We start from the raw sequence: 57,671 nt of genomic DNA, 5'->3' as shown, positions 1-57,671 counted from the left end.
GAAACTGAGGGAACAACATTGATTCACCCAGTACATTCAGCAGCATTAAGTTTAGAAAAAACATCTTACCAGTACCTACACCCTTGGAAAGTAGAGGGTTTTTGTCTCAATCCTACAGAAGCAATTAAGTTTCTAACTTCTTTACCCTTGAGTATTGGCAACAGCGAAGATGATTTTGTCGGAGGCGATTTAAGATTTTGGTCCCATATCGCCCGTTGGAGTTTGGATTTAATCTCAAGATGTAAATTTCTGCCTACTCTGGAACGCCAAGCAGATGGTTCTTTCACAGCCAAGTGGCAAGCACTTTTAGATAGCGCCTTGGATGGAACTCGCTTAGAAAAATTTTCCCAACAAATGCCCCTAGCCTGTCGGACATACCAAGGAGGTGGGGAGAAAAATCACCCCATCACCCCATCACCCCACCACCCCATCTCAATAGACTTCCCTGTGGAACCACAAGAATTATTATTGGGATTTCTCAACAGTACAATTGATGCCCAAGTCAGAGAAATGTTTGGTTCCCAACCTGTGCTAGAAGCGAGAGTTATGGCGTCTTTACCAGGTGCGGTGCGACAGTGGTTGCAGTCTCTTACAGCTGCGTCAGATACTGTCAACGCCGAACCAATGGGTTTAGAACGACTAGAAGCGGCACTGAAAGCTTGGACTATGCCGCTACAATACCAACTAGCAGGAAAAAATCTGTTTCGTACCTGTTTTGTCTTGCGTCCCCCAGAATCAGGTGAAACAGATTGGATTTTGGCCTATTTTTTGCAAGCACCAGATGATCCAGAATTTTTAGTGGACGCAGAGACGATATGGCAGCATCCAGTTGAAAGCTTTGTTTATCGTGGTCGTACCATCAAACAACCACAAGAAACATTTTTACGAGGATTGGGATTAGCATCGCGCTTGTATCCAACGCTCTCACCCAGTCTGGAAAATAGTTATCCCCAATTTTGCCGCCTTCACCCCTTGCAAGCATACGAATTTATTAAATCGGTAAAGGCGCGACTCGAAGATAATGGTTTAGGTGTGATTTTACCCGCGAGTTTAGCAAATCGAGAAGGATGGGCAAATCGTCTGGGTTTGAAAATCACCGCCCAAACACCAAATCAACAGCAGGGACGCTTGGGTTTACAAAGTTTGTTAAATTTTCAGTGGCAATTAGCGATCGGTGGACAGACTCTTTCCAAGCAGGAATTTGATAGACTTGTGGCATTGAACAGTCCCCTTGTCGAAATTAACGGTGAGTGGGTAGAATTACGTCCCCAAGATATCAAAACAGCACAAGCTTTCTTTGCTTCTCGCAAAGAGCAAATGGCTCTTTCTTTGGAAGATGCTTTGCGCCTGAGTACGGGGGATACCCAGACAATTGAAAAATTACCAGTAGTTAGCTTTGAAGCATCAGGCGCATTACAAGAGTTAATTACTACCCTAACAAATAACAAAGCTGTAAAACCCCTACCCACACCCACCACTTTTCAAGGACAGCTACGCCCCTACCAACAGCGTGGTGTCGCTTGGTTGGCATTTCTGGAACGCTGGGGTTTGGGTGCATGTCTCGCGGACGACATGGGATTAGGAAAAACAGTGCAATTTATTGCCTTTTTACTACATCTCAAAGAGCAGGATGCATTAGAAAAACCAACACTTTTAGTTTGCCCAACCTCAGTATTAGGAAACTGGGAAAGAGAAGTTAAAAAATTTGCCCCGACTCTGAAGGTTTTGCAATATCACGGTGACAAACGTCCTAAAGGTAAGGCATTTGTAGAAGTAGCAAATAAGCATGATTTAGTAATTACTAGTTATGCGCTGATTCACCGAGATTTAAAGTCACTGCAGGGTGTTGCTTGGCAAGGGATTGTTTTAGATGAAGCCCAAAATATCAAAAATGCAGAGGCAAAGCAATCTCAAGCAGTGCGTCAGTTAGAGGCAAACTATCGAATTGCTTTGACAGGGACACCCGTAGAAAATAGACTACAAGAACTCTGGTCAATTTTGGATTTTCTCAATCCAGGGTACTTAGGAAATAAGCAGTTCTTCCAACGACGCTTTGCTATGCCAATTGAAAAATATGGCGATACTTCTTCATTGAATCAATTGCGTTCATTAGTGCAACCATTTATTTTGCGTCGTTTAAAAACTGACCGAGAAATTATTCAAGACTTGCCAGAAAAGCAGGAAATGAATGTATTTTGTGGTTTGAGTTTGGAACAAGCTGAACTTTATCAAAAAGTTGTAGAAGAATCATTGGCTGAAATTGAAACAGCCGAAGGAATGCAACGTCGAGGTATGATTTTAGCTTTACTCGTCAAGCTAAAACAAGTCTGCAATCATCCTGCCCAGTATTTGAAAAAAACTACTCTTTCGGAACCGCAGTTATCTGGTAAATTATTGCGGTTACAGGAAATGTTAGAAGAAGTTTTATCAGAAGGCGATCGCGCTTTAATTTTCACCCAATTTGCCGAGTGGGGTAAACTACTCAAACCCTATTTAGAACAACAACTAGGAAGAGAAATATTCTTTTTGTATGGTAGTACCAGCAAAAAACAACGTGAGGAAATGATCGACCGTTTCCAACACGATCCCCAAGGGCCACCAATTATGATTTTGTCACTCAAAGCAGGTGGTGTAGGATTAAATTTAACCCGTGCAAATCACGTCTTCCACTTCGACCGTTGGTGGAATCCAGCAGTTGAAAATCAAGCCACAGACCGAGTATTTCGCATCGGTCAAACCCGCAATGTCCAGGTGCATAAATTTGTTTGTACTGGTACTTTAGAAGAGAAAATTCATGACATGATTGAAAGTAAAAAACAACTAGCCGAACAAGTTGTTGGCGCAGGTGAAGAGTGGTTAACTGAACTCGATACTAACCAACTCCGCAATTTATTACTACTAGATCGCAGTGCAGTAATTGAAGAAGAGGAAGAGTGAGGGGATGGGAAGATGGGGAGACAACCAACAACTAACTACTAACTACCAACCACTAACCACTAACAAATGACCATTGACAATTGACTATTGACAAATGACAAATTACACATTACAAGCTAGCCGAGAATGGTGGTCACAAAGGTGGCTAGAATTATTAGATTCCTATCGCTTTAAAAAGCGTTTGGAACGCGGTAGAAATTATGCACGTCAAGGTAATGTTCTCAGCATTGAGTTTCAGGGTGCAAAGGTATTAGCCAAGGTACAGGGTAGTGAACCGGAACCTTATAAAGTTTCTCTTTCCCTTGACTCTTTTAGTGATGAAGAGTGGGGTTACGTAGTAGAAACAATGTCGCAAAAAGCAATTTTTGCGGCAAAACTTTTAGCAGGAGAAATGCCACAAAATATAGAAGAAGTTTTTACTGCCAATGGTCTTTCTCTATTTCCTTTTACTTTATCCGATGTTCACAGTAGATGTACTTGTCCTGATAAAGCAAATCCCTGCAAACATATTGCAGCAGTTTACTATCAGTTAGGCGATCGCTTTAGTGAAGATCCTTTTGTACTCTTTCAATTGCGGGGACGTACCAAAGAGCAAATTATTAGTAATTTACGTCAGTTACGTAGTACTAATATTGAAGTCACGACTGACCAAACACAAGCAGATCAAGACTCAGTTGCTCAAAATCAATATTCTTTAAATCTAGAATCTTTTTGGCAATATTATGAGCCATTAGAATCTTCTTTAGTAGTGATTGCACCATCTAATAGTGAAACAGTTTTAGACGTATTGGGGTCAATTCCCCTTGCTAAAGAAGAGGAAAATCTTGCCAGTTTAACTGCTGCGGATCTAGTGATGAAATATTTAGATACTGTTTATAAAGATGTCAGCCAAAAAGCTATGCTAGCAGCGATGAACGTAGGTGGAAATTAATATAGCAGTCCAAAATCACGCCTAATGTGAATTCTTAAATCTGTGTGTATCTGTGTGCATCTGTGTTCGTTAATCAAAATCAACTAGGTAATTGCCAAAAACCTTATTTCACATCTTGCACCTATTTTTTGACCACTCATAGCTTAACTCCACTAAAGTAGACTCATCCAATACTCAGTCATCTTGAGATGACTTTTGCTATCAGCCTAGAACTAAAGTTCTAGGCGTGCATAGGACAAAAGCAAAATTAATGAATATGACTGCGAATGATGTCATCAATCATCGCCTCTACATCCACCTCATCTAAATCTGATTCTGTTAGATAAAAGCGTGCATAGCGATCATCTAAATCAAAAGCTTCGTTTAACCAACCTGCAAAACCACGGGCCCGTTTATCAATCTCCAGCAAAACTTCTAACTCCCCTGGGTGTAAACGGAAAATGATTTCTAACTCATCAAGATAATTTCTGTATTCTCCACTGGGTTTGAACTCAAATTCTTGTACAAATGGATAAGAACCACCAAAAGAATGGGTATATTCGCAATCCACTTTATGCAGGTGAAAACCTAATCTTTCTACTGCTACAAATACTCGTTGCATCAGTGGATGAGGTTTAACTTCTAAAACATCTCTATCTCTGGGGTTGATCGCAGTCTTAATATCCAAGCCTGTACGGATATATACTGGTGTTCTGCCTATAGTTAGGGGTATCTCGTAGGGTAACTCTAGGGCAAACGGCACTACAATTTCTTGTTTCGGTTGAACAGTTAACCGTTCTAACAAGCGGTAATCGACCATTATACACTCTTCATGAATGGTAGAATCATCGACTTCCCGCTCATACTCAGTGGCAAGTTTCAAATAAATATCACTGATGTCCTGAGCTACATCACCACCAGTAATGTGGACTTCTCCTTCCAATGTATCACCGGGGATCACAGCAGCGTTAAAAATACGTGTATCAACCTTGGCAGAGCCAATACCAACGCTTGCCAACATTTTTTTAAACATTCTTTCTCGCTTACTCCTGTAGATTTGCTCTATTTTAGTTTGGCTAGTATGAGAGTGTCATATATGACACCCTTGTGTTGGAACTACACAAGCAAGCTGTAATTTTCCGAAAAAAGAAATTGTGAAAAAATTTTTACCTTTAATTTGCAACTTCTGCCATTTCAATAATTCGCCCTTCGTAGTCCTTAACCAAAAAGTTTAAAGGTTTTCTGCTGCGAATTTTGAATTTCAACCCTCGCACTTCTACTCGCATTAAAATCATTTCCATGCATTCATGATCGAAGCACACGTGACGTTGTTGATTTTTGCTACCTAAACTAGCTCCCGTAATTACATGCAACTGAGTATTTTTCTTAAGTTGATACCACAGTCCTTCACTTGCATTCGTCATTTTGTTAGAAAAAGAAGGACTGCTCCCTAAGTAAAGCGGATCAACTCCTGTTGCTCCTATGGTTTGTTCATAGTTGTAATAGTAGTGTAGTGGTACTTCTGCTGCTGGTAAATCTAGAAGTCCTTCGTATAACTGTCGCGCAATTTCCAAATCTGACACCATAACTGTGTACACCTTTGGCGCGCTGGTGAGGAACATCCACATAGCCCCAGCATAGGCTGCTAGTAGCATTACCATTATGCCTTGGGTAGAAAAAAGGCTATCTAATGGTATAGAAGGTAAAAAAGAGGCAAAAGTATAAGGATTAACCAAGAATGATGTCACACTTGCTATAAACATGAACAGAATCGGGAATTATATATAAGGGAGCCGCTTTTTTTGTAGATTATGACTGAAATGAAGTCTTTATTTCTAGTGTATCAAGTGCTAATTCGTCTTGGTGTGAAGTCGAATCAGACTGACACCAACAGACTATTTGATTAAAACAAAGATTGCGATCGCCAAGTTAATTCTAACAACATAAGCAGAATCGGACTGTGCAAATTCCTCATTTTCCTGAAGCTAATCATCCCTTGGTTAAGTCACTGTTCCATCACACTGACCTAGAACTCGTGAAGTTGTTTCAGCAGCACCCAGAGTCAGGAAGGTACTTTACAGCTATTTTTTGCCGTTATAGCCCTATAGTTTATACAGTAATTCGCCACTCGGCGCGATCGCCTGTACAAGCAGATTATTTATTTGCCTTGACTTGGCGACATATCTACCATGAGTTGGGTGGACTTAATCTTAGTAGCACTCAACCTGGTAAGGAAAGTCTGACCTTACAAAATTGGCTGATTGATCAGACTGCTTACTGCATCAACGAGATTGAACTTCCTCCTACTGAAGCAATTCATTATTCTCTCAAAGCAACCTCTGTACCACTATGGTGTTATGTAGAACAAGCATTAGACCAAATGACGCCAATTTTACGCTTGATGGTGTTAATGGCTCAAACCTTTCACTGGAGCGAAACGAGAATTGCTGCCTATCTACAAGCTGAAGGAGAAACGATCACTCCCAGCGAAGTAGCCAATTTTCTCCAGGAAGGTTATCGTATGCTAGAGGAAAAATTACCAACAGATATTCGTACTATCTACTTAGGTGAAAATTTACTGCCCCCCGCAACCGCGTAGAAATACATACTTTATATGTATTTTGCAATGCTATTAAATAAACATACCAAACATTCTGCATAAAGCCGTAATTCCACAGGCAAAGTTTATGAAACAAGGGTATTTAATACTAAAAATTAACCAAATTTTCATCTATAAATTCAAGCGGGGGAACAAGAGTTTAAAGAGTACAGCTAATAAACCCCTTCCCCTTTCTCCCTTACCCTTTTTAGTTGCTAGTTTTATATTTCATCCCATAGCGGCGAATGCTGCGGATATTACCGAACAACTCCACCGTCAGATAGATAAATCTGTAGTGCGACAATCCACAGACCAAGCAGATACTTTGCTGCGAATCGGTCAGCAGCAACACACCTCTGGCAAGTCTGACAAAGCAATTGAGTCTTGGTTACAAGCACTAGAAATTTATCACTCCCTTGGTGATCTCAACGCTCAAGGTTTAATTTATGATTACCTTGGTAGAGGTTATGTCCAGTTAGGTCGTTACAAAGAAGCAGAAAACGCCATACGCCGACGCCTAGCGATCGCTCGTGATACCCATGACTTTCAAAGCCAAATTTTCGCCCTGAATAATATTGGTACATTATTGTTGCAACAAGGGGAACCCAACGCTAGTTTACAAACTTTTGCCGAAGCTGTGGAAATTGCCCGCCACGTTAAAAATATTGAAGGTCAAGGACTGTCTTTAAGTAATTTGGGACTAGCGAATGCAAGGCTAGGAAATTACAACAAAGCCATCAAACTCTACGAGAATGCTTTAAGTTTCCGCCGTCAGGTTCGTGATCCCATCGGTGAGGCTAATACCCTCAATAATTTAGGTGATGCTTACCTAGAAGCAGGAGATTATCAAGGTACTATCGGGACTTATGGATCTGCACTGCGAATTGCTAAGTATAGTGGCGATCGCGTTAACCAATTGCGAGCAATTGATGGTCTAGTTACTGCTCACAGTTCCGTGGGACGCTATGAACGCGCCTTTGACTTGCTACAGCAGCGATTAATATTAGCTCAAGAATTACAAAATCGGCGAGAAGAATTAAAATCTTTTGAGTCCTACGCTCAGTTATATGAGCAACTAGGTAATCTCCCAACAGCCCGTAACTTTTATGAAAGGGCGATTACGGTAGCAAAGATATTAGAAGACAGTAAGCAAGAAGTGCGATTACTAGACCAACTCACTCAAATGATGCGGAAAGCTAACTTGACCAAAACAAGCAAAAAAAAGAATTAAATTATCGTAGGGTAAGCATCAATAACTTCTTCGTTAAAGGGCAATACGGTTCAGTTAAGGTTTTGATCTACCCCTGTGAAGATTTGTCTTGGTGTCTTAGTGTCTTTGTGGTGAAAAAGATAATCTTGAAACCACCAAGACACTAAGACACAAAGAGTAACCAAGCGTATTGGGTTAAAGGAAAAAGGATAAGGAATGTTCTTTCTATTCCTTACCCTTTCACCTTTAGGACTTACTTGGAAATAGTTGATTAAATATATTTTTAAATATGCTTAATAATAATACGGTTGCGTCCCTCTGCTTTTGCTTGATAAAGTGCCTTATCAGCTGCTTCAATTAAAGCTAAGGGCGAAGTTTCAAAATTGGGAATAACTGTAGCGATTCCTAAACTGAGAGTTACAAACTGACTAACAGTAGATCCAGAGTGAACGATTTTTAATTCTCTCACTCCAACCTGCATTGCTGCTGCGACGTGAAGTGCACCCCTATCATGAGTGTGAGGCAAAATCACGGCAAATTCTTCACCTCCATAACGTGCAACTAAGTCCTGATATTTTTGGGCTGTGTCTTTTAAGACATTAGCCACTTTTTGCAAACAGATATCCCCAGCGGGATGACCATATTTATCGTTGTAAAGTTTAAAAAAATCGATATCACATAAGATTAATGAGATTGGCGATCGCTGCTGTGCTAACTCCAACCACTGAGAATTGAAATATTGATCAAAGCGACGGCGATTAGCTAGCCCAGTTAAGCCATCTTCGTTAGCAAGTTGCTGCAAAGCTTGATTGGCTGCTTCTAACTGTTTATATACCTGTCCTTGTTGTAATAGCTTTCTTACCCGTCGCCGCAATACTGCCCAGTGAATGGGTTTCGTGACAAAATCACTAGCTCCAGCCTCAAAAGCACGGTCTACTGAATCAGGATCATCTAATCCTGTAATCATCAGTATAGGAGTACGCGCCCAAAATGTAGAAATCAAGCTATTGCTAAAACCGGAGACGTCAAGAGAGCCAAGTGCTAGCACTAAATTTTTCTTGGCAATTTGCATTAATTCCTGACAACAGGTAAAGCCATCCATTGTTGGCATGACCACATCTAACAAAATTAAATCAGGCTTGACGGCAGTATAAGCATCTAAACACTCTTTACCATTACTGACTTCGACTACTCGGTAGCCTTCTTGTTCCATAGCTTCACGCAACAGCATTCGCATGGTTCTATCATCATCAGCTACGAGAATCAGAGGGGGTTTATTGGAAATAGAATTAAATGAGCCTATCCTTAGCATGAGTTGAATTTTATAGGAAATAAAAGCTTAGAGGATGAAAAAGTAATATATTTATGCTATTGCTGATAAATTGTTTATTTTGATGTTTTTTATTCTAAAAAGCTTTGTTATCTGCTGGTTGAACACAGATTTTGTGAACCAACTCAATTATTTCCTGTGGAATTGGTTTGTGTAAAAGTAAACAACATGTAGCGCCATTTGTTTTTTGTATGAGTGAGTGTGGACTAATGTATCGATGGCACAGCAACACGATGACATCAGTGCTACCTCTGTAAGTGTAAGAAGTGGTGTTGCTCCTTGCTGTCTGTAAATCTGGTGGCGGTAGACCGATGGTTTGCATAGATTAATCTATCTAGAAAGCAAAGTTAGTTTGTACCTTTTTGTCCTACTATGCACTTGCAAGGTAGGGAAATGTTACTATTTATATTTCCCAACTACAAACAAGCAATTACTATTTTTTTGAAAACTTCAAATGTATATTCGCAGTTTAAGGTTACGCAGTGTGTTTAAACACCAACTGTGTTAGGACAAAAGTGGCTGATTGCGTAAGTATGTCGTAAATGTGCAATTTATAACTATGGAGTCAAAACGGATAAATTTAATTTTGTGCCAATCATAGTAATTATTTGGTAAATTTACTTAACTAACATCTAAAAAATATAAATAGGTAAAGTTATAAATAAAAATAAGGATAAGACAGCAAAAAAATAGGTGAAAAGCTTTCGTTGTTTCTACTTAACACCCATCCTATGGAAATTTATGGAGTATCTTTTATGCCAGATTCATTAATGTACCAGCAAGATCATTTTGTTGTTTTAGAGACAAATCAAGAGGAACAGTTTTTGACAGCATCGGAATTATTAGAAAAATTGACAGATATTCTCCAAAAACTCAATCCTCAAGATTTACCTCCTGATATACGTTCTTTGGATTCGCTCGAATCAAGAGCGAAATATTTGCTTGATACCAGTTGTGAATTAGATGTTGGCCCCGGGCAATATTTACAATGGTACGCAGTACGCTTAGAGAAATAAATTTAGTCAATAGTCCATTGTTTTGACAATTGACTATTGACTATTCACATTGGACTATTTTGTAGCCGCGATCAATGTTAGCTCAATTATATTTTCTCCTGACTGTGTGACTTCGACGTTGACTCCAGGACCAAAATAACTGACCATTTTCTCCTGTTTTTGTTGCCAGATCTCAATTGGTATTGCTGAGGAATCAAATTCTAAAATCAAGGCATAATTTCCGTTGATATCTTCTTCTCGTAACCCTGTAATCAGTGGTAGTTCTCCATCTGAAGAAGTTAAACCCAAGTAGGACAAAGCACGATCAAAATGAGCGTTTTGCCCGTAGGAATAACGAGTCAGGTCTTTACGAATTTTATTTTGAGTGGGAGTTGCTTGCTGCTGGCGCAGTGCTAAAACTGTAGGCGCAGTAGCTTGACTGAAGGGTACGGGTTTGAGTTCATTAGCTTTAAGTGCCAACCCTCCTAGCACTAGTGGAATCCCGTAAAAAAATCCAACCAGATTGAGAGTAGCATTATCGTTTGCGTAGGCAATGAAGCCGATGATGGTTAAGATACCACCGATGGTTAAACCCAGGGTTCCCAGAGAAACTTGGCGTAACATGACTTAATTTTTAATAGTTTTTCTTTGCACCGGTTTTTCTTATCATCGGCGATCGCCTACAGATTAGGGAAGAGGATAGATAAAAGTCTCTATTGTTTTGAGTTAACTTTGAATTTGAACATATTATTTAAGACGGAAATCCAAAATTATGGATCCACAAACTATCAAAGAAAAAATTGCCCAAATTCAAAGCAAACGTGAGTACTTACTCAGCTTACTGGAGCAACCAAACTTGGGGACTTTAAGAATAGACGTAAATCAAGCTTTGGAAGAAATGGATGAGTTAATAGATGAATATAGACGCACCTTTCCGGAAACAGACATCTGATTAAGCTAAACTAAGCTACAGCAATAAAACCTATGTCGGTAGCAACCTTTGATTCTGGTTCTATCGACAACTTTTCCATTTCTTTCAAATATCCAAACTCCCAAATCAGCATTTGTATTTGTTTATCCAGCAAAAGTACCATTAATCGTCCTTTGACCTAATTGCCTTACCAAGGAAACTAGTTCTGTGGTCGGCACATCTTTTTTACAAACAGCATCTAAACAAGCTCTTGCCTTTCCTTCGATAAGTTTAGAGTCATCCACCGATGAGTAAGCAATAATCTGAGTGCTAGGATCAATAGCTTTAATCTCACCAGACGCAATCCACCCATCCTTAACTGGCATTTGCAAGTCCAGAACAATCACATTAGGCTTGTGGCGCTTAACCATTTCTATGGCTTCCTGACCATTACAGGCTAAACCTACAACTTGAATATTTTCTTGACCAGAAAATATTAATTGCAAAGTTAAGCGTGTTAGTTCGTGGTCATCAACCACTAGAACGCGCAAGCTAGAAGACTCACAAGACAACATTAACATCCAAGCAAACTATAAGGTTAATGCATGACAGCCTTTATAGTGTATGGGAATAAGTACCGGAACTAACTCTATCCTATGGTTGAATAAATTCTATCTTTTCACAAGATTTGATATTAATATTTAGTAATATTAAATTTTTTCAACAGAGGTATTTAACTACTTGTCAGGATACACATAACTCTTTCTTGAATTCATCAAGTTTGAGGTGATCGCTGGTGGGTTTAAAGCCATAGACATGAGAATTTTTTGTGAACTAGCCTCAGGACAATCTTCACCAGGACGACGTTGAATGTAGCTACCATCTGGCTGTAACTCCCAAGCTTGGCGGTTATCTGCTAACATAATACCCAAGATTTCTTGCAAATCCTTAGCAATATCTTGGTCTAATATAGGGGTAACTACTTCCACTCGCCGATCCAGGTTGCGGGGCATCCAGTCGGCACTGCCAATATAAATTTCTTCTTCACCGTTATTGTAGAAGTAAAAAATCCGGGAGTGTTCTAAAAATCGACCCACAATACTAATAACGCGAATATTTTCGCTGATATCTTTAAGTCCAGGACGTAAGCAGCAAATACCCCTGACAATTAAGTCGATTTGTACACCTGCGCGGGAAGCTTTATAAAGTTCAGAAATGATTTGTGGATCGACCAGAGAGTTCATTTTGGCAACGATACGCCCGGAAAAGCCTTTTTGGGCATTTTCGATTTCTCTTTCGATCAGTCCAACAAAGCGATCGCGTAAATTTACAGGTGCTACTAATAATTTGCGGTAAGACTTTTGCCGTGAGTATCCAGTCAAGAAATTAAATACATCTGTAACATCTGCTCCCAGGTCTTCTTGACAGGTAAACAATCCCAAATCTGTATACAATCGTGCTGTTTTGGGGTTGTAATTGCCAGTACCAATATGAACATAGCGACGGATACGGTCTTGTTCGCGCCGTACAACCATGACAATTTTAGAGTGGGTTTTCAAACCGACTAGACCGTAAACAACGTGAACTCCGACGCTTTCTAAACGCTTAGCCCAAAATATATTATTCTCTTCATCAAACCGTGCTTTCAGTTCTACCAATACAGATACTTGCTTGCCATTTTCGGCAGCAGCAATTAAGGCATTAATTATTGGTGAATCACCAGAAGTACGGTAGAGAGTCATTTTAATTGCTAAGACATTCGGGTCATGGGCAGCACTGGTAATAAAGCGCACTACTGATGCTGTAAAAGATTGATAGGGATGGTGTACCAGTAAATCTCGTTCCCGAATCACAGCAAAAAAGTCTCTGCCTTCTTCTATTTCTAACACCTCGGAACTGGGATTAACTTCGCGAATGCGTTGCAGCCGAGGGGGTACAACAGACTGCCAAGGAGGATCTTTTAGTTCTGCTGGGACGCTCAAAGACATAAAATACATTAAGTCGTGTAGTCCCAAAAGACCATCTACTTCATAAACATCGCTTTCAGTTAACTCTAAATCTTGCAATAGTCGGTTGCGTATGACATCAGGAGTTTGGGATTGAATTTCTAGTCGAACAGGAGTACCACCGACTCGCCGTTTTCGCAGTTCTTGCTCAATTAAAAGTAGCAAATCGTCGGCTTCATCTTCTTCTAGTTCTAAATCAGCATCACGAGTAATCCGGAAGGGATGATACTCCTGAATGTTCATCCCTGGAAAAAGCGACTCTAAATTGTGAGCGATCGCTTGTTCCAAGGGTACACCAGTCCATAAAGCGGGTTTACCATGCCGTTGAATTCCCAACTCTGGGGGTAAAGGTAAAAATCGAGGCAGAACTTTCGGAACTTTAACTCTCGCAAAAAATTCTTCTTCTGTTTCTGGATTTTTAACTACAACTGCTAAATTTAAACTGAGATTAGAAATGTAGGGGAAAGGATGGCTAGGGTCAACAGCAAGAGGAGTGATAACAGGAAAGATTTGTTCTTCAAAATAATTGTCTAAATATTTACGCTGTTTTTCAGTCAAATCTATATAGTCCAAAATATGGATGTTGTGATTGGCTAAAAGGGGTCTTAATACTTGCTCAAAATGTTGATGCTGTTGGGCTACTAAAGGACGTAAAACAAAACTGATATCATCCAATTGTTGTTGTGGTGTCCGACCGTCAAAACTTAATTGGCTAACTTTTGCTTCTACTTGTTGCTTTAAAACTGCAACACGCACCATGAAGAACTCATCTAAGTTAGAACTAAAGATAGCCAAGAACTTCAGGCGTTCTAAAAGGGGTGTGCGCGAATCTAAAGCTTCATGCAATACTCTGCTATTGAATTCTAGCCAGCTTAACTCACGATTTAAGTAATATTGTGTATCGTTAAGATTAATTTGTTGATTGGTGGTCTTCTTAGATTTCGCCATGTTCACCTAAACACAGGCAAGCCTAGCCCATACAACTGAACTCAGTACCAACCCATCAGTATTTCAATTTGAGCAACTATGTGCAAATTTTTTACTTTAATGAGCGGATAAATAAATCATAAATCATATTTAAGTGAAATCAAGACTCAGCGAATCGCTTTTACAGGGGAGGTTGACTAACAACCTTTTGGAGTTGGTGTTTGAGATTTTGGAGCTAGTTGTCTAAGGGTTTTCCCTTAATTTCTCTATTGTAATAATACCAAAGCCAAGCTTTGTTACACTTGCTGTGATTTTTGTGAAAGCACTAAGATATTGGATTGCTAAATACTTAACAATCACATTTATTTTCAAGCAAATTATCAAAAAAATCTTTTTTTTAAAAGCTATGTTTTTAGTAATTATTTAATTAAGGGTTTTAACTGACAACTTGTACCAGTTTCAATAATTCCCAGCATTTCGCCCTCAAATAAATAGCTGGATCATAGCTTAAGTCTACTTAAGTAGACCCATTGCTTTTATTGAGTAATGTCAAGATGACTTTTGCTATCAGCCAAAAAATTTAATCCTTGGTTATTTATTGTTCCACAAAGAGGGCATGAAAAATTTTAACCCTTCTGCCATCTGCCCTCTGCCTTATCTTCAATTAAGCTTAACTACAAACACCGAGCAATGGGCTTCTTCTACTACTTGACCACTAACTGAACCCTGGACTATTCGGTTCATACCAGTCAATCCCCGACTACCAATCACAATTAAATCAGCTTTATAAATATTGGCAAGGCGGATGATTTCTTCTGCCGGATCACCGGTAACTAATTCTATTTCACTTGCCACAGGTAACTGTGCTTGGTAAGATTGCAGTTGTTTTTCGATCTGTAAATAAGAAAGAGCTGGAGAATCTGAGTGAGGCTTGTCGGCAGGCAATTCCATTTCTAAGTCAGGGGGAGGAAAAACATGACAAAGGACAACTTTGCTGTCTTTTGGTAATACTAAATCGTTTAAAGTTTCAATGACTCGCTCTGCAATGCCTGAAGAATCTAGAGCTACCAAAATAGTCTTTAGCACGGCTTGTATCTCCAAAAGTGCAAACCCCTGTAATTAAAATTGATGATTTTCAAGATTATACTAAGGTGAATGTAGGCTTAAAGTTTAAGTTTGACGCTACAATTTGGTTTTTGTCAAAAGTCTGGAGAAAATTTAATAATTGTTAGTGTTTATTTGTTGTTTGTTGTTTGTTAAGCCATCAACTACCAATAATATGATTTATTCTTCTTTTTGAACTCGCCGTCTTACGGAATCAGCATGAGAAGGTAAGCCTTCAGCTGCTGCTAGTGCATCAATTGCGCCTGCTACTTTCTCCAAGGCAGTTTGTGAGTACTGAATAATACTTGAGTGTTTAAGGAAAGTTTCAACTCCTAATGGCGAAGCATAGCGAGCTGCACCAGAGGTAGGTAAGGTATGGTTGGGTCCAGCAATATAATCTCCTACTGCTTCCGGTGTAGAGTGGCCTAAGAAAATAGCCCCAGCATGGCGAATGAATGGTAGGACTTTCTCCCAAGGATCTTCCACTTCTAGTTCTAGGTGTTCGGGAGCAAATTCATTTGAGAGTTCGGCTGCTGCCTGTAGAGATTCAACAATCACAATTAAGCCATAGTGGGCGAGTGCTTTTTCTGTAAGGGTGCGTCTAGGATGATCTACCAATTGTCTTTCTACAGCAACTTGTACGTTCTTAGCTAAAGCTGGATCTGTCGTCAATAAAATTGCCGCCGCCATTGGATCGTGTTCAGCTTGTGCGAGCATATCTGCTGCTACATGAACGGGATTTGCGGTTTCATCGGCAATAATCAGCACTTCGCTTGGTCCGGCTAAAGAATCAATACCAACTGTCCCATAGACCAGCTTTTTTGCTAGGGTTACATAAATGTTACCTGGACCGGTGATGACATCGACTTTAGGAATTGTTTTCGTACCGTAGGCTAAAGCAGCGATCGCTTGCGCTCCACCGACACGATAAATTTCTTGCAACCCCACTTCTTGGGCAGCTACCAATACGGCTGGGTAAATAGTTTTACTTGCTCCTGGTGGTGTCACCATAATAATACGGCGTACTCCTGCCACCTGAGCAGGAATTGCATTCATTAAGACCGTACTCGGGTATGCGGCACGACCACCAGGTACGTAGATTCCTGCTCGATCTACAGGAGTATAGCGTTTGCCAAGAACTACTTCATCATCATCAAAATGTATCCAGCTTTTCGGAACTCGTTGGCGGTGAAACACTTCGATTTGGCGACAAGCCAATCTAATTGCTTCCACCAGTTCTTTTGAGACCTGTTGATAGGCGGCATCTATTTCTGAACCTGTAACCCGTAGTTCTTCTGGCTTGAGAATTTGATGGTCAAATTCTGCTGTGTAATGTAATACAGCTTTATCACCTTGGCGCTTCACCGCTTGCAACACTTCCCGCACTGTTGCTTCTTTATGAAGCACCTGTTCGTCATTGGTGCGATCGCAGATCCTTTGTAATTCTGATCTGACGTCTGCCTGCTGAGTAATGATTCGCAGCATGGAGTAAGGACAATGCCAACTTTAAAATATTCCCGTTTGAGAATGAGTTTTGCTTCTTGCCCTCAGGGGGAAGGGTAGCTAACACCAACTCTCTTTTCTAGCTTAACCTGGATTTTTTTGATACTCTCAAGGTTTGTAGCATATGACTTTTTTACAAAGGCCACTAAATTGTGATCATTCTAGTCGGTTTCCGGCTAATTTAGTAGTACTCAAAAAAGTTTTAGTAGTTATTTTCAACGATCAGCAAGCTAATTATTACTTTTTTCATGTTTGTCATATTCCCAAATTAGGGAGATGGATTGTTTTCACATTTTAGTCGGCTTTTGATTGCACAGGTAGGCTCTAAGTATACTTTCTGCCTATCTTTCTAATTTAGTAGCTAACATTATTGTATGGATACAGATGATCGGATGTCTAAATATCGGTCTTTGAACTTTAGCTATTTACACTTTATTACCTCTATCAATAGATATCATTTGAAGATGGGTTAAATTTTAAGCGGTCACAACCACTTGGCAACAGGTGGTGAATGAGATAACTGATTTATCGAGTACCTAATTTTAACGTATTTCTAGTGGTGAAAACAAAATATAAAGAGGCTTTCATAAATACTGTCAAACAAAAACGAATTTTTCCTAAGGATGAGATAAATTGTCAACGAGGATTTTCAAATTGCCTGAGCCAAAAATCAATTGGGTAAATATACTTGTTCATTTTCCTACAAATTCTCAAGATATATCTGTCGCTGATATAACAGATATATTTTTCCGTCTTGAAAACAGCGATCAAGAATCAAATTAGGAGCAAATCCATAATCTCATCTGTGTGCATCGCCTTGCACTGTGTTCGTTCTTTCATCAAGAGTGTTGTGGGCGCTCACCCATGAGAGTCTAGCTGGAAAATGGGTGTAGAGGTGTAGTCAGAGTTAAATTTTCATGCCTGGTGGTGAAACTTGTTTAATAGGGACTACCCTCTGCCTTTCTTTGGTAAAAAAAACTATAAAAGCTTTATATACACCCAGACTAACAAAAAGCGGGGATGTAGCCAACTTCACCACATCCCCGCCTCAATTTATGACTAGGCTAGTTTATTCGTCGTCTTCGTCCTCGAAATCATCTTCATCGAAATCATCTTCGTCGTCTTCTGTCAGATCGTTGATTTCACCAGGAATCAAATCATCATCATCATCCAAAATCGACTTTGGTCTGCTGCCATAAGTCATTTCTCCTACTCCTAGAGTTGGAGAATCCAAGTTGTAGGTACGGGCTGTGCGATCGTCCAGCACCATATCTAATGGGTCTTCAACTTCATCTAAGACACTACTGCTGAAGGAATCGGTGTAGTCTTCGACTATACCAGGTTCTTCGTAGGTATTAAAGCCTGTGCCAGCAGGAATTAATCGTCCGATAATCACGTTTTCTTTCAAGCCACGTAACCAGTCAGATTTACCTTCTATTGCTGCTTCGGTTAATACCCGAGTAGTTTCTTGGAAGGAGGCGGCAGAGATGAAGCTATCAGTATTCAAAGATGCTTTGGTAATACCCAACAATACGGGAGTGTATTGCGCCCTTGCGCCGCCGGTAATTGCCATAGCTTCGTTTACCTGTTCGATTTGACGCAGTTCTACCAATTCACCAGGTAGCATAGTGGTATCACCGCCATCATCAACCCGCACTTTAGAAGTCATCTGGCGAACAATCACTTCAATGTGTTTATCAGCAATATCAATTCCTTGAGACTGATAGACCATTTGTACTTCGTTTACCAGGAAGGTTTGTACCTTCTGTAAGGCATGACTAGCACAGGCATAGACTCCATCTTCAGAACCAAGGTTAAAGAAGACTTCCAATATCTCGTGGGGGTTGGCTGGACCATCTGTGAGTGGCTGTCCAGCACTGACTGTTTGCCCATCCGTAACTACTAAGTTCTGTCCAGGGCCAATGGTATAGTCTGTAACTACACCGTTAGGTTCGATCACTTTTACGGCGATCGCTTCATCCCCATCACCATAGATGACCTTAACTTCTCCCGCTCTCTTAGCTAATATACATGCTTCTTTCGGCTTACGGGCTTCGAGAAGTTCTTCAATTCTGGGCAAACCTTGGATGATGTCTCCTGTCTTGGCACGTTCAAATACTAGCAACACCAAGTTATCACCGCGCTGTACCAAATCACCGTCTTCTACTTGTAAGATAGCACCACCACTGACGCGGTAGGGACGACCAACACGGATGGTAACAGAGTAGTTTTGAGTAGCCAGTGCTGATTCATTAGCCGCAGTTTCTCCTGCACTTTCTGCTTTTTTCACTGCTACAACTTGCCCAGATTCTTGAGCAAAGACTCCTGGAGCAATTTCTGTACCCTCTACCACCAAGTCACCCGGTTTTACTTTGGGTTGGACAGCGCAATTCATTTTGATCATGTCGTGTTGTTGACGCAACACCAAGCAACGACGAACAGCTTCTGTACCTTTTTTGACGCCCCGGACGATACCACCTTCTTTACATAAGATTTGGGTACGTGCTACTACTGCACCAGGAGCAATAGTTTGTCCGTCTTCAACCTCAAGGGTTGTATTCGTACTACCTTGAGTAGCATCAGCGGTGATATCTCGACGAATCGTTAAAGATTCCAAAATCACCAGTTGCAAACGTTGAATTTCTGGATCATTGGCATCAGGTACCAATTCAATATCTGCTGCCAAGGGGGAGGCTGTGTGGTCTTGCTCGTCTTCTTGCTCAATTTCCAATACTAGTTGGGTTCGCAGCAGTTCGACGCCTTCAACACATTTAACACGTTCAGAATCTTTGTAGGGCAGCCGTTGTACAGCTCGCAATTGAATGGAGCGGGCTGTTTGCTGGCTCACGGATGTAGTAGAAGGCACATCAGGATAGTTGGGTACAGCATACTCAACTACCAAACGACTTAACAAGGCAGGACCTTCTGGTGTTTCCACGTACTGAATGTAGCGCAGTTCATTAAAGGTTTGTCCCAGCAGTTCTTCACCAGGTTGGACAAAGGTGTTATCTTTACTCATTACTGCTTCTGGGTCATCCACCATTAGCAGGTCTCCTGGTTTAATCACCACTTCTCGCAGAATGTCATTTTTCTGGGTGACTTCGATGACGCCACTGTTTTGGCAGAAGATATCTTTGACTACCTCAGTACCAGCTTCAACGTACTGACCGTCTTCCACTAACAGCAAGGAGATATCTTTATTAACTTCGTGTGTTTCTTCGGGAATCCACAGTAAAGTTCCGCCCTGCACCACTTCGTAGCCTTGCTTGGCTTTACCTTTTTTCTGGACTTCTACACCAGCGTATTTGAGCATTCCACCGGTAGTGGTACGATAGCGGTCGTCAATCAGTTCGGCGACTACCTGACCGTTTTGGACTTTTGTACCAGGGGTTGCCCTCAAGTTGAAGACTTGATTGTTACCAGTGCTAACTAAGTAGTTATTTTTACCTTGAGAGCTTTGGACAGTGACTGTGGCTTGGTCTAAAACTACAGAAGCTGTAATAATTTCAATTTCCCGTGTAGATTTGCCAGGGGTTGCTTCGGGCAAACGTACCACACCACCATGCTGGGTAGTAAGTTTGGTTTCTGCCAGGACGCCATTAGTAGCGACGGTATCGTTTTCTTTGACTACCAATTCCGCACCAGGTGGTAAGTTATAAACTTCCCCTGACAAAATCCAGATCAAACCACCTCGTGCTGCTGTGGTGGTGGTGTTACCTTGACGGTCAGTTTTTTGTTCGGCGACAACATCGGCAAATTTAACTTCCCCAGCTAAGTCAGACGCTACGTCTTTGACGGCTTTTTCTGTATTAGCGCGGGTTGTACGTCCGCCAAGGGCGACTTCTGCGATTAATTGACCTTGCTTGACTTGTTGTCCATCTACAACGTACAGGGTTGAACCTTGGGTAACAGCAATTTCCCTGCTTGTTGAGTTACCAGCATCTAAAGTTAATGTGCCGTTGGTTTCTACATACAAAGCATCTTCACCGTGACGCGTACGATAGGGTCTTGTGCGTAAGCGGCGAGGGAAACGGACTGTACCATCAATTACAGCGCGTTCTTGTTTAGCTACTTCCCCAGTGAATACACCACCTGTGTGGAAAGTACGCATCGTCAGCTGCGTACCTGGTTCACCGATACTTTGGGCAGCAATAATACCTACAGCTTCACCCAAATCTACCATTTTGGCGTGGGCTAAACTCCAACCGTAGCAATGTTGGCAAACTGATCGCGCTGCTTCACAAGTCAAGGGCGATCGCACTACTACTTCAGTTACACCTGATTTTTCGATGATTTTTGCCAAGTCGTCAGAAATCGGTGTATTTCGGGGTGCAATAACTTCGCCTGTGGTGGGATGTACCACATCTTCCGCCACAACTCGTCCCATGAGGCGGGTTTCTAGCCTAATCAAGGTCTTACCACCTTCGGTCATGGCCCGGATGGGAATTCCTCTGGTAGTACCACAGTCAAATTCCCGGATAATCACATCCTGAGAAACATCCACCAGACGACGGGTGAGATAACCGGAGTCTGCTGTGCGGAGGGCTGTATCTACTAAGCCTTTGCGCGCACCGTAAGAGGAAATAATGTATTCGGTAACGGTGAGTCCTTCCCGGAAGTTGGTTTTGATCGGTAAGTCGATAATTTCCCCTTGGGGATCTGCCATCAGTCCCCGCATCCCGACCAATTGCCGTACTTGGGAAATGTTACCCCTAGCCCCGGAAAATGCCATCATATACACGGAGTTGAGGGGATTTGTCTTTTTGAAGTGGCTAACAACTTCGTCTTTGAGAGCTTCAGAAGTTCCATTCCAGGTATCAATTACTTTTTGGAAGCGCTCTACTTCCGTAATTTCCCCACGTTGGTAGCGTTCTTCAGTAGCGCGAATTTCTGCTTCTGCGGCTTCCAGGAGCGATCGCTTGGAAGGAGGAACCATCAAATCTTCTACGCTGATGGAAACACCAGCTTTGGTGGCGTAGCGGAAACCCAAATCTTTTAATTTGTCCGCCATCACAGCCGTCCGCGCTGTACCATAGTGCGTAAACGCCCAAGAAATCAAATTACGCAGTTGACCTTTGTCAACAACGCGATTGCGGAAAATCATTTTGTCGTTAGTCATTTTGTCAATAGTTGTTAGTGGTTAGTAGTTGATGGTGAGGCAGCGCGCAGAACAGGGGGTTCCCCCCATGAGCAACTGCCGAACCCGAAGGGTTGGTCGTTAGTCGGTTGTTACAAAGAACAAGCAAACTAACAACAAACAACAGTTCCTAACTTGCTAGCGCTTCCTGAATTGCTTTATTGTAAATTACACGACCAGGAGTTGTGTATATATACTGAGAAATTAGATTTCCCTGAGCGTCTTCTCTGACTCGACGGTATTTATACAACTTAGTCACACTACCATCATCATTTTTAACCACTTCTCGTGGCTCATGATCCGCTTGGTCTGACTCAACTTCGCCGTCGTAGCGGACATAGATATAGGCGTGCAGGTCTACCTGTTCCTGCTCAAAAGCCATAATTACGTCGTCTAAAGAAGCAAAATAGCGTCCTGCACCCTTGGTAGCGTGGGGATTTTCTGCGGTTAAGTAATACGAACCTAACACCATGTCTTGGCTAGGTGTAATGATGGGCTTACCTGTGGCAGGAGACAAAATGTTGTTAGAAGCCAGCATCAATAACCGTGCTTCCGCTTGTGATTCCAGAGATAACGGCACATGTACCGCCATTTGGTCACCGTCAAAGTCAGCGTTAAAAGCTGGACACACCAATGGGTGTAGCTGGATTGCTCTTCCTTCTACCAAAATTGGCTCAAAAGCCTGAATACCCAAGCGGTGCAGAGTAGGAGCGCGGTTGAGTAAAACTGGGTGTCCTTCAATCACTTCTTCCAAGACATCCCAAACACTGGGATCAGACCGGGAGATCAGCTTTTTCGCAGCTTTAATGTTGTTTACCATGCCACTACGAATGAGGCGGTGAATCACAAACGGCTGGAATAGCTCAATTGCCATTTCCCTTGGCAAACCACATTGGTGGATATTTAACTTTGGCCCCACCACAATTACAGAACGCCCAGAGTAGTCAACCCGTTTACCCAATAAATTTTGCCGGAAGCGCCCTTGTTTTCCTTCAATAATGTCTGATAAAGATTTTAAGGGTCTATTGTTTGCTCCAACTACAGTCCGTCCGCGTCGACCATTATCAATTAATGCGTCTACCGCTTCTTGTAGCATCCGCTTCTCGTTGCGAACGATAATCTCCGGAGCCAAAATTTCCTGCAAACGTGCCAGACGGTTATTGCGGTTAATTACTCGCCGATACAAATCGTTCAAGTCGCTGGTTGCAAACCGTCCACCATCAAGCTGCACCATCGGGCGCAAATCTGGTGGGATGACAGGAATTACTGTCATTACCATCCATTCTGGTTTGGAGCCAGTGGCGATAAAGTTGTCGATTACCCGCAGGCGTTTAATGAGCTTCGCTCGTTTTTGACCTTTGGCGGTGGTAATTTCTTCGCGCAGAGTTTCAGCTTCTTGTTCGAGGTTAATATCAGCAAGTAGTCGCAGTAATGCCTCTGCACCAATACCTACCTCTACACCTTGTAAAGTTGAATCTTCGCTGTAAATCTGATCTTCTATTTCTAGCCACTGATCCTCACTGAGTAATTGTTTATAGCTGAGGGTTTCAGCATTACCAGGGCTAAGAACAACATAGGAATTGAAATAAACAATTTGCTCTACATCCCGCAGTGGCATATCCAACAGGATGGAGATATAACTAGGAATACCTTTGAGATACCAAACGTGAGCTACAGGCGCAGCGAGTTTAATGTAACCCATGCGGTGGCGGCGTACTCTTGATTCGGTAACTTCCACACCACAACGTTCGCAAACAATCCCCCGATGGCGTACTCTCTTATATTTACCGCAATGACATTCCCAATCTTTTGCCGGACCGAAGATCCGCTCGCAGAACAAACCATCCATTTCTGGTTTGAGAGTCCGATAGTTGATCGTCTCCGGCTTAGTAACTTCACCAACGACCTGGCCATTGGGTAGTGTTCTTTCACCCCACTGACGAATACGTTCGGGCGATGCCAAGCCGATTTTAACGTAGTCAAACTGATTAGTTTGGGTGTTTCTCATCTGTTTAATGCTGCGTTTAAGTTATGACTTTACAAACAACACGGGCATAATTAGCCGTGCTAGTGGGAGGAGTATTTAGTTTTTAGTTGATGGTTGTTTGTTGTTGGTTGGTTGGAAAATCCAAACAACCACCAACTATCAACAAACAACCAGTATTTATTCTTCCTCTTCCATCGACTCGCGGCTTAAGGATTCGTAGGTTGGACGTGGAGGTGTACGACGGGCACTATTGTCTGCCATTAAATCAACTTCTACGTCTACGGTACTGCCATCTGTTTGGGTTTCCACCTTGTGGACGGCAATATCCAATCCTAGAGATTGCAATTCTCGCATTAGGACTTTGAAAGATTCTGGTGTTCCCGGTCGAGGAATGGCTTTGCCTTTGACGATCGCATTTAGTGCTTCATTGCGTCCTTGCATATCGTCAGATTTGACTGTCAGCAATTCCTGCAATGTGTAAGCTGCACCAAAGGCTTCCAATGCCCACACTTCCATTTCTCCAAACCGCTGACCACCTTGCTGGGCCTTACCACCCAAAGGCTGCTGGGTAACTAAGGAGTATGGACCAGTAGAACGAGCATGGATTTTATCGTCTACTAGGTGTACCAGTTTCAGCATGTAAGCCACACCTACTGTTACTGGTCGGTCGAAGGGTTCACCAGTGCGGCCGTCATATACCATAATTTTGCCTGGGTCATCTGGGTTAAATACCCAGTTTTTGCCAGTTTCATCCCGTGCTTCTTGTAATTTGCCATGCACAATGGTGCGGGATGCTTCTTCACCGTACATTTCGTCAAAGGGCGTAATCTTAAACCGCACTCCCATGACGTGACCAGCCCAACCCAAAAGACACTCAAATACCTGTCCAACGTTCATTCGGCTAGGTACACCCAAGGGGTTGAGGACAATATCTACTGGTGAACCATCAGGCAAATAGGGCATGTCTTCTATTGGAAGTATCTTGGAAATAATCCCTTTGTTGCCGTGACGTCCTGCCATTTTGTCGCCGACTTGGATTTTCCGCTTCTGGGCTACATACACCCGCACCACCATGTTGGCTCCCGGCGGTAGTTCATCGCCTTGTTCGCGGGTGAAGATCCGCACGTCTACGACGCGTCCTTTTTCACCATTGGGTACGCGTAGGGAATTGTCTCGCACATCCCGCGCTTTTTCACCAAAGATTGCCCGCAGTAGTTTTTCTTCTGGTGGTTGGTCTGATTCACCTTTGGGAGTGACTTTACCGACGAGAATATCTCCAGCTTCTACCCACGCACCGATGCGGATGATTCCCTGTTCATCTAAATTTCGTAGGGCATCTTCACCGACGTTGGGAATTTCTCTGGTGATTTCTTCGGGCCCCAGTTTTGTCTGTCTAGCCTCAATTTCATATTTTTCAATGTGAATTGAGGTATAAACATCATCCTGTACTAATCTTTCGGAAATCAAAATTGCGTCTTCGTAGTTATAGCCTTCCCAAGGCATATAGGCGACGATGATGTTTTGTCCTAGTGCCAATTCTCCACCTTCGGTAGAGGAACCGTCTGCTAGCACCTGACCAGCAACAACCCGTTCACCGACGCGGACGAGGGGTTTTTGGTTCAGACATGTGTCTTGGTTGGAGCGCTGGTACTTGGACAAGATGTACTCGATTTCAGCAGGGGGTTTGGCGTTTTCCTCACCTGGACGTACCCGTGGACGTACCCGGATCTTGGTCGCATCGACGTAGGTGACATCACCGTCGGTACGCGAGACAATTACCATCCCGGAGTCTCTGGCTCCCTGTGCTTCTAAGCCTGTCCCTACCAATGGACGCTCTGGCTTGAGCAGGGGTACTGCTTGACGTTGCATGTTTGACCCCATGAGAGCGCGGTTAGCGTCGTCATGCTCCAAGAAGGGAATCATGCTCGTAGCTACCGACACAATTTGTACGGGGGAGACTGCTATATAGTCTACTTGTTCTGGAGTTGTAGTGGAGAATTCCTGACGATAGCGTACAGGTACTTCTGGCCCTATCAGATGACCATTTTCATCTATGGGAGCATCTCCAGCCGCTACCCGGAAATCGTCTTCTTCGTCGGCAGTCATGTAAACTGGTGGCAAATCATATCTGACGCGCCCATTTTCCACTGGTCGGAAGGGCGTTTCTAGGAAGCCGTATTGGTTCACCCGGGCATGGGTTGCCAAGGAACCAATCAAACCAGCGTTGGGACCTTCTGGTGTTTCAATGGGACAAATACGTCCGTAGTGGGAGGGGTGAATATCACGGACGGCAAAACCAGCACGCTCGCGAGTCAAACCACCGGGTCCCAGGGCAGAAAGACGACGTTTGTGTGTCAATTCTGCTAAGGGGTTGGTTTGATCCATGAACTGCGACAACTGGCTGGAGCCAAAGAATTCTTTAATTGCTGCTACCAAAGGCTTGGGGTTAACTAAGGAAGCTGGAGTGAGAACTTCAGCATCGGATACAGTCATCCTCTCCCGAATAATCCGCTCCAAACGGTTTAAACCAACCCGGACTTGGTTTTGTAGTAATTCACCGACGCTTCTAACTCGCCGATTTCCGAGGTGATCAATGTCGTCTATGCTACCAATGTCGTATTCCAGGTTAATGAGGTAATCGACCGCCGCCAAGATATCTTGGGGGGTGAGTACCCGCATGGTTTCTGGTACTTGCAGACGCAGTTTTTTGTTGAGTTTGTAGCGTCCTACACGCCCTAAGTCATAGCGCTTGGGATCAAAAAAGCGAGAGTCGAGGAGTTGCTGTCCACCTAAGACGGTAGGTGGCTCACCCGGACGCAGTTTGCGATATAGTTCCATCAGGGCTTCTTCTTCAGAAAATTGCCCTTCTTTTTCGATGGTTTTCTGAAAATATTCGGGGTGACGCAGAGCATCAAAGATTTCGTTATCTGACAATCCCAAGGCTTTTAATAGTACTTGGGCCGACAATTTGCGGGTTTTGTCAATGCGTACCCACACTAAGTCGTTACGGTCTGTTTCAAATTTCAGCCAAGCTCCCCGGTTAGGAATTAAACTAGCTGAATAAGTACGCCTGCCGTTTTTATCGATTTCTGATTTGTAGTAAACTCCTGGCGATCGCACGATCTGGTTGACAATCACTCGCTCAGCACCGTTAATAATAAACGTGCCGCGCTCTGTCATCAGAGGCAAATCTCCAATAAATACTTCTTGCTCCTTAATTTCTCCTGTTTCTTTGTTAATCAAACGTGTGGGTACGTACATTTGCACAGCGTAAGTGCTATCCCGCCGCTTGGCTTCGTCAACGTCGTACTTTGGTTCCTTCAGTTTGTAATTCTGACCTAAAAAGTGCAGCTCAAGTTTGCCGGTGTAGTCAGTAATCGGACTAAAGGAGTTAAGTTCTTCTATGAGCCCTTCCTCTAAAAACCAGCGAAAACTAGAACGCTGGATTTCAATCAAGTCGGGCAACAAAAAGGCGGGTTCCATTATTGTGTCGTTAGTCATGCCTCTACCTTTGTCAACCTGGTTAAACTTTTTGGTGTGTGGGAACTTCTCCTTACACCACCTGCAAAGTGCAGGTGTAGGCAAACGGAGCAATTAAACCTGGAAAGAGCAATTTTGGCAATAGGGAATTTGCTCCTTTTGCTGGATTTCTAAAAACAGAAGATGGTTCAGCTTTGCCCGAATGTATTTTGCTCTTTTCACTTCCCCTCCAAAAACCGCGCTATTGATCATACGCAGTTCTTTTGACTGTTGCCTTTGTAAACTGTCGGTTTTTTCAACCCAGAGCGATGATATCCTAGTACTGAGCAAATAATTTTCTCAGCCTAGCGCTTGTCTGTATAGCTTGAGGTTGGCGGATAATTCTCACAGAAAATTTCGTTTATAAATTTCTATAACTTTAATGCTTGAGCCAAAACCTAGCTCTACCTAAACAGGAAATTAGGTGGTTATGGGCTTTTGCTTCATCTATGGAGCTTAGGAGGATGGTCGAGTGATATAGTAGTAGTACAACAAAAGCCGAAAAATTTATAATTTGCCTCCTTAAACATTATGGCGCAACTAAATATTTTTTGGAGGGTACAATAATATCATAATTTTTGTCCCCTATAATTTTCTTTTCCAGAAGATAGTTCCAGAAAATACACATAATTACGTTTTATATATTCGCTTATAGTGTCAAATTGAATAGATTACAGGCATTTTTGGTAGTCATAGCTGCGATCGCTTCAGTTGTTTCTCCTCGGAGGCGGGCTATTTGTTCAGCCACGTAGCGAACATAGGCGGGCTCATTACGCTTTTCACCCCGCTTTGGAACTGGTGCGAGAAAAGGACAGTCTGTTTCAATTAACAGGCGATCGCTTCTCACCATTGCAGCAGATGCTTGAATCTGTTTAGCATTTTTAAAGGTAACAGTCCCGCTAAAGCTGATGTAAAAGCCTAGGTCTAGAAACCATTGAGTTTCCTCTGGCGTTCCGCCCCAGCAGTGCATTACACCTCGTACACTCTCGCCTTTGAGATTTTTCCACTTTTGCAGTACGTCCCTGACTTCTGCCGTAGCGTTACGGCAGTGGATAATCACTGGTAGGTTGAGTTCAGTAGCTATCCTTAACTGCGCTTCAAATACCATGCATTGCTGTTCATAATTATCAGCTTTATAAAAATCTAGCCCTGTTTCCCCGATAGCTACTACTCTAGGGCCAGACTGAGCTAAATATTTAATCTCATCTGGTGTTTGCTGATTCCATTTGTCTGCATCTAAAGGATGCAACCCCACAGCAATGCTAATTTCGGGAAACTGATGAGCTAGAGCAGCAATGCTAGAAAATTCCGTTGGCTCGACACAGGAGTGTATTAAACGCACTACACCTGCTTGTTGCCATCGTGATCGCACTTTTTCTATATCTGCCTGGAAAACGTCAAAGTTTATATGAACGTGGGTATCGATTAGCTGCATTGTTTATTTATTTAGTCAAGAGTCCGTAGTCAAGAGTCCATAGTCAAAAGTTGAGTGACAATTGACTACTGACAATTGACAATTGACTATTATTATGCAGTGGCCGCTGGCTGTGTGTAAGCTTTTAACCTTTGAGCTAGTCTAGATTTTTTTCTCGCCCCATTGTTGGGATGAAGGACGCCTCGCTTCACAGCTTTATCAATTTTGCTATAGGCTTCCGACATCCGAGCTTGGACTTCTTGCTGTAATTCAGGGGTTGGGTTTGCTGCATAGGTTTCTACCGCAGCAAAGTATTTTTTCATCAGCGTCTTCACAGCTGATTTATAAGCTTTATTGCGTAAACGATTGCGCTCTGCGATTTTGGCGCGCTTGAGAGCAGACTTTGTATTCGCCACAGTCAGTTCCAGAAAGATTATAAATATGTACACACACTACTAGACTTACTAATATAGCATCCAAAACGCCAATGTTATGATTTCTGAGAAAAAGTCAGGTTTTGGTATTGGAGTCTACATTAGTTGATGGTTGTTAGTGGTTAGTGGTCAAAAGTCATTTGTCAAAAGTCATTCACTCCCCACACTCCTCATACTCTCCCTTGTTACCCCACATTTGCTTTTCCCCGATTCCCGATCTCTGCTCACCTACTCCAGATTTTTGGCGCTTTTGGTGCTTTTGAAGCTAAACCCGTCTTCATAATTTTTCATCATCAAGAGCGATCGTTCTCTGCTAACAGTAGTCACACAATCCCATACTGTGAATTAAGTCTCAGGATTCTTTAGTAATTTTTGTGGAACATACTGTTCCTGAGGTCTAACTCTTTTAACATTTATCAGTAGAGCAAAATTTTCTACAATAACATGGCTTTAAAAATTATCGAAAATTTCGATAGCAGTTTCACTCTTGAACCACAAGCGAAAGAGAATCTATTTAAATTATTAACTAGTGAAGCATTTTTGAATCAAATTTGCCAAAACTTGGAGTGTGAACAAGTAGAATTTACAGAATTGCTTTTTCAGCCAGTTCCTTACAGTATAGCTACTCCCAAAGGAATGCCAGCTGAATTTGAAAAATACCATGAATCGGAGGAGTACGTCATTATCAACGTTCCGCCTAACTTCATGTTCACAGCCAAGATTTTTAAACCTAGTCGGCTTTGTGCTGTTTATAAGAAATTAGGGATTGGGGATTAGGGAAAAAGGGGAAATACCAACTACTAACTACTAACGTACAGACGCGATGTTCTTGGCGTCTCTACTGACTAACCACTAACCACCAACCACTAACTCAATTTTATGACTACAGACACAAATATTCCTGCTTTAGCGAATTTAGAATACATTCCTTACATTGACGATAACGGACAATTACCTGAATATTTACAAGGAAAAATCGGAGTTTATGCAATTTTTGACCAACAAAAAACGCTGCAATTTGTGGGGTATTCTCGTGATGTTTATCTCAGCCTTAAGCAACACATTGTGCGTCAGCCACAACAATGTTACTGGGTAAAAGTCCAAACGATTGAACGTCCCAGCCGTGCGGTATTAGAAAATATTGAAAAGGCTTGGATAGAAGAAAATGGTTGTGTGCCTGTGGGTAACAGCAATGAAAAGGGAAAATGGACACAGCCAATAGATGCGAAAGCAGTAATGACCGCTGAAGAACAAGCAAATTACGAAAACCCTGTTAATGATGAAATAGCTAAAATGAAAATTCTTAAAAATGTAGCGCGGCGAGTCGAGGCGGAAATTTTAAAGGTATTAGAGGTACGTGGCTTGCAAATGCAAATTCGATTTAATCCCAAGTTGAAGGAAGAAGGATTGTTGGATTTGAAATAAATCTACTTCTATCAAAGATTAAAAAGAGGAGCTAGGTCAAGAAGAAATCCGGGTAGTACAGTTTCTCCTGATAAAGTAGTCGGAGTTTGTTCAGAAAAGTAAAGGGTTTCTACATCCTGATTTGGGCGGTAAATTTCCACTAGGGGAGTTTGGTGATCAATTAACCAACCTAAGCGAAGTCCATTGTTTAGGTAATCGTGCATTTTGCTTTGCAATTTTGGCAAGTTATCTGTTTGGGAACGTAGTTCGATCGCAAAGTCTGGACAAAGAGGGGGAAAGCCTCGTCTGTCTTCAATAGACAAAGCTTCCCATCTTTCCCGACGTACCCAAGAAACATCAGAGGAACGCTTTGCACCATTAGGCAATTTAAAGATGGTGGAGGAGTCAAAAACATAACCTAGCTTTGTCTGGCGGTTCCACAAACTTACTTGTAAGTTCAGTTCGGAATTTCTAATCCCACTTTCTCCACCAGTTGGTGGCATAATGATTAATTCTCCTTCAGCTGTTAGCTCCATGCGCCATTCTTCATTCGCCATACACAGATGATAAAATTGCTCATCTGTGAGAGCCACACTAGGAGGAACATTTAGGGTGATAGTTTCCATACACTAAAACCAAAGTGTCCTTGGCTGTACTTTGTCCAAAGAGCGTCAATAGTGCGTAAATCTTGACAAGGAAACTCTTTAATATGTTCTTTTTTCAGCCAGCCTTTCTTTTCTTGATCGCTAACCTTGAGGATCAAATTGCCAGACAACTTGAGAAAATTTACACATCGCGCTAGTCTTCTTTAATTGTGACTGCACACTGTCAACTCAGGCGATGACAAATCAATCTTCCCCGCAAATCCCTTCTTGCACTTGGAGTCGTCCCATTGGTTTAGGTTGGGACAAGCCTTATACTGTTCGCTATGCTAGCAACATTGATGATGGGCCTTGGCACGGAATGCCCTTAGGTGGTTTTGGTGCAGGTTGTATTGGTCGTTCTTCGCGGGGAGATTTTAATCTGTGGCATATTGATGGTGGCGAACACGTCTTTAAAAATATCCCTGGTTGTCAATTTAGTGTATTTGAACGTACTGGAGCAGGAACTCAGGCATATGCTTTATGTACACAACCACCTGAAGATGGGAGTTTAGCTGCTTGGCAGTGGTACCCAACAATTAAAAATGAAGAAGGTATCACTGGAACTTATCATGCCCTTTATCCGCGCAGTTGGTTTGTTTATGAACAGGTGTATAAAACCCAGTTAACCTGTGAACAATTTTCTCCGATCTGGGCAAATAATTACCAAGAAACTAGCTACCCTGTGGCAATTTTTGTGTGGAAAGCACACAATCCCACCAACGCATCTATTGCTTTGAGCATAATGCTCACTTGGGAAAATATGGTAGGTTGGTTTACTAATGCCTTGAAATCCCCAGAGGTAAAAATGCGGGATGATGGTAGTCCGGTTTATGAGTACCAGCCACCCTTAGGCGAAAGTAAAGATAATTTTAATCAACTAGTTGAAAATAGTGAACATATTGGTTGTGTTCTGGGTCGGGTTGGCGTGGATCAACCTATCCAAGAGGGAGAAGGACAGTGGTGCATTGCTACTCGCAAACATCCCAAACTAGAAATTTTTTATCATAGCCGTTGGCAGCCTAGAGGCACGGGCGAGGATGTGTGGCAAAGTTTTGCTCAAGATGGCTCCTTACCAAACTATCTAGATCATACCTCAGCAGTTGAGGGTGAACAAATTGCAGCTGCGCTTGCTGTGCGTTTTACTCTACAGCCAGGGGAAACACTAGAGATCCCTTTTGTTTTAACTTGGGATTTCCCGGTGACAGAATTTGCGGCCGGCATCAATTACTACCGCAGATATACAGACTTTTTTGGTAATGATGGCAAGAATGCGTGGGCGATCGCATTAATAGCACTAAAACAATACCAGGCTTGGCAAGCACAAATTCAAGCATGGCAGAAACCCATTCTTGAGCGTGCAGATTTACCAGACTGGTTTAAGATGGCCTTATTTAATGAGCTTTACGACCTTTCTGCTGGTGGTACTCTCTGGAGTGCAGCAACTGAGCGTGATCCCATTGGTCAGTTTGCAGTGTTGGAGTGCCTAGACTACCGTTGGTATGAAAGTTTGGATGTCCGGCTTTATGGCTCTTTTGCTCTATTGATGCTGTTTCCAGAATTAGAGAAGGCGGTCATGCGTGCGTTTGCCCGCGCAATTCCAGTGAGCGATCAAACTACTCGTGTAATTGGCTACTACTACACAGTCGGTGCGGAAAGTCCCTTTGCTATCCGAAAGGTTGCAGGAGCAACACCTCATGATTTAGGCGCACCTAATGAACATGTTTGGGAGAAGACGAATTATACCAGCTACCAAGATTGTAATTTGTGGAAGGATTTAGGTTGTGATTTCGTTTTGCAGGTATACCGCGATTTTCTTTTCACTGGTGCTGATGATATTACATTTCTAGCAGAATGCTGGAATGCCATTGTAGAAACCCTCGACTATCTAAAAACTTTTGACATAGATAACGATGGGATTCCGGAAAATTCTGGTGCGCCTGATCAAACTTTTGATGATTGGCGACTACAGGGAGTGAGTGCTTATTGTGGTGGATTGTGGTTAGCAGCATTAGAAGCTGCGATCGCAATTTGTGATGTTTTGATAACAAACCGCAGAGATACAGATAACGCCGAAAATTTTCTTGGCGATCTTGGCGACTTGGCGGTTCAAAAATCTATCTACGAAACTTGGTTACAACAATCTCGCCCCATTTATGAAGCAAAACTCTGGAATGGTCAATATTATCGACTAGATAGCGAAAGTGGTTCGGATGTGGTGATGGCAGACCAATTGTGTGGTCAGTTCTATGCCCGTTTGTTGGGATTACCTGATATTGTAAAGCGCGATCGCGCTTTGTCGGCATTGAAAACCGTTTACAACGCTTGTTTCCTGAAGTTTCATCATGGTCAGTTTGGTGCTGCTAATGGTCTGCGTCCTGATGGTTCACCAGAAAACCCCCAAGCTACCCATCCTTTAGAAGTATGGACGGGGATCAATTTTGGTTTAGCGGCTTTCATGGTGCAGATGGGTATGAAAGACGAAGCAATGAAATTGACAGAAACTGTAGTTAGGCAAATTTACGAAAATGGATTGCAATTCCGCACACCAGAAGCAATTACTGCTGTCGGTACTTTCCGCGCTAGTACTTATCTGCGGGCAATGGCAATTTGGGCAATTTATTTGATGATTGGTTAGTTGTTGCTGGTTGATTGTTAGTGGTTAGTGGTTGGTTTGTCTTCCTTGTCTCCCTCGTCTTTCTTGTCCTTCTTCCAGTTCGCGATCCCAATCCCTGATCCCCATCTTTTTTGATCATGAAGACAAAAAATCCGGTTTTGATTGTAATTGCTTGTAATTGACTAATATGAATTCTCCAAAAAAATGCAACTAACTTATGGATGCATGGTTACTTGCTAAGACCACTATGTATTGCATTCTCCTGGAGCAATGGTAATATAATGGTTTTTTGGTCTGTTGTGACAGATACAAGACATGAAGCCCTATAAACAAATGACAGGGCTGGAGCCATTAATGCCAACAATTCAGTTTGATGTTTTTAAGCACAACCTCATCCTTTTAAGGAATGATTTGCCAGAGTTGTAATACTGTATACAAGTGCTTAAAAGCACAAATAAAGGAGACACAAGATGGAAAATATGGATTAAAAGCTTAGTAAAACTTTGGTAAATCGCCAAAAAAATCTTGACTAAAGTTATCAAAATTCTATAAAAATGCATTAAAGAGGTGGTTAACAGCCTAGTGAAAAACTAAATAAAGTTTAGTGATTGACCTGTTATTAGACAAACTTTCTTTCTCAAAAAACTACTCAAAAAAACTGAAAAAAGTAATTAAGAACACAAAAAATCGGGCTTTGCAAAAGCTCAAGCTTCCTTTATGAAATCAAATCCACTAACATTGGCTGCCTCAGCAGGTATTTTATCAGCTTACTCAGGCATTAGAGATTAAGACATGAACTCGTATTCGTCGTTAGGGGTTAACAGAGAGCCTGTTTATACAAAAAATCAGAAATTTTCAATCCCAAAACAGACTATCCTTAAGCTTTTGAGGATAGCCGCAGAAGACACAACCCTCGCATCCGACTTTCATCAAATTTGGGTTTTGCGTGAATTTCAGTTAGGGGATGAGTTGGCGGAGTTAGCGATCGCAGGAGAAACAGAAAATCAAAATAATCTTCTTTTTTTAGTTTGCCAAGGTCGAGTGCGGCTGCTGGGATTTGATCCAAAATTGAAACGGGAGGTATCTACTCAGTTGCTAATAGCAGAGCAAACCTTTGGAGTAGACCATTTATTCCACAATCAGCCTTTTAGGTATCGAGCAGTCGCAGCTAGTGCTGGTTTAGTTGCATCAATACATGTAGATGACCTGAAACAGTGGTTAAAACGACTACCTAATTTGCAACGCTATTTGCAAAAGATAACCTGTGAGCGACAAACTTTGATTTTTTTCAAAACCGCCACAGAATTACGTTCACATACCAGCCATTCTTTACGCCAGCTTTTACCTTACTTGGAACAAGCTAGCGTCAGTGCTGGTTCTACCCTGGCAGAAGCGACCCCTCCATCAAAAGGACGCTTTTGGCTGCGGAGTGGAAAAATTTTGAGTGCCACGCTAGAAAATCAGCCACCACAAGTAGGAGAAAGCTGGGGATACCCCGATGCTACAATCCCAGATTGGGTTGCCAAAACGGATCTACTAGTATACCACCTACCTCAACAATATGAAGAATTAGCTAGCACAATTGCACCGGAAATTTTTCTCCACAAGCAACAGAAAGAAGACACGGGGACGCAGGGAGAAGGGGGATACGGGGAGAAGGAGGAGAAGGAGGAAAAGGGGGACAAGGAAGACAAGGGGGACACGACGGCTGTGTCTTCTGAAAATACCTATGCAGAGATGAATTTGCTACCACCGAGGGAACAGCGCTGGTCGGTCAGCAAACTCTGGCGTCGCTATCCTTTTATCCAGCAACAGAGTTCATCTGATTGTGGTGCTGCGTGTTTGGCGATGATTAGCCTCTACTGGGGTAAGCGTTTCAGCCTGAATAAGTTACGAAACCTAGCGCAGACAGACCGGATGGGGGCTTCGCTTTCGTCTTTAGCGGATGCGGCAGAAACCTTAGGTTATGATGCTTTACCAGTTAGAGCTTCTTTGAGCAAATTAGAGTTACAACCTAATCCTTGGATTGCTCATTGGCAAGGGATTCACTACGTGGTTGTTTGGCGAGTCAAAGGCGATCGCGTATTGCTCTGTGATCCCGCAATTGGCAAGCGATCGCTTTTGCGTCCAGAGTTTGAAGCTAACTGGACAGGATATGCTCTGCTATTATTCCCAACCAAACACTTAGACGCTCAACAGAACGAAAAAGTTTCCTTACGAGAATTTTGGCACGCTTTTTGGCATCACCGCGAATTACTTGGGCAAATCGTTCTAGCGTCAGTACTATTAACAGTGTTTGGTTTAGCAGCACCTTTAATTACTCAGGTTGTACTTGACCAAGTTCTGCCTTATAAAAGTTCTCTGACTCTAAATATCTTCGCCTTCGGTTTTCTATTTTTTGGCATTTGGCGGATTATCGTCCAAGCAGTGCGCCAATACTTGCTGGACTATTTTTCCAACCGCATGGATTTGACGTTACTAGGCGGTTTTATTAGCCGTACCCTGCGCTTACCATTGCAGTTTTTTGCATCCCGTCAACCAGGAGACATTATTACTCGTATTCAAGAAAACCGCAAAATTCAACTATTTTTCACCAAGCAAGCGCTTAGTACAACCCTAGATGCGGTCATGGTGATTGTTTACTTGGGATTGATGGCATATTACAACTTACGCTTGACTCTCATTGTCTTGCTTTTAATTCTACCCATTGTGATTGTGACTAATGCAACTAGCCCACTTCTCAAAGATGCGTCACGAGAACTTAACCAAAAATCGGCGGTGCAATATTCCACAATCCTAGAAATTGTCACTGGTGTAGCCACAGTTAAAACAGCTGCTGCTGAACGTCCAATGCGCTGGCGTTGGGAGGAAAGTTTTACCAACACCGTCCAAACAAGATTTCGGGGTCAGAAGTTGGCTAATAATTTACAGCTAGCAACTAGTTTGATCAATCATCTGGGGATCACTTTTTTACTATGGTACGGGGCAATGCTAGTGATGGGCAACCAGATGTCAATTGGTCAATTTGTTGCTTTTAATATGCTGATTGGCAGTACAATCAACCCTGTTTTAGCACTGGTGAAGTTGTGGGATGAGTTACAAGAGATATTGATTTGTGCTGAACGTTTAGATGATATCCTTACAACCCAACCAGAAGAAAATAGCCAACAACCACAAATGGTTTTACCTCCGATTCGAGGTGATATCCAGTTTGAACGGGTTTGTTTTCGTTACAATGCCAATGCAGAACGCAACACCTTGCACAATATTTCCTTTCAAATCAAAGCAGGACAGACTGTAGGAATTGTTGGTACTAACGGTTCTGGTAAAAGTACTTTAGTGAATTTACTGGCAGGTTTGTATCGTCCCCATAGCGGACGTATTTTAATTGATGGGCATAATATTGCTGAGGTTTCTCCCCAGTCGTTGCGTGGTCAATTAGGGGTTGTACCGCAAGATATTTTTCTATTTGCTGGCAGCATTTTGGAAAATATCACACTGTTTAATTCAGAGATTTCCCTAGAAGAAGCGATCGCCGCCGCTAAAGTTGCAGATGCACACACTTTTATCCAAGCCTTACCTCTAGGTTACAACACCCGTGTGGGTGAGGGAGGGATAATGCTTGCTGATGACCAGCGCCAAAAAATAGCGATCGCCCGCGCCCTAGTTAGAAATCCACCTATCCTAATTCTAGATGAAGTTACTAGTTGCCTGGATAACACCTCAAATCTAGCTCATTTGCGTCCCTCCAGCAACACTTCCACTCATGAAGCATGTACCACTATCTTCTTTGTTGCCCGTCATCTTTCTAGCATTCGCCATGCTGACCACATTTTGGTTTTAGACCGAGGTATCCTCATTGAGCAAGGCAATCATCAACAATTAATGACAATTCAGGGTCTTTATTACCACTTATTTCAACAACAACTACGTCTGTAATCGCACCTATATCAATGAATTGGAGTGCAGAAAAGATGCAAATAAATTTTTCAAATACTGAGGGATACCAATAGCGACTAATTTTCTTTGTAGTTGCTGTACTTCATAATTTTGCACAGCGTTAACCGCTACATTTGTTCTGCGAAAAAATTGTTGTAGTAATTGTTTTTGATTGATAGATGTATTGCTAAAAGTGCCTTAAACATAATACCATAAAAAGGTAAAAAACACAACTATTTATTTACAGCAAAGTATTTATTTTCAAGTAAAATTAACAGCAGTTTTACTATAAATTTGCAATAGAATGCTAATCTGAAAACAATTTCAGGTAAGCTTTTTGTCGTAAGTACAAACAAGATTATCTTGCTATAACAGTAAAAGCTATTATTATTTTTCCTGCCACGTAAACATCAACAACATCACATGTGCGTATTTCTATTTATTGAAAACTCATCAATAAAGTTCATAGTGAAATTCATAATTTTTGAAAAAATCAAAGTCAAAAATAAATAGTAGGTGAGGGGCGAAACCCCTAATGTATTTAACACTGATGGACAAAATCTGAGTTGTATAATAATTAGTTAGATAGGGAAAAATATTGACTACACCGAACGGAAAGAAATGAAAAATCAGCAGATGACATTCATGAAAAAAAATAGTATAAGTACGAATGTTGCCCTTGAAAATCAAGCATGAATATTTTTTTCTTTGCTCTTGTAGAATCCCAGCAGCTTCACTTAAACATCTCCTAATTTTTAGTATAAAAAACTACGTAACATGTCCAGGGGAAAGTAATTAAATTAGGAGTGAGCCAAATATTCAAGAGGGCAAAACTACATCTACTAAGAGCCAAACGGAGACTTTTTCCTACCATTCAACAAAGATGACTCAAGGTAAATTTTTGCCTCAGTCACTGCCTTATCAAACCTAAAACTCATAGTCAGGTTTCCGATTTTAGGTCAGCTCATGGACAGAATCATCAGGTCAAATGCAGTCGAAACCTCAAGTCAATCAGGGAGTTTAGAAATTAACTTACAGGATGTGCATCCCTGCTACGCTCTAACACCTGAAATGGCATCAATTTACGGAGGTAGTGTTGCTTCACCAGGAGCAGTTTTCTCAGAACTACCTACAATCCAGACAGGAATTACAAGTACAAGTAATTATTACTCTACATCTTTGCAAAAAGTATTAGAACAACGCCCTTCTATTGTTCCTCATCTAATTTTGTTGGGCGGTCTAGTTTTTTTTGCAACTGTATTAGTTTGGGTCTGTACTGGAAAGATACAACAAGTCAGCCAAGTTCAAGGAAAAGTTGCACCATCACAACAGCTTTATCAACTTCAACCACAAGAGTTGGGTAAAGTAGTGAAGATTACCGAAACTCAAAATTTGCTCAACAAAAGCCAAGTACAGTTAAAGTCAAAATCTCTGTACGCACCTATAGATGGGGTTGTGTCCTCTTTAAATATCCGTAGTACTGGCGAGGAAGTTAAACCTAAGCAAATTATTGCAGAAATTGCTCCAATTCATGCGTCTGGGGTTTTGTTGCTCATACTACCCTCCCAAAAAGCAGCATTTGTTGATAAAGGAGATTTGGTAGAAATCAAGCTCAATTTTGATTCCCAGCGTCTAAATGTTGCTAAAACGCAAAAGCAGAGTATTCCTAGCTATAGAAATAACAACATTCTCTCAGGAAGAGTTGTTTCAGTCTCCAGGAATGCTCAAACAGATAAAAGATTAGGTTGGGTGCGTTGGGTAGAAATAGCTTTGGATAGCAATCAAACTGTCAACTTCACACCCGGACAAGTAGTCACAGCCGAAATCATTCACCATCGCCGTATTGCTGATATGTTCCTCAGACCTATGAAGGAATTGCAAAACAGCGAAAGCGATTGATAAATCTTGCTTGGGTCACTCTTCACCACAAAAACTAACAAACTTATTTATTCTATACAGGACAACAGCACCATGAACCAAAATATATCTAGCGCTACTAGCAACTTTGAGAAGACTCTTAACCCAGAACAATTTGATCAGTTAGTTGAAGCCATTCTTGCAGGTAAGTATTCCTGGGCTTGTGTCTTAATACTACGGTTTGCTGGCTACAATCCTTTACATTACATTCCTTACCGCACCTACAACCGATTAATCAAAGAAAACTCGCAACTCAAAAGAGTTAATCAACAGCGCAAGGAAAATCTCAAAGTCGCCAAACTTCCCTCCGAGAAAAAATCTGATAGCAATCCCTCACAAAGTTGCTTAAGTAAAATCAAGGATCTGGCTTATCTAGAAGTAGTGGGTAAACAAAAAAGAGAAATTCGTGGTGGTCATCAAAACCAGTGGCTAGGAACACAAATTCGCGAATACCAATCAATGCAAGCGGAACTCAAACCAGAAAGTAATCAAGATTTGTCATTCAAATTTTGTGAAATCAACTAAGATATCTTTTGGGTCAATAAAGCCAGAAATATACTGGGTTGAGTTTCACATCACCTGCCATACTAGTTAGTAATTTATGGTATGGCAGAATGATTAAATCAGTGGACATTTATCAGTTATCAAATTTAGAAAGTGGTCTGGGGTTATTAGATTGATTTAGGTAAAAAAAGAAGAAATACCCTGTTTTAGATTCCGTAACTTTCTTAGACTTCTTGCAAAAGTCAAATTAATACCGAGTTGTATTCATAGATATTACCTCACCCCGTCTTTGGCACCCCTTCAGGGGGTGAGGTTTTTAAACACAACTTGGTATAACCACCTTGGTGTCCTCCCCTAAACGAGGCTCAAGCGTACACACAAGGGCTTGATTCTGGTATGGTGCGTTATGGACATTGATCCTAACGTACCAAAAAACACTCAATGATGCGTTAGCCTACGGCATGACACATCCTAATAAAACTACAAAACGAAATTTGGGGTAATTAAATTATTTATGTGTACGTAAAGCAAATGTAAAAATAATATAAAACTTGACGTTTCCGAGTTGCTTTGATAAAAGAATATGCCACTTTGGCATAACAACAAGGATTTAGTTTTTATACATTATAAATAAGAAAATTAGATATCTAGTTTACCTAAAACTTCCATAGTTAGGAGCAAGTAAATGAATGATTATTGATTAACATAACAATCAAAACATTAAACTTGAAAAAGGGAGACGAGCAAAAATACTGTTCAGTGAGTGAGGTTAAGTATTTGAACACCCTAGTAAGCCTTTTTTAGCAAAGCTAAGGATAATCAAAATTTAACCGAACCTGAGTTACTAAGAATGCTTCTAAACTCAAGCTATTACTAGTGGTGGTTCTTTTTCTGCTCAAGTCTAAATATTGCTTATAGGAGTTACAACATTGTGGTGGATGTTGCTTTCTCTCAAATAAGCTAATACTTAATACAACTAAGATCAGAAAAAGTAATAGTAATAGTTGAATCGTTTTTGTGGCTGGTAGGATTTCCGGCTATTTTGCCTCTCTTGCAAAAATACTAATCCTAATCCTCCCTATACTGTTAAATTTGCTATTTAAACAGCAAGCAATAACTGGAAGCTTACAAAAATCGTGCAGCTTCCAGTTTTTTATATGCTAATTTGTTGCCTGAATAGCTGAAGTAGTATGCTTCTGAACCAGCGCGGTTATCAGATCCCACAAAGGCGGTTCTGTCACGTAGATGCAATAGTGGCTTTCCGTAAGGTTAGGGGCTGACGTAGAAGCTAGGAGGGCGATCTCCGTTTCCTAGAAGTTGGCAAATTAAAAGTGCCAAGCAATATAAAGCTGTTACTTGGCACTTAGAACATTGTGAGTTTTACTTTATAGGGAGTCTTGAAATAGTTTTGACTCCTTTTAAATATGATGGTTTATATTCAGGGTCTTTATATCAGCTGACCCCGTTTGAACAATTACTAGTTTTGCAGAAATTTTTGATTTTTTTGATTTCCTAATATTTTTTTATTTTTTGTCTATTTGTATTTCTAGTTATGTACTAATGTTAAGTTTTTAAATCAAAATAATGATACATTCATATACATAATTTTACTTGAGGATACACGGTACTACGCGTGTTTACGACAGGCTAATACAGTACTAAAGTATAGAGATTCTCTATAAAGGTGTGATCGCTAACTTAATGATGGGAAGCGATCGCTTAATCTAACTTTGACTAAATTAGGCAAGCAAAACAGCCAGAACACTTACCACCAGTCAGCTTTGCTCTTTAACTTTCTTGTAAATTTTTCTGAGTTTACAAAACAGAAATTAAATTTTGCATGGGAACCCAGCTGCAAAGGTGCATGTCTTCCGCTATAGTTTTGCATGTGTTTAGCAAATGAGTGGCTGCAATTGACACATTTCTAAACATGCGGTAAATCAGCACATCACAAACGTAATAAATAAATATGAAACATCAGGGTTTTCCCATTCAACAAAAAAATATTCGCTTACTTGTTGGTAAAAACCTTTGCAATACTTGCCGAGTACCTGTAGCACTCACCACTTTATTCTTGCTTTCCGGTGGTTCTCTGCTTTTGCCTGTTGGGGTAAACGCTGATACTACTCAAACAATAAATCAGAACACCACTCAAACAGGAAATCAAAATACCACTCAAGTAGAAATTCAAAACACTACTCAAACAGGAAATCAGAACACTAATCAAACAATAATTCAAAACACCACTCAGGGAACAACAGTTCCTGTAACTGGAAACGTTATCTACGTTAATCCTGCAACTGGCTCAGATACCGCTGGTGCTGGCACATCAACCGCACAACCTTATAAAACTATTACCTATGCTCTTAGTCAAGCTCAACCAGGTACAACTATTCAATTAGCACCCGGTACTTATAACAAAGAAAGTGGGGAAGTCTTTCCGCTGACAGTTAAGCAGGGCGTAATTTTACGAGGGGATGAAGCCACCAAAGGTCAGGGTGTACTAATTATCGGTAGCGGTAAGTACATTAGTCCTACCTTTGCCAGTCAAAATGTGACGATTAAGACTGAAAAGGATAGCTTCATTACAGGCGTAACGGTTACGAATCAAGACTCTCGTGGCACGGCTGTATGGGTAGAATCAACTAACCCCACGATCACGAACAGTACATTTACTAACAGTGTCAGAGATGGCGTTTTTGTCACAGGTAAAGGTAATCCCAGGATAGAAAACAACATCTTTGTACAAAACAAAGGTAATGGTCTTTCAGTAGCCAAATCTGCTGCTGGAGTCATTCGGAATAATATCTTTGAAGATACTGGTTTTGGTGTGGCGGTTAGTGATAGTGCTACACCTTTGCTTGAGGGAAATCAAATCATCGGCAATCAAGACGGTGTTTATATTAACAACACGGCTAAGCCTATCCTGCGTAAGAATATTATTCAGGGAAATAAACGGGATGGTGTAGTAGCAACTGTCAATGCTGCGCCTGATCTTGGTACAACCGAAAGTCCTGGTGGTAATCTGATTCGTAATAACACCCGTTATGACCTCAATAACGCTACCAAAACGATTAAGATTTTGGCTGTTGGCAACGATATTGATACTAAGAAAATAGCTGGTTCAGTTGAATTTGTTGCCTCTACAGTTGATATACCAGCTGGCGGTTTTAGGGATGTAACAGCTGGTTATTGGGCTAAAAGCTATATCGAAGCTTTAGCATCTAAGAATATTATTGCTGGTTTCCCAGATGGTACTTTTAAGCCTAATGATCCCGTAACACGGGCGCAATTTGCAGCTATTGTCACTAAAGCCTTTGCCCAAACTCAACCGAAACGTGAAGCTGCTAACTTCAGCGATGTTAATAGTAAATTTTGGGCTTATGATGCTATTAGAAATGCCTATAGATTGGGGTTTGTTTCTGGTTATCCTGATCGCACCTTTAAACCACAACAGCAAATCCCGCGAGTACAGGTACTTGTCTCATTATCTAGTGGTTTGAATTTAACTGCGACTAACCAGAATGTGCTTTCCTTCTACTCAGATGCTGCCCAAATTCCTAGTTATGCTACTTCTCAAGTAGCAGCAGCAACTGTAAAAGGGTTGGTAGTAAATTACCCAAATGCTAAACAACTAAATCCCAACCGTGAAGCAACTAGGGCAGAAGTAGCTGCTTTTGTTTACCAAGCACTGGTTAACGCCGGACAAGTTCAAGCTATTTCCTCGCCCTATTTAGTGAGAGTGCAGTAGAGATATTGGAGATCGGGTATCGGGAATTGGGGAGCAAGTATCAATGTTTATTCTCCCCACCTCCCCACCTCCCACTAGCTTTTCCGCCTACTTTCCCAACGCCACAGATAGATGGCTACAGCAACTATTCCTACCTGTAGTGCAAAATTGGGTAAGGCAGTATCAAGATTGCGTCTAGCCAACACCTGAAAAAAGAAGATAAATGCACCAATAAAACCCGAAGCACCAGCACCGAGGTAAATAAATTTGCGTATGTTGCGATAGGGGGCTGCAATTTCGGCTTTCAGACGAGCATACTGTTCTGGATGCATCTGGCTTTGGGAGCGGCGGTTTTCGGGGTTCGGTTGTACCATGGTATTAAAGATGCTATAGTTATAGATTGTTTGTGCCGATGTGGCTCAGTGGTAGAGCACCCGATTCGTAATCGGGCGGTCGCGGGTTCAAATCCCGCCATCGGCTTTGTTCAGTGAAAATTTATCAGTGTTTAATGATTTAGGGCTTGGTGCAATACCTCGCGATGAATCAGCGCCCCATCTACTAAAAACTGGATTTTTTCTGATGAGAGTGGATCACCATTGGCGTAATGTTCAATCCAGGTTTTACTAATAATATTGGGGTCATCTGGTAGATTTGCCAAATCCCACCCCGGCATATCTAAATCCTCCATTAAACGGTTAACTTTCGGGTCATAACTCAAAGCAAAACAGCGACAACCTTCGCTTGCTGCCATGATTAAACTATGTAAGCGCATTCCAATCGCCATTTCAATGCCGCGAAACACACCCTTTAACAATTGTGGTTCTTCCAAGCAAAGAATTTGACTAACATCCTTGAGTGCTGATTGCATTGCTTGGGCAATACTCAAATCTTGTGCCTTTTGGAAGGGTAGCAGCACAATAAAAGTCTGTGTAGCTTTTTGAAAATCAACCAAGGCGCGAGTCAGATGACTGAGGCGAGTCGGGGTGAGTAGGGGATGCGATCGCAATGTGACAGCAACTCTCGGTGCAGATAAATCCTTTTGTAGAGACGTACCATGTTGTAGAGACGTACCATGTTGTAGAGACGTACCATGTTGTAGAGACGTACCATGTTGTAGAGACGTACCATGTTGTAGAGACGTACCATGGTACGTCTCTACAGGTTTGGATTGTAACGCCCAAACCGGATCGGGTGCGAGGATGTGGGGAATTTGCCAATCAGACAGTAAATTTGCCGAAGCGCGATCGCGTACACTAACTCTCGTACAACCTGCAAAAGTTTGTCGTGCCAACCAGCGCGTTACATGACGATGTAAAGGGCCGATACCTTGAGCCCAAGCAACAGTTTTTAAGCCCATTTTTTGAGCTACACTCATTATGCCTCCATAGTAAAATGGGCTAATCGCACTGGTAGCATCTTGAATTAAACTACCACCACCCCAAATTAGAGCATCACAAGAACGTAAAGCTTTGATTAAGCTAGGAAAAGCCATACGTTCATAAGCTTCTACACCATAACGATTGTGTGTTTCCTCTGGATTGCCAGAAAGAACTACTGGTGTGACATTAGATGGTAACATTTGCAGTAGCGTTGCCAACAAAGCCTCATCGCCACCATTTCCTTTCCCGTAGTACCCAGACAATAGCGCCCGCATCTTAACCTTTTGAGATTATGAATTTTCAGACTATTGTATTGGTTAGTGGTTGGGAATCAGTGAACAGTCATCCGATTTTAGATTTTGGATTTTGGATTAACTTCAAGGATAAATCCGCAATCTTCTCGGATTTTGGATTTTAGCTGGATAAGACAGAAGCCTCACACCATAATCTTCGATTTGGTGTGAGATGAATGGCGCGTTAATTGGGGTGCGGTAGGTGAACAATGTCCGACACGAGAATCTACCAGCACCGCAATTAACAAACTCTCAGACATCAAGACGGAGAATTTTGTTCTTCGATGTACCGCTTCAAAGTTGAAACAGTAACACCTCCACAGGACGCAATAAAGTAAGAGCCATTCCATAAAACATCTTTGTGATAGAACTCATCAACTCTGCTTTCAAATTCCGACCGTAGCCTACGACTGGTTACGGTTTTGATGTTATTGACAAGTTTGCTGAGTTCAACGCCCGGATGGTACTGAAACAGCAAGTGGACGTGATTTTCTTCACCATTGAACTCAATCACTTTGCATTCCCATTTTCCTACCTGATTTCTATTCTCAGATGAAAGTCTCGAATACTCGCAAGGACTTTCACTACAAAACAGCCAAAAAACTTTTATCTCAACAGAAGCACGTTGCTCACGAAAAGCTGAATATTAAAGGTCTTGCCAAATCGAGATTGGCAAAATCGGTTAACGATGCTGGATGTGGTCAATTCCTGCAAATTCTCTCAATCAAGTTACTGAGAACTGCTCACTGAATTAATTGCAACTTTGCTTCAGTTAATGTATATTAATGATAGTTTTTGCTAAAAAAGCAAATTTTGTTGTACAATTAAGGAAGTGAAAAATTCATAGCAATTATACAAAGTTGCTAAAAGCTGTACAATTCAATACTTTATGGGGGGTTATAGCTCAGTTGGTAGAGCACCTCAATGGCATTGAGGGGGTCAGCGGTTCGAATCCGCTTAGCTCCACTTTTTTTTACATAATCAAAACTTTGGCTATTAAAAATCTAATAAATTAATACTAGAACCACAAAGGCTGGGTATACCCCTACAGTGATAACCGGAGACTGAACAATGACAGAAGCATCACAGCCTAAAAAGGTGATAGTTGTTGGTGCAGGTTGGGCTGGGTTAGGTGCAACCTATCATCTAGCAAAACAAGGATACGATGTGACTCTTCTGGAAGCAGGTTCCTACCCTGGCGGACTTGTCGCAGGTTGGAAAACGCCAGGAGGACGATCAGTAGAAGCGGGAATTCACGGTTTTTGGTATCCTTACAGAAATATTTTTTCCCTAATTAATGAACTAAAGATTAACCCTTTTACTAGTTGGACTCGTTCTTCCCAATATTCACCCGCAGGTTTAGAAGTTGAATCACCAATTTTTCAAGATTTACCCCAACTTCCCACACCTCTAGGGACTTTTATCTATACTCAATTTAAACGTCTGCCATTAATTGATCGCCTCAGTGCCTTACCTTTACTTTATGCCGTCATTGATTTTGATAATTCTGATGCAGCTTGGCGACGATATGATTTTGTGACTGCGCGGGAATTGTTTAAAGATTTTGGAGTTTCGGCACGACTTTATAGCGAGTCATTTGAACCAATGTTATTGGTGGGCTTGTTTGCACCTGGTGAACAATGTTCCGCAGCAGCTACTTTAGGAATGCTTTACTTTTTTATTCTGGCACATCAACCTGATTTTGATGTGGTTTGGTGTCGGGGAACCGTGGGAGAAAAAATATTTCGTCCGTGGATACAACACATTGAAAAGCTGGGGGGAAGATTCCTTACCAGTAAACGTGTAACTGACTTAATTATTGATACTAATAATCGAGCGACAGGTGTAGTTTGTGGTGAAGAAGTGTTTGATGCTGATGCAGTAATTTTCGCTGTCGGCGTCACTGGAATGAAAAAGATTGTCTCAAGTAGCAGCAGTTTGCAAACTCGTGCAGAATTCCGGAATTTAAATAACTTAGGGGCGATTGATGTTTTAGCAACTCGTCTTTGGTTTGACCGTAAAATTACAATTCCTCGTCCTTCTAATGCTTGCTTTGGCTTTGATCAGACTACAGGCTGGACATTTTTTGACTTAAACGCGCTACACGATGAATATCAACATGAATCAGGGACAGTAGTAGAAGTTGATTTTTATCATGCTAATCAATTTATTCCCCTAGAAGATCAGGACATTGTATCGATAGTGCAGCGTTATTTAGCAACTTGCATTCCAGAATTTCAGCAAGCAAAAGTAATCGATCACAGTGTCATTCGTTTACCACAAGCAGTAACTCACTTTGCCCCTGGTAGCTACCGCTATATGCTACCAGCTAAAACTAATGTAAAAAATGTATTTATGAGTGGTGATTGGATTATTAGCTGCCACGGTTCTTGGTCTCAAGAAAAAGCTTACGTCACAGGATTAGAAGCAGCAAATTTAGTGATTTCCCACTTAGGCGAAGGAACACCAGCACAAATTCTACCAGTGGCAGCTGATGAACCTCATATTCAACTAGCAAGAACTGTCAATAGAACAGTGCGTCATGTGAGTAAGTCTATCTTGCCTAATTTTTGGCTACCTTAACTTATCTGGCTTGAAACAAGGGTGTAGGGTGTATGGGTAGCGGGATGAAATCTTTCTCCCCATCTCCCCATCTCCCTATTGCCCCTAATCCCCACTCCCTTAGGGGAGTGGGGTCCCCGAGTTCCCCATCTTCCACTACCTGCGCCGCACATGCAGGCTATCAAGTCCTTGCTTGATCCAACTCAAACATTCATATTCTGATGTGAAGATTTTGGGTGCTGCAATATTATTTAATGAATCTGGTGGATAGTGGTCGTAAAAATATTTACCCTCTTCTCGATAAATAATTATGAGGCTATTACGGTAAACATAGCGATTCTTAAAATAATCGCCTTCACTGACCAATTCTGAATTTTGGTCTATATGTTCTTTGGCAATATCCAGGATATTACTGACACTACTGCCATATATTTGTGCTGGATTTTCCACTTTGTGGAATTTACTTGTGTAACCAATTTCTGACAATAATTTATACGAATAAATCTCGTAATTATCCGCTTTCCCAAAAACAAAAGGAATGATTAAATATCCCTTGTAAGACAATGATTCTTCGTAGAGTAGACGACCCATCTTTACCTCCTATATTGGCACTTGGCTAGAAAGTCTCCTCACTTTTAACCACAACAATTATTATCCCTCTTTTTGCAAATAATTCTGATTTGTTTCGCACAAAATCAGTGATATCGCTCTTTGTATTGCATCTCCTCAAACATGTGAGGAAGATTTTTAAGTGCGATCGCTAATAATAACATTCATTCAATATTGCAAGTATGATGGGTAATACCCATCATGGCAATTTTGAATTTTGAGATTTATCTTTGAAATTCCAAATTTTAATAATTACATTTACTCATCAATTTTAAACAATAAAAGCTATAAGAAACTCCCATGATTTTTTAGAAGTTCCTAAAGTAGTAAAAAATAAAAATGACCTTAGCAAATAAAGCAGAGATGCAAGTAACATCGCATCTCTACATCAATCGACCAAATTAAGAAGCTTTTGCATTTCTATAATTTGCATCCATCCAACAGCGCGGTAGATTTTCACCTGAAGGAAAAACGAGGTCTTCTTTTTTATAAAATTCTGGTGATTGTTCTTCTTGACCTTCTTGATCTCTAGCATGAATGCTATCGATGTTGGGGTCAATTAACTCTTGAACATCAAGAATTTTCAACAATTCACCACTATCTTTGAGTTGTAACAACATAATCAATAACCTCCGTAAATTTATATTACTTGAATAGAAAATAAACCATAAAAAAACTGTGTAGCAGTCCTTTTCCTCAATCTTTTGCAAATGTTTTTGCTACTAGAGTGGATTTATAAATAGAACTGATACGCAGTTATATCATGTCCGTTTAAAGACTTATCATATCTGTGAAGGCCGGTAATAGGTAATGGGAAAAACCAATTACCTATTATCTACAAGACCAATCATATCGTAAGTAATTAGCCGGACTTGATATTGTAGATTCTCTTTTCAAAAGAGAATTGGTAAGTCAAGTAATTTTGAATCTACTTAACACAAAAGAAAAAAATTACATTTCGCGTTGGAATTTTTCTAAAATATCTACCAAATTCACCTGACATTGCAGAGGTAATAAATCAATCAGAGGAATTTCCCTTCTACCGCCACCAATTTTCACAGGAATAGATTCGAGAATCTGAATGACATCATCTTCATCTACAGGCTTATTAGCAGTGATTAAGGGATAAACTTGTTCTGCAACTACAGTATGTAATTTGGCATTTGATAGATATAAATGCCATTTGGCAATATCCATGTAAACGTTTTCGCCAATTTCATTTGCTAGGGCTTCCAGTAATTCTGTGGTGTTAGTCTTAGCCATAAAAATAACCCTAATGAACGGAAGCGAATTTATAAACTATAACTATTATCGCTCAATTATTGGGAGACTCTACAGCCACAAGTTACAATTGCCCCAGCTTCATCAGTCCATCTTCAGGTGGATTTGGGCGGTATTTCCGAATAGTTAGCGATCGCAGCAATATAAATCAGGTGAGCTAACAATATCACTGACCACCCTGCTGTCACCCAAGGTAGCCATTCCCAAGTAGCTTTTAAGAAGTTGTGAAAGAACCATAACCCCGAATTACAGGCTGCAAATATTGCCACATGGACAGCAAAATTCATCCGGTCATCTAGTTTGCGGTAAGCTGGGTCTTTGCGATCAGGTTTACGAGGCCAACGAGGAGGCATATACTTTGTTACAGATTTTAATAAAATTTGGTTTCTGAACCATTTTAGGATTTTTTCGGTTGTTGTTACCGTCTAGCCAAAAAATCAACATACACAAAGCTTACTAAGATTGCCGAGATTTATAAACTTGCAACTGTGCACGCAATTGAGCAATTTCTTCAGCCATATTTAGAACCATTGCAGCACCGACTAAATTTAATCCTAAATCTCGACGTAGGCGCAGAATTTGAGCGATGCGAGCAATATCACGCGATCGCAACATCGAATTAATTGGTGAAATCAATCCCAATGCAGCAAAGCGTTCTATCAGTGCAGTTGATGTTTGTGTAACTATAGCTGCATTTTCAAATGTGTAAAGGCGATCGCCTTCTTCAGAAATAACTACCCGTGACAGACTAACTTGATTCATAGTTTCACCTCTTGTAGTGTGGAACGTGGGTCAAAAGCGCTACTATCGCGGATTTTTTTATAGCACTCGCGTTCGGTCGCACTCAAATCCTAGCGACCAAGCAAGTCATTGATAAAATCATCTGATTTACCGCCGGTTTTACTAATTAATCGAATTGATTCAATTTGAATCGATTTTTCTAAAGCTTTTGCCATATCATAAAGGGTAAGAGCAGCAACAGAAACAGCTGTGAGGGCTTCCATTTCTACCCCTGTTTCGGCTTTAGTTTTAACTGTGGCTTGAATTTGATAACCAGGCAGTTGTGGATCTGGTGTTAACAGTACTTCTACTTTGTGCAAAGGTAAAGGGTGACATAGAGGAATCAAGTTAGCTGTTTGTTTAGCAGCCATAATTCCTGCTAGTCGTGCTGTTGCGAGTACATCTCCTTTGGGAGCGTTTCCCGCTTGAATCGCAGCAAAAGTTTCGCTTAACATTCGCACTCTTGCAGCTGCTGTTGCTTGGCGAACTGTGGACGGTTTTTCTGATACATCTACCATCTGGGCTTGCCCTTGGTGGTCTAGGTGGGTAAGGTCAATAGAAGTATTTTGAAAATTATCTTGCGTCATATGATAACGATGTGTTATTATGATGTTCTGTGACCGCAAGGGCGTGTAGCTCAGTGGACTAGAGCACGTGGCTACGGACCACGGTGTCGGGGGTTCGAATCCCTCCTCGCCCGTTTTCAAATCTAAAGTAAAAAATGAAGAAGTTAGATTCTTCATTTTTTATTTGCAGCTTTCAATCTTGAATTCCATTTAGGGCATAATAATCTTGACCACGACCAAGGGCAAAACGTAGGGAAGTGGGCAGATTTTTACTGCACTGGGTAAGAAAAACAATCATACCAAGTCCGGTTAAAGCAGCTGCTAAACCGAAGCTTAGGCGATAGCCGAATTGATCAGCAGCAAAACCCCCAATTGGGCCTGCGATCGCTATGCCAAAATCAAACCCAGCTATGCAGATAGCAAAAACACGTCCCCTTTCTTGAGGAAGGGAACGATCTGCCATGAGTGTTGAAATCATCGGAATTAATGTACCACCTCCAGCACCTTCAATCAGGGCTGCAAGTAAAAAAGTACTGGCATTGTTGGCTAGACACATCAGTACCATCGATAAAGAGTAAAAAGCTAAACCAACAGTCACAAAAAGTCCTCGCCCAAGGCGATCACTTGCCCTACCAATAAATAACCTACCACTAAAGCTAGAGATTGCCGAAGCTGTGTAAAACAACCCAGGATTTAAGTCAACTCGAGTAGATTTGATAAACAAGGGTGCAAAGGTATGCAAAGTCCCAACTGTCAAACCAACCATTAACATCACGAATGCTGGTACTCTCACCCTGGGACTAACCAACATTCGCCAAAAATTAGAATTATGGTTTTCGACTTGCGCTTGCTTCTGGACTGGTGGATTGACAATTGGCAAAATACATAACAACCCTAACCCACCTAACCCCGCAGATAACAAAAATAATGCGGTATTACCAACCGCAGCCTGTAAATAACCACCCAAAGCAGGTCCGAGTGCTAAACCAATCGGATTCACTAAACTCATGTAGCCAATAATCTCACCACGATGGCTAGGTGGTGCTAAATCTGCTACCAGCGCTATGTAACCAGTAGCAAAGGCGGCGATACTAATGCCATGAAATGCACGCAACACCATTAACAATGGTACATTGGTCGTGAGTTCATAACCAAGGGGAGCGATCGCTACCACTACCATTCCAATCAGTAGTACAATTTTACGACCCTGTTGGTCTGCTAAATTACCCAACCAAGGACGAAATAAGAGCAGTCCGATCGCAAAGCTGCCCATTAAAATCCCAATTTGTTGCTTACTCGCCCCCACCTCTTCTAGATAAAGTGGTAAGGTTGGCAACAAAGAAGCCAAACTAGACCAAAATAATAAACCAGCTGTAAATAAAACTAGCAGGTTCTGCCGTAATGGTGTATCAATTTTATTAAGTAATTTCACAGCAAATGTATTTAAATTAAAGTCAACACTCAAGAGTCAATGGTCAATTGTCATTGGATTTTAGGCTTGGCATTAGGGAATTTAAAACCTTGACAATAGACTTGCGACTTATGATTAACAACTATTGTTACATTACTTAATAATAGCTAATACTTTAGAATTGTGGCAGTTAATGGACTTCTTGCAAAAGTCGAATTAAACCCCCGAAACTGGGGAAAACAAAGAAAAACTTTTAATATCAGGGGATTGGGAAGGGGTCTGATATTATTTCCGTGTTCTATTCTTTTTTCAAATTGGTATTAATTTAACTGCTCAATCGTTTTGTCAATTAAATCTACACCTTGGTGTACCGTTTCTATCAAACTCAATTCTGCACGCAACTCGGCTGCACCTACAAAACCTTTTGCATACCAAGTCATATGTTTACGGGCTTGCAGAATTCCGCGATCGCCTTTATATTCCCAAAGTGCCTGTAAATGTTGTTTGGCGCATTCCAAACGCTGTATTGGTGTTGGTGGTGGTAACTTCTCACCAGTCTTGAGAAAATAATCTATCTCTCCCACCAAAAACGGATAACCTAATGTTCCCCGCGAACACATTACCCCGTCAGCACCCGTTAATTGTAAACATTGCACCGCCGACTCTACCGAAAAAATATCACCATTGGCAATCACTGGAATCGAAAGCACTTCTTTGACACGGCCAATCCATTCCCAACGGGCGTTACCATTGTAACCTTGGGCGCGAGTCCGGGCGTGGATTGTAATCATTTGTGCGCCTGCATCCTGCATCCGTTTCGCAAAATCCAGGATCGTAATTTCCTCATCATTCCAGCCAATACGAGTTTTAATTGTTACAGGCACATCCACAGCGTTGACTACTTCTCGCACAATTGCCTCAGCGACTAGTGGTTGTCGCAGGAGCGAAGAACCACCACCCTTTTTAGTAATTTTATTGACAGGGCAACCCATATTGATATCAATCGTATCTGCACCTTCTGCCACTGCCTTCTGTGCTGCTTCTGCCAAAAAATCAGGGCGACAATCAAATAATTGAATGCTAATAGGTCGTTCGTTGGCGTCTACCTCCATGATTTTTGGCAATTGTTTGACATGGTGTAACTCCGTCGCACTCACCATTTCTGTGTACATCATCGAATCTGGTGCGTAGCGGCGTACTAAGCGACGAAACACCAAATCTGTCACCCCAGAAAGAGGCGACTGCAAAACTCGACTGTTCACCTCAAAATTACCAACTTTTAAAGGTGATGAGAGTCTAGCTTTGAGGATGGGAGAAAGCATAAATAATGTTTCGGTGCAAATTTTGTTATTTTTTATTTAACTATCTTGACTTTGAGATAGTTTTTGTGATTTTAGCAGAACCTCTTCTACACTCAAATCCAGCTCTTTTGCTGCTTGTTCTATACTCAATCCCAATCTCAACAACAAAGGTATCATTCTAAATTTTTCTTGACGCGCGCCTTCTTGCCTACCTTCTTGCTTGGCTTCTTGATAAACTCGTGTCTGTTTCAAATCGCTTAACCCAAACATAAGTTCAATCTCCTTTCTAGTCATTTTTGGAAACTTATAAACCAAGATAGTTTCTAGTAATTCTAATAACTGCCGCTGTTTCGGTTCGTTATCTATCTCTTGTTGGGTTCGACTGATTAATTCCTTGGCATTTGCGATCGCACATTCATCAAAAGCTTTTGTATTTCTCACATCTCGATGATCATAACTTAACCAAAAGACGGCAAACACGACCATCAGATTACGGTTCACCCGAATCTCAGGAAGTATTAATTCTCATACATTAGACGAAGTGAAAGCAATAAATATATGAGCCAAGTAGAAACATGAAGCATAACCGCCCTTGCTAAGGTTCGGAAAACCACCCTTCATGGACTGGCTACACAGGCTCAGTATATATATCAGCATAGACTTGGGTTTTTGCCCAAGTAAAAACCAAAGGTATTGATGCTGGACTGGCTGCTTTCAAAAACCAGTTAGTTCAAAAATTAGTCCCTTATACTCCCATTCATTCATTTGTAGTTATACGGAGCCAGCACCTACAATGGCAAAAGTAGTTGGAATTGACTTAGGTACGACAAACTCCTGCGTAGCAGTAATGGAAGGTGGTAAACCCACGGTTATTGCTAATGCGGAAGGTTTTCGGACAACACCGTCAGTTGTGGCGTTTGCCAAAAATGGCGACACCTTGGTTGGGCAAATCGCCAAGCGCCAAGCGGTGATGAATCCCGAAAATACTTTTTATTCTGTAAAACGATTTATCGGTCGCCGCTACGAAGAAGTTACAAACGAAGCCACAGAAGTTTCCTATAAAGTTGTCCAAAGTGGTGGAAACGTGAAGTTGGAATGTCCCCAACTAGGGAAAGCGTTTGCACCAGAAGAAATTTCTGCTAAAGTTCTGCGCAAGCTAGTAGAAGACGCCAGTAAATATATCGGCGAAACTGTAACTCAGGCTGTAATTACTGTTCCAGCTTACTTTAACGACTCTCAGCGCCAAGCTACCAAAGATGCTGGTAAAATTGCAGGGATCGAAGTATTGCGGATTATCAACGAACCTACCGCCGCTTCCCTAGCATACGGTTTTGATAAGAAGAGCAACGAAACCATCCTGGTATTTGACCTTGGTGGCGGTACGTTTGACGTATCCATCTTGGAAGTAGGTGACGGTGTGTTTGAAGTGCTAGCTACTTCTGGTGATACCCACCTTGGTGGTGACGACTTCGATAAAAAAATTGTTGATTACTTAGCAGAAGCATTTAAGAAAGACGAAGGTATTGATTTACGTAAAGACAGACAAGCTTTACAACGTCTGACAGAAGCAGCAGAAAAAGCCAAGATAGAACTTTCTAGCGTTACCCAAGCTGAAATCAACTTACCATTTATCACTGCGACTCAAGATGGTCCCAAACACTTGGATATGACTCTGACACGGGCCAAGTTTGAAGAACTTTGTTCTGATTTAATTGACCGTTGTCGTATCCCTGTAGAAAATGCCCTGCGCGATGCTAAGTTAACCAAGAATGATATCGATGAAGTCGTGCTAGTGGGTGGTTCTACTCGTATCCCCGCTGTCCAAGACCTGGTGAAGCGGATGTTAGGTAAAGAACCAAACCAAAGTGTTAACCCTGATGAAGTGGTAGCAGTTGGTGCTGCGATTCAAGCTGGTGTACTTGCTGGTGATGTCACGGGTATTTTGTTGTTAGATGTAACACCGCTATCTCTAGGTGTAGAAACCTTGGGTGGTGTAATGACCAAGATTATTCCTCGCAACACTACTATTCCTACTAAGAAGTCAGAAGTGTTCTCCACCGCCGTCGATGGTCAAACCAACGTAGAAATTCACGTCCTCCAAGGCGAACGGGAAATGGCAGGCGATAACAAGAGTCTGGGAACCTTCCGTCTTGATGGTATTCCCCCTGCACCCCGTGGTGTACCCCAAATTGAAGTGACCTTCGATATTGACGCCAACGGTATTTTAAACGTCACTGCTAAAGATAAAGGTACTGGCAAGGAACAGTCCATTAGCATTACAGGTGCTTCTACCCTTGATAAATCCGACGTTGAGCGGATGGTAAGAGAAGCTGAGCAAAATGCTGCTGCCGACAAAGAGCGTCGTGAGAAAATCGATCGCAAGAATCAAGCCGACTCCTTGGCGTACCAAGCCGAAAAACAATTGCAAGAGTTGGGCGATAAAGTCCCGGCTGCTGACAAGACCAAAGTTGAAGGTTTGGTGAAAGATTTGCGTGATGCGATTAGCAAAGATGACGACGAGCAAATCAAGAAACTAATGCCAGAACTACAACAAGCGTTGTTTGCTGTTGGTAGCAATATCTATCAGCAAGCTGGTGGTGGTGCAACTGGTGATGGTACTGGTACTACAGATGCTGGTGCTGGTGCTTCCTCCTCTACTGGTGGTGGCGGTGATGATGTGATTGACGCTGATTTCACAGAGTCTAAGTAATGTTGATTGTTGGTTGTTGTTAGTTGTTGATTGTTGGAATCAACTATCAACTATTAACAAACAACAAATTTAACAATTACCACTCAAGGTATACCTTTGGGTGGTCATTTTTTTGTTTTCTGGAGAGTTAATAGTTAGTGGTTAGTAGTTGATTGATCAGGAGATGCAAATGTCATACCCCCCAGCACCTTGGAAACTGCAAGGCTACGCTATTGCCTCATTGCATTTGCTCAATATTGACCGCGTACGCCACCTGATACCTTCTGAATTAGAAATTATCTCTGCCTGGCCTGGTAAAACATTTAGTGGTGTGTATTTGTCTTATTATGGTTCTGGGTCAGTGCTGGAGTACAGCGAATTAATTGTCATACCTGCCTTAGTTGGTTATCGGGGGACGATTGGTGGTTGGGTTTCCCATATTTATGTAGATAATCCTGATTCGGTAGCTGGGGGTCGAGAAATTTGGGGACTACCGAAGGAACTAGCTGAATTTACCTGGGAAAATGATCAGCGTGTTACTGTCCGGCAAAACCACAAGTTATTGTGTAGCTTGAGCTACAAGCAGCCTTGGTTCGCGTGGCAACAGTGGTTAGGTGGGTCTGGTTTCAGTAAAAAGAATTCTGATTTACTGAGTTATATTTTTGAAGCGGAATCAAATTTAGGGTTTGTTGGTTCCCAGTTAGAAGTCCCACCAGAAAGTCCTTTTTCTGGTATTGGTTTGGGTCAGCCACTTTTAACGGTGCGTTGCGATCGCCTGAGTTTGAGAGTACGCGCGCCGGAAGTGATGAGACAAGGGACTGTTGAAGTTGCAGTTTAGTAGGGCGATCGCATTTTATTTTGTTTGAGGATGTCGTTGCAGAGAGTGCGATCGCTACGATGGAGACGAATCTGTTGCAATCTCGCAGCAGAAAAGAACCCGTCTTACAAACAGGTTCTCTGTAAAAATTTATTTACATTTTTTTGGTAAATAGACTGTAAGAACAATCTCGAAATGGCGTTGCATAAAATGGGGATGTAGACGCGTAGCGGCTTCCCGCAGGGTATAATGAACCGCCAAGATGCCAAGAATGCCAAGAATTGAGTTTTTCAATTAAAAGAGAAAATA

At 41.6% G+C, this 57,671-nt stretch carries 43 protein-coding genes, 3 tRNA genes and 2 pseudogenes (1 of these 48 running past the window's edge); 20 read left to right on the top strand and 28 right to left on the bottom strand.

The genetic code is table 11. The features are described from left to right. On the top strand, window positions 1–2,937 hold the 3' portion of the coding sequence (locus tag UYK_RS0122520; RefSeq protein ID WP_016872204.1) for a DEAD/DEAH box helicase. Its footprint begins 327 nt before the window's first position; the window shows 2,937 of its 3,264 coding nt (coding positions 328–3,264); the start codon falls outside the window, past its left edge; its stop codon occupies window positions 2,935–2,937. A gap of 94 nt (window positions 2,938–3,031) precedes the next feature. After that, a complete protein-coding gene (locus UYK_RS0122515; protein WP_009456845.1) occupies window positions 3,032–3,868 on the top strand; it encodes an SWIM zinc finger family protein in 837 nt (278 codons plus the stop codon). A gap of 247 nt (window positions 3,869–4,115) precedes the next feature. On the opposite strand, the gene UYK_RS0122510 is transcribed toward UYK_RS0122515, so the two are convergent. Further along, window positions 4,116–4,880 (bottom strand): sporulation protein, encoded by a 765-nt coding sequence (locus UYK_RS0122510; RefSeq protein WP_009456847.1) that lies wholly within the window; start codon window positions 4,878–4,880, stop codon window positions 4,116–4,118. A 139-nt stretch (window positions 4,881–5,019) separates the two neighbouring features. Further along, window positions 5,020–5,610 (bottom strand): hypothetical protein, encoded by a 591-nt coding sequence (locus tag UYK_RS0122505; protein WP_009456849.1) that lies wholly within the window; start codon window positions 5,608–5,610, stop codon window positions 5,020–5,022. Between the two features lie 197 nt (window positions 5,611–5,807). On the opposite strand from UYK_RS0122505, the gene UYK_RS0122500 reads away from it, so the two are divergent. Continuing rightward, on the top strand, window positions 5,808–6,446 hold the full coding sequence (locus UYK_RS0122500; RefSeq protein WP_009456851.1) for a hypothetical protein: 639 nt from the start codon (window positions 5,808–5,810) through the stop codon (window positions 6,444–6,446). Between the two features lie 88 nt (window positions 6,447–6,534). Then, the gene (locus UYK_RS0122495) at window positions 6,535–7,677 is read left to right on the top strand and encodes a tetratricopeptide repeat protein (protein WP_009456853.1); all 1,143 of its coding nucleotides are present in this window, start codon (window positions 6,535–6,537) and stop codon (window positions 7,675–7,677) included. Between the two features lie 262 nt (window positions 7,678–7,939). Here UYK_RS0122495 and UYK_RS0122490 read toward each other — a convergent pair whose 3' ends face one another. Together UYK_RS0122490 and UYK_RS0122485 are read right to left on the bottom strand one after the other, a co-directional pair. Next, window positions 7,940–8,968 carry a response regulator gene (locus UYK_RS0122490; protein ID WP_009456855.1) on the bottom strand — a complete coding sequence of 343 codons (1,029 nt, stop codon included), beginning with the start codon at window positions 8,966–8,968 and terminating at the stop codon, window positions 7,940–7,942. Between the two features lie 94 nt (window positions 8,969–9,062). Then, a complete protein-coding gene (locus tag UYK_RS0122485) occupies window positions 9,063–9,308 on the bottom strand; it encodes a hypothetical protein (RefSeq protein ID WP_016872202.1) in 246 nt (81 codons plus the stop codon). A gap of 433 nt (window positions 9,309–9,741) precedes the next feature. Here UYK_RS0122485 and UYK_RS0122480 point away from each other — a divergent pair, with 433 nt between their 5' ends. After that, complete coding sequence (locus UYK_RS0122480) at window positions 9,742–10,002, top strand: CRR7 family NDH-1 assembly protein (RefSeq protein WP_009456857.1); 261 nt, start codon at window positions 9,742–9,744, stop codon at window positions 10,000–10,002. Between the two features lie 54 nt (window positions 10,003–10,056). Here the strand turns inward: UYK_RS0122480 and UYK_RS0122475 are convergent, their stop codons facing one another. Next, window positions 10,057–10,605 carry a DUF2854 domain-containing protein gene (locus UYK_RS0122475; protein ID WP_009456859.1) on the bottom strand — a complete coding sequence of 183 codons (549 nt, stop codon included), beginning with the start codon at window positions 10,603–10,605 and terminating at the stop codon, window positions 10,057–10,059. A 148-nt stretch (window positions 10,606–10,753) separates the two neighbouring features. Between UYK_RS0122475 and UYK_RS0122470 the strand changes: the two genes are divergently transcribed. Continuing rightward, window positions 10,754–10,933: a hypothetical protein gene (locus UYK_RS0122470; protein WP_009456861.1), complete on the top strand. Its 180-nt coding sequence runs from the start codon at window positions 10,754–10,756 to the stop codon at window positions 10,931–10,933. 122 nt (window positions 10,934–11,055) lie between these two features. On the opposite strand, the gene UYK_RS0122460 is transcribed toward UYK_RS0122470, so the two are convergent. The 9 genes from UYK_RS0122460 to rpsT form a co-directional block, all read right to left on the bottom strand. Further along, the gene (locus UYK_RS0122460) at window positions 11,056–11,472 is read right to left on the bottom strand and encodes a response regulator (protein ID WP_016872200.1); all 417 of its coding nucleotides are present in this window, start codon (window positions 11,470–11,472) and stop codon (window positions 11,056–11,058) included. A gap of 156 nt (window positions 11,473–11,628) precedes the next feature. Next, entirely contained in the window at window positions 11,629–13,845 is a 2,217-nt protein-coding gene (ppk1, locus tag UYK_RS0122455; protein WP_009456867.1) for a polyphosphate kinase 1, read from the bottom strand. A 639-nt stretch (window positions 13,846–14,484) separates the two neighbouring features. Next, complete coding sequence (locus tag UYK_RS0122450) at window positions 14,485–14,910, bottom strand: universal stress protein (RefSeq protein WP_009456868.1); 426 nt, start codon at window positions 14,908–14,910, stop codon at window positions 14,485–14,487. A 198-nt stretch (window positions 14,911–15,108) separates the two neighbouring features. Beyond that, window positions 15,109–16,413, bottom strand: coding sequence for a histidinol dehydrogenase (hisD, locus tag UYK_RS0122445; RefSeq protein ID WP_009456869.1), 1,305 nt, complete (start codon window positions 16,411–16,413; stop codon window positions 15,109–15,111). Window positions 16,414–17,500: 1,087 nt separating this feature from the next. Beyond that, complete coding sequence (locus tag UYK_RS0122440; protein ID WP_009456871.1) at window positions 17,501–21,550, bottom strand: DNA-directed RNA polymerase subunit beta''; 4,050 nt, start codon at window positions 21,548–21,550, stop codon at window positions 17,501–17,503. A 148-nt stretch (window positions 21,551–21,698) separates the two neighbouring features. Next, window positions 21,699–23,576 carry a DNA-directed RNA polymerase subunit gamma gene (locus UYK_RS0122435; RefSeq protein ID WP_009456872.1) on the bottom strand — a complete coding sequence of 626 codons (1,878 nt, stop codon included), beginning with the start codon at window positions 23,574–23,576 and terminating at the stop codon, window positions 21,699–21,701. A 156-nt stretch (window positions 23,577–23,732) separates the two neighbouring features. Then, complete coding sequence (gene rpoB, locus UYK_RS0122430) at window positions 23,733–27,056, bottom strand: DNA-directed RNA polymerase subunit beta (RefSeq protein ID WP_026086561.1); 3,324 nt, start codon at window positions 27,054–27,056, stop codon at window positions 23,733–23,735. A gap of 667 nt (window positions 27,057–27,723) precedes the next feature. Continuing rightward, entirely contained in the window at window positions 27,724–28,509 is a 786-nt protein-coding gene (locus UYK_RS0122425) for a TatD family hydrolase (protein ID WP_009456874.1), read from the bottom strand. A 92-nt stretch (window positions 28,510–28,601) separates the two neighbouring features. Continuing rightward, complete coding sequence (gene rpsT / locus UYK_RS0122420; protein ID WP_009456876.1) at window positions 28,602–28,904, bottom strand: 30S ribosomal protein S20; 303 nt, start codon at window positions 28,902–28,904, stop codon at window positions 28,602–28,604. A 462-nt stretch (window positions 28,905–29,366) separates the two neighbouring features. On the opposite strand from rpsT, the gene UYK_RS0122415 reads away from it, so the two are divergent. Together UYK_RS0122415 and UYK_RS0122410 are read left to right on the top strand one after the other, a co-directional pair. Further along, entirely contained in the window at window positions 29,367–29,699 is a 333-nt protein-coding gene (locus UYK_RS0122415) for a hypothetical protein (RefSeq protein WP_009456878.1), read from the top strand. A 102-nt stretch (window positions 29,700–29,801) separates the two neighbouring features. Beyond that, on the top strand, window positions 29,802–30,347 hold the full coding sequence (locus UYK_RS0122410; protein ID WP_009456880.1) for a GIY-YIG nuclease family protein: 546 nt from the start codon (window positions 29,802–29,804) through the stop codon (window positions 30,345–30,347). 11 nt (window positions 30,348–30,358) lie between these two features. Here the strand turns inward: UYK_RS0122410 and UYK_RS0122405 are convergent, their stop codons facing one another. Next, entirely contained in the window at window positions 30,359–30,952 is a 594-nt protein-coding gene (locus tag UYK_RS0122405; RefSeq protein WP_009456882.1) for a Uma2 family endonuclease, read from the bottom strand. Further along, on the bottom strand, window positions 30,934–31,089 hold the full coding sequence (locus UYK_RS25450) for a GUN4 domain-containing protein (protein WP_235182375.1): 156 nt from the start codon (window positions 31,087–31,089) through the stop codon (window positions 30,934–30,936). Before UYK_RS25450 ends, UYK_RS0122405 begins: the two co-directional genes overlap by 19 nt. A gap of 77 nt (window positions 31,090–31,166) precedes the next feature. Here UYK_RS25450 and UYK_RS0122400 point away from each other — a divergent pair, with 77 nt between their 5' ends. From UYK_RS0122400 to UYK_RS0122380, 5 genes are all read left to right on the top strand, one after another. Beyond that, the gene (locus UYK_RS0122400) at window positions 31,167–33,605 is read left to right on the top strand and encodes a GH116 family glycosyl hydrolase (RefSeq protein WP_009456884.1); all 2,439 of its coding nucleotides are present in this window, start codon (window positions 31,167–31,169) and stop codon (window positions 33,603–33,605) included. A 771-nt stretch (window positions 33,606–34,376) separates the two neighbouring features. Next, on the top strand, window positions 34,377–37,523 hold the full coding sequence (locus UYK_RS0122395) for a cysteine peptidase family C39 domain-containing protein (protein ID WP_026086560.1): 3,147 nt from the start codon (window positions 34,377–34,379) through the stop codon (window positions 37,521–37,523). 966 nt (window positions 37,524–38,489) lie between these two features. After that, window positions 38,490–39,422 (top strand): HlyD family secretion protein, encoded by a 933-nt coding sequence (locus UYK_RS0122390; protein ID WP_009456888.1) that lies wholly within the window; start codon window positions 38,490–38,492, stop codon window positions 39,420–39,422. 72 nt (window positions 39,423–39,494) lie between these two features. Continuing rightward, the gene (locus tag UYK_RS0122385) at window positions 39,495–39,965 is read left to right on the top strand and encodes a HetP family heterocyst commitment protein (protein WP_016872196.1); all 471 of its coding nucleotides are present in this window, start codon (window positions 39,495–39,497) and stop codon (window positions 39,963–39,965) included. Window positions 39,966–41,913: 1,948 nt separating this feature from the next. Beyond that, window positions 41,914–43,695, top strand: coding sequence for a DUF1565 domain-containing protein (locus UYK_RS0122380; RefSeq protein ID WP_016872195.1), 1,782 nt, complete (start codon window positions 41,914–41,916; stop codon window positions 43,693–43,695). A 74-nt stretch (window positions 43,696–43,769) separates the two neighbouring features. Here the strand turns inward: UYK_RS0122380 and UYK_RS0122375 are convergent, their stop codons facing one another. Then, window positions 43,770–44,048 (bottom strand): DUF3493 domain-containing protein, encoded by a 279-nt coding sequence (locus UYK_RS0122375; RefSeq protein WP_009456893.1) that lies wholly within the window; start codon window positions 44,046–44,048, stop codon window positions 43,770–43,772. Window positions 44,049–44,082: 34 nt separating this feature from the next. Here UYK_RS0122375 and UYK_RS0122370 point away from each other — a divergent pair. Continuing rightward, window positions 44,083–44,154: transfer RNA gene (locus UYK_RS0122370), tRNA-Thr, on the top strand. Window positions 44,155–44,179: 25 nt separating this feature from the next. On the opposite strand, the gene csaB is transcribed toward UYK_RS0122370, so the two are convergent. Next, window positions 44,180–45,328, bottom strand: a complete 1,149-nt coding sequence (gene csaB / locus UYK_RS0122365) for a polysaccharide pyruvyl transferase CsaB (protein WP_016872194.1) — start codon at window positions 45,326–45,328, stop codon at window positions 44,180–44,182. Window positions 45,329–45,605: 277 nt separating this feature from the next. After that, a pseudogene (gene tnpA / locus UYK_RS25445) lies at window positions 45,606–45,911 on the bottom strand (IS200/IS605 family transposase); the annotation flags it as partial. Here tnpA and UYK_RS0122360 point away from each other — a divergent pair. From UYK_RS0122360 to UYK_RS0122350, 3 genes and pseudogenes are all read left to right on the top strand, one after another. After that, a pseudogene (locus tag UYK_RS0122360) lies at window positions 45,902–46,075 on the top strand (RNA-guided endonuclease TnpB family protein); the annotation flags it as partial. The pseudogenes tnpA and UYK_RS0122360 overlap by 10 nt on opposite strands. Before the next feature lie 164 nt (window positions 46,076–46,239). Further along, window positions 46,240–46,312: transfer RNA gene (locus UYK_RS0122355), tRNA-Ala, on the top strand. Between the two features lie 105 nt (window positions 46,313–46,417). Continuing rightward, window positions 46,418–47,929 carry a hydroxysqualene dehydroxylase gene (locus UYK_RS0122350; protein WP_016872192.1) on the top strand — a complete coding sequence of 504 codons (1,512 nt, stop codon included), beginning with the start codon at window positions 46,418–46,420 and terminating at the stop codon, window positions 47,927–47,929. Window positions 47,930–48,064: 135 nt separating this feature from the next. Here UYK_RS0122350 and UYK_RS0122340 read toward each other — a convergent pair whose 3' ends face one another. From UYK_RS0122340 to moaC, 6 genes are all read right to left on the bottom strand, one after another. Then, window positions 48,065–48,499, bottom strand: coding sequence for a hypothetical protein (locus UYK_RS0122340; RefSeq protein ID WP_009456907.1), 435 nt, complete (start codon window positions 48,497–48,499; stop codon window positions 48,065–48,067). Window positions 48,500–48,918: 419 nt separating this feature from the next. Then, window positions 48,919–49,137 carry a hypothetical protein gene (locus tag UYK_RS0122335; protein ID WP_009456908.1) on the bottom strand — a complete coding sequence of 73 codons (219 nt, stop codon included), beginning with the start codon at window positions 49,135–49,137 and terminating at the stop codon, window positions 48,919–48,921. Window positions 49,138–49,468: 331 nt separating this feature from the next. Next, window positions 49,469–49,780, bottom strand: a complete 312-nt coding sequence (locus tag UYK_RS0122330) for a DUF3181 family protein (RefSeq protein ID WP_009456909.1) — start codon at window positions 49,778–49,780, stop codon at window positions 49,469–49,471. Window positions 49,781–49,893: 113 nt separating this feature from the next. Further along, the gene (locus UYK_RS0122325) at window positions 49,894–50,151 is read right to left on the bottom strand and encodes a 2TM domain-containing protein (protein WP_009456910.1); all 258 of its coding nucleotides are present in this window, start codon (window positions 50,149–50,151) and stop codon (window positions 49,894–49,896) included. A 103-nt stretch (window positions 50,152–50,254) separates the two neighbouring features. Beyond that, the gene (locus tag UYK_RS0122320) at window positions 50,255–50,560 is read right to left on the bottom strand and encodes a chaperone modulator CbpM (RefSeq protein WP_009456911.1); all 306 of its coding nucleotides are present in this window, start codon (window positions 50,558–50,560) and stop codon (window positions 50,255–50,257) included. A gap of 89 nt (window positions 50,561–50,649) precedes the next feature. After that, the gene (moaC, locus tag UYK_RS0122315; RefSeq protein WP_009456912.1) at window positions 50,650–51,165 is read right to left on the bottom strand and encodes a cyclic pyranopterin monophosphate synthase MoaC; all 516 of its coding nucleotides are present in this window, start codon (window positions 51,163–51,165) and stop codon (window positions 50,650–50,652) included. Between the two features lie 39 nt (window positions 51,166–51,204). On the opposite strand from moaC, the gene UYK_RS0122310 reads away from it, so the two are divergent. Further along, window positions 51,205–51,278, top strand: a tRNA-Arg gene (locus UYK_RS0122310). Between the two features lie 59 nt (window positions 51,279–51,337). Here the strand turns inward: UYK_RS0122310 and UYK_RS0122305 are convergent. The 3 genes from UYK_RS0122305 to UYK_RS25440 all read right to left on the bottom strand — a co-directional run bounded on the left by UYK_RS0122305 (window position 51,338) and on the right by UYK_RS25440 (window position 54,357). Next, window positions 51,338–52,576, bottom strand: coding sequence for an MFS transporter (locus tag UYK_RS0122305; protein WP_026086559.1), 1,239 nt, complete (start codon window positions 52,574–52,576; stop codon window positions 51,338–51,340). 299 nt (window positions 52,577–52,875) lie between these two features. Then, window positions 52,876–53,877, bottom strand: coding sequence for a tRNA dihydrouridine synthase DusB (dusB, locus tag UYK_RS0122300; RefSeq protein WP_009456915.1), 1,002 nt, complete (start codon window positions 53,875–53,877; stop codon window positions 52,876–52,878). A 36-nt stretch (window positions 53,878–53,913) separates the two neighbouring features. After that, window positions 53,914–54,357, bottom strand: coding sequence for a DUF2887 domain-containing protein (locus UYK_RS25440; protein WP_235182374.1), 444 nt, complete (start codon window positions 54,355–54,357; stop codon window positions 53,914–53,916). 292 nt (window positions 54,358–54,649) lie between these two features. On the opposite strand from UYK_RS25440, the gene dnaK reads away from it, so the two are divergent. Together dnaK and UYK_RS0122285 are read left to right on the top strand one after the other, a co-directional pair. Next, the gene (dnaK, locus tag UYK_RS0122290) at window positions 54,650–56,566 is read left to right on the top strand and encodes a molecular chaperone DnaK (protein WP_009456920.1); all 1,917 of its coding nucleotides are present in this window, start codon (window positions 54,650–54,652) and stop codon (window positions 56,564–56,566) included. A 169-nt stretch (window positions 56,567–56,735) separates the two neighbouring features. Next, window positions 56,736–57,383, top strand: a complete 648-nt coding sequence (locus tag UYK_RS0122285; protein ID WP_016872190.1) for an acetoacetate decarboxylase family protein — start codon at window positions 56,736–56,738, stop codon at window positions 57,381–57,383. Window positions 57,384–57,671 lie beyond the last annotated feature (288 nt).

It is taken from the genome of Fischerella thermalis PCC 7521, assembly GCF_000317225.1.
Classification (GTDB): domain Bacteria; phylum Cyanobacteriota; class Cyanobacteriia; order Cyanobacteriales; family Nostocaceae; genus Fischerella; species Fischerella thermalis.
The sequence above is the reverse complement of the archived record's forward strand: the minus strand, read 5'-3'. Positions and strand labels throughout refer to the sequence as shown.

Coding starts and splice junctions, on each gene's coding strand:
- UYK_RS0122515 (WP_009456845.1), top strand. CDS start 3,032: ATGACAAATTACACATTACAAGCTAGCCGAGAATGGTGGTCACAAAGG.
- UYK_RS0122510 (WP_009456847.1), bottom strand. CDS start 4,880: ATGTTTAAAAAAATGTTGGCAAGCGTTGGTATTGGCTCTGCCAAGGTT.
- UYK_RS0122505 (WP_009456849.1), bottom strand. CDS start 5,610: ATGTTTATAGCAAGTGTGACATCATTCTTGGTTAATCCTTATACTTTT.
- UYK_RS0122495 (WP_009456853.1), top strand. CDS start 6,535: ATGAAACAAGGGTATTTAATACTAAAAATTAACCAAATTTTCATCTAT.
- UYK_RS0122490 (WP_009456855.1), bottom strand. CDS start 8,968: ATGCTAAGGATAGGCTCATTTAATTCTATTTCCAATAAACCCCCTCTG.
- UYK_RS0122485 (WP_016872202.1), bottom strand. CDS start 9,308: ATGCAAACCATCGGTCTACCGCCACCAGATTTACAGACAGCAAGGAGC.
- UYK_RS0122480 (WP_009456857.1), top strand. CDS start 9,742: ATGCCAGATTCATTAATGTACCAGCAAGATCATTTTGTTGTTTTAGAG.
- UYK_RS0122475 (WP_009456859.1), bottom strand. CDS start 10,605: ATGTTACGCCAAGTTTCTCTGGGAACCCTGGGTTTAACCATCGGTGGT.
- UYK_RS0122470 (WP_009456861.1), top strand. CDS start 10,754: ATGGATCCACAAACTATCAAAGAAAAAATTGCCCAAATTCAAAGCAAA.
- UYK_RS0122460 (WP_016872200.1), bottom strand. CDS start 11,472: ATGTTAATGTTGTCTTGTGAGTCTTCTAGCTTGCGCGTTCTAGTGGTT.
- ppk1 (WP_009456867.1), bottom strand. CDS start 13,845: ATGGCGAAATCTAAGAAGACCACCAATCAACAAATTAATCTTAACGAT.
- hisD (WP_009456869.1), bottom strand. CDS start 16,413: ATGCTGCGAATCATTACTCAGCAGGCAGACGTCAGATCAGAATTACAA.
- UYK_RS0122440 (WP_009456871.1), bottom strand. CDS start 21,550: ATGACTAACGACAAAATGATTTTCCGCAATCGCGTTGTTGACAAAGGT.
- UYK_RS0122435 (WP_009456872.1), bottom strand. CDS start 23,576: ATGAGAAACACCCAAACTAATCAGTTTGACTACGTTAAAATCGGCTTG.
- rpoB (WP_026086561.1), bottom strand. CDS start 27,056: ATGACTAACGACACAATAATGGAACCCGCCTTTTTGTTGCCCGACTTG.
- UYK_RS0122425 (WP_009456874.1), bottom strand. CDS start 28,509: ATGCAGCTAATCGATACCCACGTTCATATAAACTTTGACGTTTTCCAG.
- UYK_RS0122415 (WP_009456878.1), top strand. CDS start 29,367: ATGGCTTTAAAAATTATCGAAAATTTCGATAGCAGTTTCACTCTTGAA.
- UYK_RS0122410 (WP_009456880.1), top strand. CDS start 29,802: ATGACTACAGACACAAATATTCCTGCTTTAGCGAATTTAGAATACATT.
- UYK_RS0122405 (WP_009456882.1), bottom strand. CDS start 30,952: ATGGAAACTATCACCCTAAATGTTCCTCCTAGTGTGGCTCTCACAGAT.
- UYK_RS0122400 (WP_009456884.1), top strand. CDS start 31,167: ATGACAAATCAATCTTCCCCGCAAATCCCTTCTTGCACTTGGAGTCGT.
- UYK_RS0122395 (WP_026086560.1), top strand. CDS start 34,377: ATGAACTCGTATTCGTCGTTAGGGGTTAACAGAGAGCCTGTTTATACA.
- UYK_RS0122390 (WP_009456888.1), top strand. CDS start 38,490: ATGGACAGAATCATCAGGTCAAATGCAGTCGAAACCTCAAGTCAATCA.
- UYK_RS0122385 (WP_016872196.1), top strand. CDS start 39,495: ATGAACCAAAATATATCTAGCGCTACTAGCAACTTTGAGAAGACTCTT.
- UYK_RS0122380 (WP_016872195.1), top strand. CDS start 41,914: ATGAAACATCAGGGTTTTCCCATTCAACAAAAAAATATTCGCTTACTT.
- UYK_RS0122375 (WP_009456893.1), bottom strand. CDS start 44,048: ATGGTACAACCGAACCCCGAAAACCGCCGCTCCCAAAGCCAGATGCAT.
- csaB (WP_016872194.1), bottom strand. CDS start 45,328: ATGCGGGCGCTATTGTCTGGGTACTACGGGAAAGGAAATGGTGGCGAT.
- UYK_RS0122350 (WP_016872192.1), top strand. CDS start 46,418: ATGACAGAAGCATCACAGCCTAAAAAGGTGATAGTTGTTGGTGCAGGT.
- UYK_RS0122340 (WP_009456907.1), bottom strand. CDS start 48,499: ATGGGTCGTCTACTCTACGAAGAATCATTGTCTTACAAGGGATATTTA.
- UYK_RS0122335 (WP_009456908.1), bottom strand. CDS start 49,137: ATGTTGTTACAACTCAAAGATAGTGGTGAATTGTTGAAAATTCTTGAT.
- UYK_RS0122330 (WP_009456909.1), bottom strand. CDS start 49,780: ATGGCTAAGACTAACACCACAGAATTACTGGAAGCCCTAGCAAATGAA.
- UYK_RS0122325 (WP_009456910.1), bottom strand. CDS start 50,151: ATGCCTCCTCGTTGGCCTCGTAAACCTGATCGCAAAGACCCAGCTTAC.
- UYK_RS0122320 (WP_009456911.1), bottom strand. CDS start 50,560: ATGAATCAAGTTAGTCTGTCACGGGTAGTTATTTCTGAAGAAGGCGAT.
- moaC (WP_009456912.1), bottom strand. CDS start 51,165: ATGACGCAAGATAATTTTCAAAATACTTCTATTGACCTTACCCACCTA.
- dusB (WP_009456915.1), bottom strand. CDS start 53,877: ATGCTTTCTCCCATCCTCAAAGCTAGACTCTCATCACCTTTAAAAGTT.
- dnaK (WP_009456920.1), top strand. CDS start 54,650: ATGGCAAAAGTAGTTGGAATTGACTTAGGTACGACAAACTCCTGCGTA.
- UYK_RS0122285 (WP_016872190.1), top strand. CDS start 56,736: ATGTCATACCCCCCAGCACCTTGGAAACTGCAAGGCTACGCTATTGCC.